Origin of the sequence: Amycolatopsis sp. CA-126428 (assembly GCF_002904335.1) — a bacterium.
Classification (GTDB): Bacteria; Actinomycetota; Actinomycetes; order Mycobacteriales; family Pseudonocardiaceae; genus Amycolatopsis.
Window position 1 is genome coordinate 1 of record NZ_PPHF01000172.1, and the last position, 55,870, is coordinate 55,870.

Here is a 55,870-nt window from a genome sequence, read left to right on the forward strand (position 1 = left end):
AGTCCTGAATCGATGCCCACCCGGCCGACTGAACCGGAAGGAGAGCTGTCGTGCGTAACCGCGAGTCCTGAACCGATGCCCATCCGCCCGACCGCACCGGAAGGAGAGCCGCCATGCGCAACCGCGAGTCCTGACCCCCGCCGTGCACCTGTCCGTTCCCGCCCGAGAGAGGAATCGTCACCATGCGCAACCGTGAGTCGTGAATTCGCGCCGGAGGAGGATCCGGCCAACCCCCATCCGCGGGCCCGGGTGGGACCGCTCAGGCGGTCGCCCCGCCGTCGACCACCAGGTCGTGCCCCACGGTGAACGTGGCTTCGTCCGAAGCCAGCCACAACACCGCGGCGGCCACTTCGGCGGTGGCACCCACCCGGCCCAGCGGAATCGCGTTCTTCAGCCGCTCGGCGCGGCCGGCGTCCGTCTCGCCGGGGCGCCGGGACATGTCCGTGTCGGTCGCGCCCGGGCTGACGGCGTTGATACGCACGCCGTCGGCGATGTGGTCGCGCGCCGCCGTCCTGGTCAGCGCGCTGACCGCGGCCTTCGACGCCGCGTAAGCCGCCATGTTCGGCAGCCTGCCGTGCGCGCCGATGTTCGACGCCATGTTGACGATCGCGCCGCCGCCGTGCGCCCGCATGTGCGCGACTTCGTGCTTCAGGCACAGCCACGTCCCGGTGACGTTCGTGCCCATCACCGCACCGAAGTCGTCTTCGCCGAGGTCCGCGGCCGCCGCCGGCGACCCGAGGATGCCCGCGTTGTTGAACGCGACGTCCAGCCCGCCGTGCCGCGCGACGACCGTCTCCACCATCCGCGCCACGTCCGCGGAGTCGGTCACGTCGACGGTCACCGCGCTCGCGCCGCCGCCGATCTCCGCCACCGCGGACGCCAGCCGCCGCTCGTCGCGCCCGGCCACGACCACCGTCGCGCCTTCGCCCGCGAACGCCCGCGCCGTCGCCCGTCCGATCCCCGAGCCGCCGCCCGTCACCAGGACGACCTTGCCCGCGAAACGTGCCCCCATCGTGTGCCTTCTTTCTGGTCCGATCATTCTTGAATGAGCAGGCGCATGGCCTGGGAGACGGCCGCTTCCACCCGGCTCGCGGCATCGGTGCCCTTGCCCAGGACGCGCAGCCCTTGAAGCACCGTGAGCAGGAAGCGCGCCAGCGTCGCCGGGTCGCTTCCGGCGGGGAGTTCGTCCTGGGCTTTCGCGCGCTCCAGTGCCATGGTGAGCGCGACCTCGAGGGTGTCCCAGCTGCGTTCCACCAGCCGCGCGACTTCGGGGTCGTGGGGGAGCAGTTCGATCGCCGCGTTGACGACGAAACAGCCCATTCTCGTTTCGTCGCCGAGGATTTCCGCTGTGTAGCCGTCGAAGAGTCGGCGCACCGCGGCCACCCCGGAACCCGGCTCCGACAGCTGGGCCATGACCCGCGCGTCGGTGCGTTCCGCATAGCGCTTCAACGCCGTGACGTAGAGATCGTGCTTCGTACCGAAGGTGGCGTACAGGCTGGCCTTGGCGACGCCGAGGTGCGTGACGAGGTCGCTGACGGACGTCGCCTCGTACCCCTGGCGCCGGAAGAGCATGAGCGCGCCGTCGCAGGCTTCGCCGACGTCGAACTCCTTGACCCTGGACATGATCAAACCTTAACCGCATCTAGAACGCTCGGTCAAATATGTGGCTGGCGGTGTGTCGCGTCCGGTGACGCCGCGTGCGGTGGCACTATGGCTGCTTCGACCGGCCCGAGGGGGTGAGCGATGCAGGATCGGCTGACGCTGCCGCCCACCGTCGTCGCCACCCACCTGCGCTCCTGCGCGGAGGAACTCGCCGCCGGCCTGCGCTGCGGTGGTCCGGGCGCCACGACGGCCGAGCTCACGGACGTCGTCGCCCAGCTGGTCGCCGGCCAGGAAGCCATCTCCCACGCGCTCGCCGGCCTCGCCGCCCGGGTCGAAGGCGGTTCGGCCGCCCTCGCCGCGGCCCCGCCGCTGGACGTCGAGGTGGTCACCGAGGTGCTCCGCGCGGCCGCCATCGCCTCCCGGTGCTCGGCGGAGGCACTCGACGAGGTCACGCCGTCGTTCGAATGTGTGAGCGAATCCGTCGCGCCTGACACCCGTTTGTAGCTGTCGATCCGCCGGGGCCGCTGTCTAGCCTGGAGCTGCGGAGGTGGCGCGGATGCGAGCAGTGTGGACAGGCACGATCGGGTTCGGCAGTTACGCCATCCCGGTGAAGGCGTACAGCGCCACCGAGGAGCGGGAAATCCCGCTGCACCAGGTCCACGAGACCGACGGCGGCCGCGTCCGCGTCAAGCGCGTGTGCGAGGTCGACGGCGCCGAAGTGCCACCCGAAGAGATGATCCGCGGCTACCCCGTCCCCGGCGGCGACGTCGTCCTGCTCTCCGACCACGAGCTCGCGTCCCTCCCGATGCCGGGCCGCACGATCGCCATCCGCGGGTTCGCGCCGGTGCCCGACGTCGATCCGCTGTGGTTCGCGAAGAGCTACTACCTCGAACCCGAACCGGCGGGCACGAAGCCGTACGTGCTGTTCAGCGAGGCGCTCCAGCAGTCGGGCCGGCTCGCGCTGGTCACCGTCGCGCTGCGCCGCCGCGAGACGCTCGGTGCGCTGCGCGTGCGCGATCAGGTGATCGTGCTGGAGACGATGCGGTGGCCGGACGAGGTGCGCACCCCCGACTTCCCGTTCCAGCACGCCGACGTCGACATCCGCCCCGGTGAGCTGCGGCGCGCGGTGAACCTCGTCGAGGAGCTGACCGGCGAGTTCGACCCCGGCCGCTACCCCGACCGTTACCGCGAGGCCTTCCAAGCGTTGGTCCAGGCGAAGATCGACGGCGCCGAGGTGGTTCAGCCGACGGCCGCCGAACAGGCCGAGGGTGTCACCCGCCTGCTGGCGGCGTTGCAGGAGAGCGCCGCCGAAGCGGAGGACGAGCGCAACGCGGCCGTCACGAAGGCCAAGGCGGCGGCCTCGAGGGCTGCGAAGGCGCGTTCGACGGCTAAGCGAGCCGCGACACGCAGCCGTGGACGTACGAAGGCGTCCGGCTGAGTATTACTACCCACGGGTAATTGAGGGTTCTCACACTGAACCCGCCGCCTCCGGCGCGGCAGACTTCCTTCTGCCAGCGGATACCGGATCGCTGGTGAGGGGGGAAGTCCGGACGGCCCCTGGGGAGGTGAGCCGTCCAGGCGCCAGGGTTCCGGGGCGGGCCGGAGGAGGAGCAGCCCGTTCCGGAACCCGTCCCGCACCGCGGGGAGGCGGCGCGGGACACCAAGGGGGTGTCCGAAGGCTGCCGTGGAGGGATCGAGGGGTCTCCACGGCAGCTTTCAGGCGTCCGCGACCCTGATGAGCAGGTCGGCGGCCAGCCGGAGCAGCTGACGCTCGGTCGGCGACAACGTCGATTCGAGCGCGCCGGCCAGCCAGCGCTCGCGTTGGGCGCTGTACCGGCGGAGGACAGCCAGGCCTTCGTCGGTGATGCTGACCCGCGAACGGCGTCCGTCGTCGGGATCCGGGTTCCGCTCGATGTGGCCGCGGAGGTCGAGCGACGCCAAGATGCGGGTGAGCGACTGCGGCTGCAGCCGTTCCGCTTCGGCCAGCTCGGTCGGCGTCTGCGTGCCCGCCCGGTAGAGCCGGCTCAGCACCGCGAGTACCGCCGGCCCGGGGATGTGCCGGTCCGCTTCCGCGCGCATCCGCCAGTTCAGCCGCCCGACGCCTTCGCGCACCCGCCGGGACAGCTCGGCGAGTTCGGCGTCCGCGGTGACCCGCGCGGCGGTCTCGTCAAGGGTCCGGGCCGGTTCGCTCTGCATGGCCCCACATTAGGTGCTCCCGTGGACAAGCCGGGCATAGCGCCCGTCGCGCGCCAGCAATTCCTCGTGCGTCCCCCTTTCGGCGATCCGGCCCTCGTGGAGCACCACGATCTGGTCCGCGTGCTCCACAGTGGACAGCCGGTGCGCGATCATCAGCGTCGTGCGGCCCGCGGCGAGCCGGTCGAGCTCGGCCTGCACCGAGCGTTCGGTGCGATTGTCGAGCGCGCTGGTCGCCTCGTCGAGGATGAGCACGGGCGGGCTGCGCAGCATGATCCGGGCGATGGCCATCCGCTGCTTTTCCCCGCCGGAGAACCGGTAGCCCCGCTGGCCGACGACCGTGTCGTACCCCTCCGGCAGCCCGGCGAGGGTGTCGTGGATGTGCGCGGCCTTCGCCGCTTGCTCGATCTCGTCGTCCGTCGCGTCCGGCTTGGCGAAGCGCAGGTTCTCCCGCACGGTGTCGTGGAAGAGGTAGGTCTCCTGGGACACCAGCCCCACGCCGGCCGCGAGCGAAGCCAGCGTGACGTCCCGGATGTCGGTGCCGTCGATCGTCACCGAACCACTGCTCACCTCGTACAGCCGGGCGACCAGGTAGGCGAGCGTCGTCTTGCCCGAGCCGGTCGAGCCGACCAGGGCCGTCGTGGTCCCGGCCGGCACGTCGAGGTCGATCTCGTGCAGCGTCGGCGGGCCGTCTTCGCCGTAGCGGAACGACACGCCGCGCATCGAGACGTCACCGCGGCGCACCTGAAGCTCCCGCGCACCCGGCTTGTCCGCGATCTCCACCGGCAGGTCCAGCACCTCGAAGATGCGGCCGAACAGCGCCTTCGACGTCGCCACGTTCTGCCCGATCGTCTGCATCGCGCTCGCCGGCGCCACCAGCCGGTTGAGCATGCTGGTGAAGGCCACGACGGTGCCGAGCGAGATCGGCGACGCACCGCCCGCCAGCGCCAGCCCGGCGATCCAGTAGACCAGCGCCGGGATGACGGTGAGGCTCATCGCCCGCGACGCCGTCTGCCAGCGACCGGCCAGCGCGGCGGCCCGTTCCAGCGACGCGATCTCCCGCGACTCCGCCCCGAAGCGCTCGCGCATCGCCCGCTCGTTGCCCATCGTCTTGGCGAGCAGCACCCCGGTGACCGACAGGGACTCCTCGACCATCGTCGTCAGCCGGGCCATCCGGCGGGTCCGGCCGCGGGCCAGGTTCCGCCGCTTCTTGCCCAGCCGCAGCGTGAACAGCAGGAACAGCGGCACGACCACCAGGGAGAGCGCCGCGAGCTGCCAGTCGAGCGCGATCAGGGCCACCGTGATGGCGATCGTCGTGGTCGCGTTCTGCACCATCGACCCGGCGGTCGTGGTGATCACGTTGTCGACCCCGCCGATGTCGTTGAACACCCGCGAGAGCACTTCGCCGCTCTTCGTCCGCGTGAAGAAGCCGAGCGACATCCGCTGCAGGTGGCCGTAGACCGAGACGCGCAGCTCGTTCATGACCCGTTGCCCGATGGTGTTGGACAGCCCCGTGGTCGCGACGCCGAGGGAGCCGCTGCCGACCGCGCAGACGATCATCCCGGCCGCCAGCAGGCTGATCAGCAGGGTGTCGCGGTGGGGCAGGGCGTCGTCGAGGATCTCGCGCAGCAGGAACGGCGAGACGACGCCGAGGCCGGCCTGCACGACGATCAGCGCGAACAACGCGCCGAGCGGCCCGCGGTGCGGGCGGAAGAGCCCGGCGATCCGCCGCAGCGGTACGGGTTCGTCGGCGTCGGAGGCCGGTTCGGTCAGGGCGGCTACTGCGGTCATGCACCTATGTTTACCAAAATCCGCCGCGAACGCCACCGATTTCCGCGATGTCACGCGAAAGTGGGACGGACTGCTGATAAACGTATGTTTATCAATGCCTGCGTACCCGCGAGGGAGAGAGCCGGAGCGACTACCCTCGACAAGGCCGGCTGAGCCCGGCGCGCCACCATCGACCCAGCTGGAGCGTGCACACCCGTGTTCGACACCCTGTCCGATCGGCTCACCGCCGCCCTGCAGACGCTCACGCGCAAGGGCAAGCTGTCCGACGCCGACATCGACGCCACCGCGCGCGAGATCCGCATCGCGCTGCTGGAGGCCGACGTCGCCCTCGGCGTGGTCAAGACCTTCATCGCGAAGATCAAAGAGCGGGCGAAGGGCGCCGAGGTCTCCCAGGCGCTCAACCCCGCGCAGCAGGTCGTCAAGATCGTCAACGAGGAGCTCGTCGGGATCCTCGGCGGCGAGACGCGCCGGCTCAACCTGGCCAAGACCCCGCCGACCGTGATCATGCTCGCCGGTCTGCAAGGTGCCGGTAAGACGACGCTGGCCGGCAAGCTCGCGCTGTGGCTGAAGAAGCAGGGCCACGCGCCGATGCTGGTCGCCTGCGACCTCCAGCGCCCGAACGCCGTCACGCAGCTGCAGGTCGTCGGCGAGCGCGCCGGCGTCGTCACCTTCGCGCCCGAGCCCGGCAACGGCGTCGGCGACCCGGTCGACGTCGCCCGCCGCGCCATCGCCGAGGCCAAGCACGCGCAGCACGACGTCGTCGTGGTCGACACCGCGGGCCGCCTGGGTGTCGACGAAGAGCTGATGAAGCAGGCCGCGGACATCCGCGACGCGGTCGAGCCGGACGAGGTCCTGTTCGTCGTCGACGCGATGATCGGCCAGGACGCCGTGACCACGGCCCAGGCGTTCCAGGACGGCGTCGGCTTCAGCGGTGTCGTGCTCACCAAGCTCGACGGCGACGCCCGCGGTGGTGCCGCGCTGAGCGTCCGCGAGGTCACCGGCCAGCCGATCCTCTTCGCTTCCAACGGCGAAAAGCTCGAGGACTTCGACACCTTCCACCCGGACCGGATGGCGTCGCGGATCCTCGGCATGGGTGACGTGCTCACCCTGATCGAGCAGGCCGAGCAGGCCTTCGACCAGAAGCAGGCCGAGAAGGCCGCCGAGAAGCTCTCCAGCGGCCAGCTCACCCTGGAGGACTTCCTCGAGCAGATGCTCGCGGTCCGCAAGATGGGCCCGATCGGCAACCTGCTCGGCATGCTCCCGGGCGCCGGCCAGATGAAGGACCAGCTGGCCCAGGTCGACGACAAGCACCTCGACAAGCTGCAGGCGATCATCCGCGGCATGACCCCGGCCGAGCGCGAAGACCCGAAGATGATCAACGGGTCGCGCCGGCTGCGCATCGCCAACGGCTCCGGCGTCACCGTCCGCGAGGTCAACGACCTGGTCAACCGGTTCTTCGAGGCCCGCAAGATGATGGCCCAGATGGCCGGCCGGTTCGGCTTCGGCGGCGGGGGCGGCGGCTCCAAGTCCCGCAAGGGCAAGAAGGGCAAGAAGGGCCGCGGCCCGACCCAGCCCAAGGTCCGCGGCGGCTTCCCCGGCGGCATGCCGATGCTGCCCCCGGGCGGGCAGATGCCGGGCGGCATGCCCGACCTCTCGCAGCTGGGCGGCATGAACGACGTCCCGGGCTTCGACCCGACGAAGTTCAAGCTGCCGAAGAACCCCAAGGACAATTGAGCCGCGCTTTGGAGAAGACACTGCACGCCGCGGGGGTGCTCCTGCCCGGCGGCGAGCCGGGGGAGCTGTGGATCACCGGCGGCCGGATCTCGTTCGAGCCGGTGAAGGACGCCGAGAGCCTCGGCCGGGACGTCTTCCTGGTGCCCGGCCTGGTCGACGCGCACTGCCACCCCGGCATCGGTGTCGGCGGTCCCGTGTCGCTGGAGGAGGCGACCGAGCAGGCGATCACCGACCGGAACGCCGGGACCCTGCTCATCCGCGACTGCGGCCTCCCGATCGACGTCCGGCCGCTGCAGCGGCGGGCGGACCTGCCGACGATCATCCGCGCCGGGCGGCACCTCGCTCTCACCAAGCGGTACATCCCCGGCCTCGGCATCGAGCTGGACGACCCTTCGCAGCTGCCGGGGGCCGTGGCCGAGCAGGCCCGGGACGGCGACGGCTGGGTCAAGCTCGTCGGCGACTGGATCGACCGCGGCGTGGGTGACCTCGCGCCGCTGTGGCCGGACGACGTCCTGGCCGAAGCCGTCGAGGTGGCGCACGACCACGGCGCCCGGGTCACCGCGCACGTGTTCGGCGAAGCGGCGTTGCCGGGGCTGATCGCGGCCGGCATCGACTGCCTCGAACACGGCACCGGCCTGAGTGCCGATCAGCTGGCCGAGCTGGCGCGCCACGACGTCGCGCTGGTCCCGACCCTGATCAACATCGAGAACTTCCCGGGCATCGCCGACAAGGCGGGCAAGTACCCGGCCTACGCGGCGCACATGCGGGCGTTGCACGCCGGCGTCGGCGAGATGGTCGCTTCGGCCATCGAAGCCGGGGTACGTGTCTTCGCGGGCAGCGACGCCGGCGGCATGGTCGAGCACGGCAGGCTCGTCGACGAGATCGAGGCGCTCCACTGCGCGGGCATGACCCGCGAGCAGGCCCTCGCGAGCGCGTCCTGGGCCGCCCGCGACTGGCTCGGCCACCCCGGCCTCGTCGACGGCGCGCCCGCCGACCTGCTCGTCTACCCGGGCGATCCACGCGAGGACCTGGGCGTCCTGCGGCATCCTTCGCACATCGTGCTCGGCGGAGTCGTGTACGCCTAGACCCCCGCTGATTTCCTTGCGGGAGCGGCACTTTAGCGTGGGGCGCGTGACGGACGACGACGGTGCACGGCGCGTGCTCGGGGCGCACTGGTGTTTCGTGGCGTTCTTCGCAGGCATCGCCGGCTACTACCTGGCCAACCTGATCATCGCCGCGGCGGTCAACCGCAACGTCGGTGAGTTCGACCCCCTCGAGCTGCACGACATCGGCCCGCTCCTGCTCCTGGCGTTCGTGCCCAACCTGCTGCTCGGCCTGGGCCCGGCGGCCGGCTCGTGGCGGTGGGGGGAGGGCCTGCGCACCGACTTCGGTCTCGTGCCGACCTGGCGCGACGTCCGGATCGGCCTCGCGTGCGGGGTGCTCGCGCTGGTCGTCGGCTACCTGCTCAACCTGATGCTGATCGCGGTCTACGGCGCCGACGACGTCTCCGACAGCCCGCTGACCGACCTCGCCGACACCTTCGACGGCGACACGGTGTGGCTGGTGCTCGCGGCGGTGATCGTCATCGCCGGCGCGCCGATCACCGAGGAACTGCTGGTCCGCGGCACGCTGTGGAACGCGCTGTCGTTCCACCGGGTCCCGCCCTGGGCGGTGCTGGTGCTCACCTCGCTCGTGTTCGCCCAGCTGCACGGCGAGCCGACCCGCACCATCGCGCTGTTCGGCCAGGGCATCGCACTGGGGCTGGCCCGGTACCTCTCCGGCCGGGTCAGCGCCGGGGTGATCGCCCACGCGGCCAACAACCTGCCCCCCGCGGTGCTGCTGTTCGTCGCGCACTGAACGTTGCGAAGATCGATGGACAGTAGCTGGACGGATACTGTGCGATCACATCCCGGCGGCTAGGCTCGACGCAGGAGCCGAGCGACGCGGAGGGCAAGGCGTGACCACTTCCCAGCCCCGGGACCCGGCTCCCGACGCCACGCCGTTCCCCGAGCCCGAAGAGCCGGCCGCGACAGCCTTCCTGGAGCCCGCGCCGCGGCACCGGTGGGGCTTCGGCGCCTTCCTGCTCGTCGAAGGCGTGCTGCTGGCGTCCGCGGCCTTCGTGTCCGTCCTCGTCGGCAACACCGGTCCCGGCCCGCTGCCGATGCGCGTCGTGCTGCTCGGCACCATGCTGCCGACGATGATCGCGGCCGGCGTCGCGGTGCTGATCACCTTCGTCCGCGGCAACGGGCCCGTGTCCGACCTGCGGCTCGAGTGGCGCTGGGCCGACGTGAAGACCGGCGTCCGGTACGGCTGCGTCGGGCTCGTGTTCACCACGCTCGCCGCCTACCTGTGGACGCGGCTGGTCGGCGACGCGAACGCGACGTCGGCGATCAGCGCGCTGGTCGAGGACCGCCGGATGTCGATCCCGGCGGCCATCGTGATGTTCGTCTACCTCTGGCTGCTCGGCCCGATCTGCGAGGAGATCATCTACCGCGGCCTGCTCTGGGGTGCGGCGGAACAGCTGCAGTGGCGCAGCGAGCGCTGGGGCCGCGTCGCGGCGTTCCTGCTGTCCACGGCGGTGTTCGCGGCCAGCCACCTCGAGCCCCTGCGGACGACGTTGCTGCTGGTCATCGCGGTGCCGATCGGCCTGGTGCGGCTGGTCACCGGCCGCCTGCCGGGCAGCATCGTGGCGCACCAGGTGAACAACTTCCTGCCGGCGCTGACCATCCTGCTCGGGGCGCTCGGGGTGGCCTCTTTCTAGGTCCGTGAGGGCCGTCTGGCAGAATGGCAAACTGCCTGCTTCCGCCGGACCCTCTCACCGTGCGAAAGCTCCTGACCTTCGGGTGCCCGCGTCCGTGTCCCCACTCGGCCCGCGTGCGCCCAGCCCAGCACCAGAGAGATTCGAGGAGAACCCACACCCGTGGCCGTCAAGATCAAGCTGCAGCGCCTCGGCAAGATCCGTGCGCCGTACTACCGCATCATCGTTGCCGACGCGCGCACCCGCCGGGACGGCAAGGCCATCGAGACGATCGGCAAGTACCACCCGAAGGAAGAGCCGAGCCTGATCGAGGTCGTCTCCGAGCGCGCCCAGTACTGGCTGGGTGTCGGCGCGCTGCCGACCGAGCCGGTCCAGCGCCTGCTGGAGATCACCGGTGACTGGCAGAAGTTCAAGGGCCTGCCGGGCGCCGAGGGCACCCTGAAGGTGGCCGAGCCGAAGCCGTCCAAGCAGGACCTGTTCAACGCGGCGCTGGCCGCGGCCGGCGAGGAGCCCTCCACCGAGGCCACCACGCCGAAGAAGAAGTCCGCCCCGAAGAAGGCCGAGGCCGAGAAGGCGGAGGCCGCTGAGGGCGAGAAGTCCGAGTGAGTTTCCTCGCGGACTCCCTCGAGCACCTGGTGCGCGGGATCGTCGACAACCCGGACGAGGTCCGGGTCGAGCTGCTGACCACTCGCCGTGGCCGCACGCTCGAGGTGCACGTGCACCCCGATGACCTCGGCAAGGTGATCGGCCGGGGCGGTCGCACCGCGACCGCCCTGCGCACCGTCATGGGTGGCATCGGTGGCCGCGGCGTCCGCGTGGACGTCGTCGACACCGACCGCTGAGCACTGCGCCGGATTCGGACGGTCAGGATGAACGTCGTAGTGATAGGCCGCATCGCGAAGGCGCACGGCATCCGCGGGGAACTCGCGGTGGACGTGCGCACGGACTCGCCGGAACAGCGGTTCAGGATCGGTGCGGCCGTCACGACGAAGCTGCGTGACGGCAGCAAAAGGGAACTCACCATCGCAGCCGCCCGCGAACACAGCGGGCGGCTGCTGGTGCGTTTCGAGGAGGTCCTGACCCGCGACGTCGCCGAGACGCTGCGGGGCGCGCTGCTCGTGGCCGACACGGCCACGCTGCCGCCGACCGGGGACCCCGACGAGTTCTACGACCACGAGCTCGCGGGCCTGCGGGCCGAGCTGACCGACGGCACGGTGGTGGGCAAGGTCGTCGAGGTCGTCCACTCACCGGCGGGCGAGCTCCTGGAGCTCGACGTCGAGGGGCGCGAGGTGCTCGTGCCGTTCGTCCACGCGATCGTCCCGACCGTGGACATCGCCGGCGGCCGGGTGGTGCTCGACCCACCGGAAGGGCTCCTGGACGAATGAGGCGCCGGACGGCCGTGTTCGCGGCCCTGCTCGCCGTCGTCGTCCTCGCTCCGCCGGCTCAGGCCGAGGGACCGGTCTACGGCGACTTTTCGCTGATGTTCCAGCGCAGCGCGGGCCAGTACGCCCCGCCGGGGGAGAAGGCCTTCCAGTGGGCGTGGTCGCCGAAGTCGGCCACCGAGTCCGAGATCTCCTGGGGCGACCCGGTCACCTGGCCGCCGTCGTACGCGGAACATTTCGTTCGATCGGGTGACTGGGTGCTGCTCGACGGCTGGGGTGGCAACGGCACGTACTACACCGAACGCGTGACGAGCGAGTCGTTCTGCCAGGGCAGCACCTGCACGCCGATTCCCCCGGACGGCGGCCGGCAGCACTACGTGCGCTGGAGCGTGCCGTCGTCGGACTACCGGCTGGTCGCGGACGGGACCGTCACGGAGCAGGGCAGCGGCCGGTCCTTCCGGTTCCGGCACGAGCAGGCCTGGGGCGCGCCGGCCCCCTGCCGCTCCGCGCGGTTCGGGGCCCGGACCTGCGTCACGCAGACCGAAACCTGGTCGGACGACAAGGATCTTCCGGCCGGGTCGCCGATCCGGCGGACGCTGCACCGCGGCATCAAGATCGCGAAGGGGCTCGGCATGGCCTTCGCGATCGACCAGGACGTCCCGAGCGCGTGGCACGCCGAGGCCACCGCCTACTGGAAGTGGTGACCGCGTGCGGATCGACGTCGTCACGATCTTCCCCGAGTACCTCGACCCGCTGCGCGCCGCGCTGCTGGGCCGGGCGATCGACCGCGGCCTGATCGAGGTCGGCGTGCACGACCTGCGCGACTGGACGCATGACGTGCACCGCGCGGTCGACGACGCACCCTACGGCGGCGGCCCCGGCATGGTCATGAAGCCGCAGATCTGGGGCCCGGCGCTGGACGACGTCTGCCGTCCCGAGACGCGGCTCGTCGTCCCGACGCCGGCCGGGCGGCCGTTCACCCAGGAGCTGGCGCACGCCTACGCGGCGGAGAAGCACCTGGTGTTCGCCTGCGGCCGCTACGAGGGCATCGACCAGCGGGTCGTCGACGACGCGGCCCGGCGGATGCCGGTCGACGAGGTGTCGATCGGCGACTACGTCCTGGTCGGCGGCGAGGCGGCGGTGCTGGTCATCGTCGAGGCCGTCGTCCGGCTGCTGCCCGGCGTGCTCGGCAACGCGCGTTCGGCCGCCGAGGACTCGTTCTCCGACGGCCTGCTCGAAGGGCCCAGCTACACGCGCCCGGAGGTGTGGCGGGACCTGGCCGTGCCGGACGTGCTGCGGTCGGGCAACCACGCGCTGATCGACCGCTGGCGGCGTGACCAGGCTCTCGCACGCACGGCCCGGCGGCGCCCTGATCTCCTGGCGGCGCTGCCGGAAGGTAGTCTCGGCAAGCACGATCGCGGGGTCCTGGAGGGCTTGGACCCCGAGCAGGCCTAGGGCCGGTTACTCGGCCGGTGGCCCGGTCTGTAATACTTGACAGGTTGGCGTGAGTGGACCTCGTCGTCCACGAGCCCGCCAGCAGCCCCCTGGGTCGCCCGCAGCGGCACCGTTGCGCGCCCGGGATCTGTACGCAAGCCATACCGAAGACGAGGACGGACCACCGATGAACACCCTGGACGCGCTGGACAAGCAGTCGCTGCGTTCCGACATCCCGGACTTCCGCCCGGGCGACACGCTCAAGGTGCACGTCCGCGTCATCGAGGGCAACCGCGAGCGCAACCAGGTCTTCCAGGGCGTCGTGATCCGCCGTCAGGGCGGCGGCATCCGGGAGACCTTCACCGTTCGCAAGGTCTCCTTCGGCGTCGGCGTGGAGCGCACCTTCCCGGTGCACTCGCCGAACCTGGCCGAGATCGAGGTGCACAAGCGCGGCGACGTGCGGCGCGCGAAGCTGTACTACCTGCGCGACCTGCGCGGCAAGAAGGCCAAGATCAAGGAGCGGCGCGAAAACCGCGAGACGGCTTCGGCTAACTGAGTCACCACCCGGTTACCGGTAGCCTGACGACGTGGCCGAACCCGTGTCCCAGAACGCTCCCGAGGATGACCCCGATCGCTCCGAAGAGGACAAGCCCAGGCTGTCCCGTTCCGAGGAGCGCGGGGGATCCCGTCGGCGGCGAGCCAAGCCCGCCAAGAAACGGTCGTTCTGGAAGGAACTGCCGATCCTGCTCGTGATCGCCCTGGTGCTCACGATCCTGATCCAGACTTTCCTCGCGAAGGTCTTCATGATCCCTTCGGGCTCCATGGAGGCCACCCTGCACGGGTGCCCCGGGTGCACCGGAGACCGGATCCTGGTCGACCGGGTCACCTACGACTTCACCGAGCCCTCCCCGGGTGACGTGATCGTGTTCAAGGGCCCGCAGGCGTGGATCAACAACGAGATCGCCCCGCAGGAGTCGAGCAACATCGTCGTCCAGGGCCTGCGCGGTCTCGGCTCGTTGGTCGGGTTCGCCCCGCCGGACGAGCGTGACTTCGTCAAGCGCGTGATCGCGGTCGGCGGGCAGACCGTCCAGTGCTGCGACCCGCAGGGCCGCATGATCGTGGACGGCAAGTCGCTCGACGAGCCGTACATCCACTGGGAAGACCCGTCGAACCAGGAGCAGAAGACCTTCGAGCCGGTCAAGGTTCCGGTGGGGATGGTCTGGGTCCAGGGCGACAACCGCAACAACTCCGACGACTCGCGGTTCCAGGGCGGCGGCGGCGTGAACGGTGCGGTCCCGGTGGACAACATCATCGGCAAGGCGCGGATCATCGTCCTGCCGCCGAGCCGGTGGGGCGGGATCACCGACCACAACCCGCAGGCGTCGGCGCAGCCGGTGGCGCTGGGTGCGCCGGCCTGGCAGAGCGGGCTCCCGCTGGGTGCCGGGATCGCGGCGGCGTGGCCGGCGCTGTTCCTCGGGCGCAAGCTCAAGTCCGGACTGCGCCGGGCGGCCGGGCGGAAACCCTAGCCACCCGACGTTTGCCGGCAGACGGGTGATCCAGCCTTGACACTTCCCGTTCCCCTGACGGCGGCCGAGCCGATCCGGCCACCGCGAGCCGTGGTGCGCGGCGACCTCTTCTGGGGTCTGCAGGGCGCACTCGACCGCCGTGGCCTCGGCCCGGTCGCCGGCGTGGACGAAGCCGGCGCCGGAGCGTGCGCGGGGCCGCTGGTGGTCGCGGCCTGCGTGCTGAAGCAGGGCGACGCGGCGAAGCTGACCGAGCTGACGGATTCGAAGCTGATGACGGCCAAGGCGCGGGACCGGGTCTACGACCTGGTCCTCGCCCGGGCCGTCGACTACTCGGTGATCGTCATCCCGACCGAAGAGGTCGACCTCTACGGCATCCGGGTGATGAACCTGGAGGGCATGCGCCGCGCGGCGGCGGCCCTGCGCGTGCAGCCGGGTTATGTCCTCACCGACGGGTTCCGCGTCCCCGGTCTGACGGCCCCGAACACGGCGGTCATCAAGGGTGACCGTTCGGTGGCCTGCATCGCGGCCGCGTCGGTGCTGGCGAAGGTGACGCGAGACCGCATCATGGCGGGCTACCACGACGACTTCCCGCACTACGGGTTCGACGTGCACAAGGGGTACAGCACGTCCGACCACCTGGCGGCGCTGCGGGAGCACGGGCCCAGCGACGTCCACCGCTGGTCGTACACGAACGTGGCCACGGTGGCCGTCAAGCACGGCCTGCGCCCGGCGCGGCCGGTCCTGCTGACGTACGCGGCGCTGGAAAAGGCCATGGAGACGCCCGGTGCGGCCGGCCTGGCCGCGGTCCTCGACGAGGCATTAGAGCCACAACTCAGCCTGCCGCTGCATGCCCCGGCCGCGGGTGTGGGTCACAATGAACGCTCCGCCGGCGGAGCAGCAGCACGATCCCGAGGAGGGGCGCGGATTTCATGAGCGCAGAGGATCTCGAGAAGTACGAGACCGAGATGGAGCTCTCGCTGTACCGCGAGTACCGCGACATAGTCGGCCAGTTTTCGTACGTGGTGGAGACCGAGCGGCGGTTCTACCTGGCGAACGCGGTGGACGTCCAGGTCCGTGACGGCGGCGGTGAGGTGTACTTCGAGGTCCGCATGTCCGACGCGTGGGTCTGGGACATGTACCGGCCGGCCCGCTTCGTCAAGCACGTCCGGGTCATCACGTTCAAGGACGTCAACGTGGAGGAGCTGGACAAACCGGACCTCCGCCTCCCCGAAGACGGCCCGTTCTCGGGTTAGTCCCGGTTTCGATCGACCTACCGGCCGCGCCGGCTCGCTGGACGAGCCGGCGCGGTTCTTTTCGCGGCCTTAGCACACCGCACTGACCGTCCGGGTCCTTCAGTCTGATCCGTGGACCAGTTGTCCCCAACACCCCGGTTGTCCACAGCCGCGCGATCCGGGTCTGGTGAACCCCGTCCGCCCGCTGGCATCGTCGAACGCACACGCACCGTGATCGCCGGGACCGCCCCGGTGACGGAGCGAACCGACGAGGGGGCGAACACGATGACGGGCACCGACGAGCTCGCAAGACACCGCCGCGATCTGGGGGCCTGGGGCGAGGACATCGCCCTCGGCTACCTCCGTAGCCGAGGGCTCGTCCTGCTGGCCCGCAACTGGCGCTGCCGCGAAGGCGAGCTGGACCTCGTCTTCACCGACCGCACCCGCATCATCGTCTGCGAGGTGAAGACCCGCTCCGGCACCGAATTCGGCCTCCCCACCGAAACGGTCACGGAGGAGAAGGCGGGCCGGGTCCGCCGAGCCGCCCAGCGCTGGCTCCGCGAGTTCCGCCTCGGCTGGTGCTCCGTGCGCTACGACGTGGTCACGATCCTCGCGGAACCGGGTACCCGCCCGCGGCTGCAGCACATCGAGGCGGCGTTCTGATGCCCATCGCCAAAGCCTGGTCCGCCGGCCTCCTCGGCATCAACGGCCGGGTGATCGAGATCGAGGCCGACCTCGGCGGCGGGCTGAGCCGGATCACCCTCGTGGGCCTGCCCGACGCCGGGTTGCGCGAGGCGAAGGACCGCGTCCGGTCCGCCGTCCGCAATTCCGGGCAGCCCTGGCCCGACGGCAAGGTCACGCTCGGCCTGTCCCCGGCGAACCTGCCCAAGATGGGGTCCGCCTTCGACCTGGGTATCGCCGCGGCGGTGCTCGCGGCATCGGGGGCGGTCCCGGCCACCCGGCTGCTCGGCACCGTGTTGCTCGGCGAGCTCGCCTTGGACGGCCGGATCCGCGCGGTCCGCGGCATCCTCCCGGGCCTGCTGGCGGCCCGGGCGGCCGGCTACGGCCGAGCCGTCGTGCCGACGGACTCCCTCGTCGAGGCGGCGCTGGTGGACGGAATCGAAGTCGCGGGCGCGGCGCACTTGCGGGACTTCGTGGCGTGGCTGAATCGCGAAGCCGAGCTGGCCCACCCGGAGCCGCCGGGCCCGGTGACGCCGCCGGACGTGCCGGACCTCGCGGACGTCGTCGGCCAGCCGGAAGGACGCTGGGCCCTGGAGGTCGCCGCGGCGGGTGGTCATCACCTCCTCCTCACCGGACCGCCCGGAGTGGGCAAGACGATGCTGGCGAAGCGGCTGCCCGGGCTCCTTCCGCAGCTGACGCCGGAGGAGTCGTTGGAGGTCACCGCGGTCCACTCGGTCGACGGCTCGCTGTCGAAGTCCTCGCCGCTGGTCACCGTCCCGCCGTTCGTCGCCCCGCACTATTCGATCTCCGTGCCGGCGCTGATCGGCGGAGGCAGCGGAATCGCTTCGCCGGGCGCGATCAGCCGGGCACACCGAGGTGTGTTGTTCCTCGACGAGGTCTGCGAGTTCGCTGGGCAGTGCCTCGAGTCGCTCCGGACGGTCCTCGAAGAGGGTGAGGTGCGCATTTCCCGGGTCAAGGGATCGATCACCTACCCCGCGCGGTTCCAGCTGGTCCTCGCCACCAACACGTGTGCGTGCGCGCCGCCGAAGGATTCGGACTGCGTCTGCTCGCCGAGTGCCCGCCGCCGCTACCTCGCCAAGCTTTCCGGGCCATTGCTCGACCGCGTCGATCTGAGGGTCCGGTTGCGCCCGCTGAGCGCGATCAGCGCGCACGACACCGGCGCGGCGGAGCCATCGGAAGCGGTGCGCCACCGGGTGTTCGCAGCTCGCGAGCGCGCCGCCCACCGCTGGAGCGAGCACGGCTGGCTGTCCAACTCGGAGGTACCCGGCCCGGCGCTGCGCCGCTTGTTCGCCTTGCCCGCAAACGCAACGACCCTGCTGGACAGAGCCATGAACCGAGGAGCCCTGAGCGGCCGAGGCGCCGACCGTTGCTTGCGAATAGCCTGGACCTTGGCCGACCTGGACGCCGAGCCCCGCCCCGGCCCCGAACAAGTGGGCGCGGCACTGGCATTCCGAGAGCGAGTGGCGGCATGACCCCCGCCAACCACCGGCCGCCCGGCCTCTTCCCGCGGCGGATTGCCGAGCCACCGGCGCTCGCCACGGTCTTCGTCTCTGGGCACGGTCGAGTCGCTTTCCGAGAGCGTGCGGTCGAGCTATCGGCGGCTGCCATGGTCGTCTTCGTCCCTGAGTGCGAGCGGGTGGCTTTTCGAGAGTGGGTGGTCGAGCCATCTGCGACCGCCATGGCCGCACTCGTGTCTGCGTGCGATCGGGTCGCCTTTCGGGAGTGGGCGATCGAGCCGTCTGCGACCGCCATGGTCATCTTGGTCTTCGAGCCCAGGTGGGTCGTTCTTCGGCTGCAGGCGCTCGAGCCGCTGGCGGCTGCTGCTGCCGCACTCGCCGGTGATCAGGAGCCAGTGCCGATGGTGAGCGGTCGAGAGCGGGTGGCCGCATGAGTGCCGATGAGCTGCGGCAGGCTCGCGCGTACCTGCTGCGGGTGGCCGAGCCACCGGCGGCCGCCCTCGTGGCGTTCGTGGCCGAGCACGGGCCGATAGCGGCAGCCGCGCGGGTCCGGCGTGGCGACTGCCCGGGCGAGGTGTTCAAGGCAACCGAGGCGCGACGCGACTACGACCTCGTCAGCCAGGACTTCACCCGAGCCGCCGCGGCCGGCGCCCGGCTCGTCGTGCCCGAGGACGACGAGTGGCCCACCTGGCCACTGCACGCCCTCGACCTCGCGGCCCGGCAAGGCGTTGCCGAAGCCGTGCAGCCTCTGGCCTTGTGGGTCGCCGGCGACGTTGCGCTCGGCACCGCAGCCGACCGGGCCGTGGCCATCGTGGGTGCTCGTGCCGCGACGGACTACGGAGAACACCACGCCGCTGAGTTCGCCTACGGGCTGGCCGGCCGGAGCGTGCCCGTGTTCTCAGGTGCCGCGTACGGCATCGACGGCGCGGCGCACCGCGGCGCGCTCGCTGCCGAGGGCGTCACCGCCGCGGTGTTGGGATGCGCTGTCGATGCCGGCTATCCGGCGGGGCACGTCGCGCTGCTGAACCGGATCGTCCGCTCCGGCGGCGCCGTCATCAGCGAATACCCGCCCGGCACCCCGCCGGCGCGGCACCGCTTCCTCGTCCGCAACCGGCTCATCGCCGCCCTGACCGAGGGCACCCTGGTGGTCGAAGCGGGACGGCGCAGCGGCGCCCGCAACACCGCCAGCACCGCCGGCGCCCTCGGCAAGGTGGTGATGGCCCTGCCCGGCCCGGTTACGTCGGGGATGTCCATCGGCTGTCACGAACTGATCCGCGACGCCAAAGCGACGCTGGTCTCGACCGTCGACGAAGTCCTCGAGACCGTCGGACGCTTCGGCATCGCCGAGAACACCGTTTCGAGCCGGCCGAAACGGCGCACCGACCGGCTGGGGCCCGATGCGTTGCGCGCCTTCGAGGCACTGGCTGTGCGCGCCGACCGGTCCGACACCGAGGTCGCGGCCGAATCCGGCCTCCCGTTGCGGCGGGTTCGGGCGTTGCTGCCCGAACTGGAAATCGACGGATTCGCCGTCCGCGGGGAAGCCGGCTGGCGACGACGGAAGGAAAGCGCGTGACCACGACGAAATCCGGGCGAATTCGTCGACGGCGTTCGGCCGGTCCGGTGGGGCCGCGTGGCGATCCTTGACCGAAGGCGGTTGTTCGCGCAGCGTGACATCATGCCGTCACCACGCTCCGGACGGGCCCGCCGTCCCGACCTGCGCGCGCTGCGAGCCGCCTTGCCCGAGCCCGTGCGGGCCGTCGTCACCGCCTACGAACGGCACCTCGGGCTCGAACGCGGCCTGTCCGCGCACACCGTCCGGGCGTACGTCGGCGATGCGGTGGCGCTGCTGGGGTTCGTCGTGGACGGTGGCAGCGAAGTCGAGGAGCTGGACCTCGCGCGACTGCGCGCGTGGCTCGCCGCCCAGCAGTCCGGCGGGGCGAGCCGGACGACGCTCGCCCGGCGGGCCGCCTCGGCGCGGACGTTCACCGCCTGGGCGCACCGCACCGGTGTTTTGGCCACGGACCCGGGCGGCCGGCTCGCGGCGCCGCGAGCGCACCGCACCCTGCCCGGGGTGCTGCGGGCCGGGCAGGCGGGGGAAGTCATGCAGGCGTCGGCCGCCGGCGCGGCGCAGCGGGATCCCGTCGCCCTGCGTGATCGCGCGATCGTCGAACTGCTCTACGCCACCGGCATCCGCGTGTCCGAGTTGTGCGGGCTGGACGTCGGTGGGGCCGATTTCTCCCGTCGTGTCGTGACGGTAATGGGGAAGGGCGGCAAGGAACGGGTCGTCCCGTTCGGCGTTCCGGCGGCGGAGGCGCTCACCGACTGGATCGACGAGGGGCGGCCGAAGGTCATCGCCGAAAGCGGTGGTGAGAGCGTCGAGCCCGCGCTTTTCCTGGGTGTCCGGGGCAAACGCGTCGACCCGCGCGCGGTGCGGCGCGTCGTGCACGACGCCGTCACGGCGGTGCCCGGAGCGCTCGACATGGGGCCCCACGGCCTGCGGCATTCCGCCGCGACGCATCTGCTCGAAGGGGGTGCCGATCTCAGGAGCGTTCAGGAACTGCTTGGTCACGCTACGCTTGCCACAACGCAGCTCTACACTCATGTGACCGTCGACCGGTTGAAAGCGATCCATGACCGAGCGCACCCCAGGGCCTGAGGCGGCCGGGGGAGGCTCACCGGGGTCGTCACCAGCAGGACTGGCGGCGCACGCGCATCCGCACGAGCACGGAGATGACACTGAGCCGCATGCCGAGAACGACTGTGCAATGACCGCAGGCCCGCACGTGACCGAAGCCGCCGGAGTGACCACTCACGGTGAGGCTGCCGCGCCCGCGGAAACCCGGGCCGGCTACGACGTCGATGCCGGGATCGCGGCTCTGTGGCAGCAGTTCGCCGACAGCCCGGACCAGGCGTCGCGCGATCGGCTCGTGCTGCACTACGCCCCGCTGGTCAAGTACGTCGCCGGCCGGGTCGGCACCGGGCTGCCCACCCACATCGACGTGGGCGACCTCGTGCAGTCGGGCATCTTCGGGCTCGTCGACGCGATCGAGAAGTTCGATCCGGAGCGCGGCCTGCGTTTCGAGACCTACGCGATGCAGCGCATCCGCGGTGCGATCCTCGATGACCTCCGTTCGCAGGACTGGGTGCCGCGTGCGGTGCGCAGCAAGGCCAAGGAGGCTGAGCGCGCGATGGAGCGCCTCGGCGCCCGCCTGCACCGCACCCCGACCGACGCGGAGCTCGCCACCGAACTCGGCATCGGTCTCGACGACCTGCGCGACTTCTACGGCCAGCTGCAGCTGACCAGCGTCGTCGCGCTGGAGGACCTGGTGGCCGCGGGCAAGGACAGTGGCTCGCTGGTCGACACGCTGCCCGACGACGACGCCGTCGACCCGGTCGCGGTGCTCGTCGACCAGGACAACCGCCGCCAGCTCGCCCAGGCGATCGCGCAGCTGACCGAGCGGGACAAGATCGTGGTCAGCCTCTACTACTTCGAAAGCCTGACCCTCGCCGAGATCGGCAAGGTCCTCGGGGTCACGGAGTCGCGGGTGAGCCAGCTGCACACGCGGGCGGTCATGCGGCTGCGCGCCAAGCTGGTCGAGCAGACCGGCGTCTGATCACCGACCACCTCCCCACGGCTTGAGCCGGAATTCGCCCACCTCGCCGGTCAGCGCGAGGGGATCGACGTACTCCTCGCCCCGCCGCACACCCCAGTGCAGGCACGCGGCCACCGTGCAGCCGGGATGCCCGGCGAGGACGGTGCCGAGCACTTGGCCTCGGTAGACCTGTTCGCCCACGGCCACTTTCGGTACGACGGGTTCGTAGGTGGTCCGCAGCCCACCGTCGTGGTCGACGGAGAGCACGGGCCGCCCGCCCACGGCACCCGCGAAGACGACGACACCCGCATCGGCGGCCAGCACGTCCTGCCCGGGCACGGCGGCCAGGTCCACTCCGCGATGACCGGGTCCGAACGGCGTATCGGGGGCATCGAAATACTTGGTGATCACCGGAACGGGTGACAGTGGCCAGGAGAGTCGCGATTGCCGCGCGGTCAGAGGACCGTCGGCGCCAGGTCCGGCCGCGATGGACCGCGGCGCTGCCGGGGCGATCATGAAGGCGATCGCCCACGGTGCGGCCAGCCCCAGCGTGGACTCGAGAAAATCTGTCGGCGCCTGCGCGGCCTCGGCGGAACCGGTCCGCATTTCCCCGGCCGGGGAGGCTGCGCGCTGATCCGACCACGGGTGTGCGGTCGATGCGAGCCCACTTGCCCGCGACCTGGGAGGTGTCGCTACCCCCAGCGCTGGCGAGCCCAGCGCCGCTGAGCCCGGCGCCGGCGGGGCCAGGCCGTGCGTCCAAGGCTCTGCTCGCGGAGGCTGGGATTCACCTGTTCGAGCCACACCTGTCCCCAGGGACGTCGTCGGAGGCATCTCGCCTCCCCAAGCCACCGCTCCCGGTGCTCGAACGCTTATGTCTCCACCTGCTACCACCCCTCCGAAAAGCGCCATGACCAGCGCAATCGTGCCCAATAGCCACCCCGGCACCCACCGCCGGACCCGCATGATCGACTCCATGACTCCAGGGTGGGGGAGGCCGGTGCGTCATGGGGGGCCGATGCCGAATCTGTGGATAACCGGACCCGATGTGGACAACTGCGTCACCCAGTGGCCGCCGGTGGGGGAGGGGGTGGTGGGAGGGGGTAGAATCTTCTGCGCAGTCCGTTTCAGCGGGCTGACTTCGCGTGCACGTGCGCGTTCCCCGGTCTGGAAGCAGCCGGGCGGGCGCACGGGGTCCGGCGGTCCCTGGGAGATCTTCACCCCCGGGGTCCGGGCACCGGCACGGGCACCAGGGCGAACGGCCACCCGGCCGCGAGCGACAAACCGAGCAGCGCGTCAGCGGAAGCGAAGCGCGCACTACACAGAAGAGGTGTGATTCCGGCAATGGCCGTCGTCACCATGAAGCAGCTGCTCGACAGCGGCGTGCACTTCGGGCACCAGACCCGCCGGTGGAACCCGAAGATGAAGCGCTACATCTTCACCGAGCGCAATGGCATCTACATCATCGACCTGCAGCAGACGCTGACCTACATCGACCGTGCGTACGAATTCATCAAGGAAACCGTCGCGCACGGCGGCACCATCATGTTCGTCGGCACCAAGAAGCAGGCTCAGGAAGCCATCGCCAACGAGGCCGCGCGCGTGGGCATGCCCTACGTCAACCAGCGCTGGCTCGGCGGCATGCTGACCAACTTCCAGACCGTGCACAAGCGTCTCCTCCGCCTCAAGGAGCTCGAGGCTCGTGAGCAGACCGGCGGCTTCGAAGGTCTCACCAAGCGCGAGATCCTGACGCTGACCCGCGAGAAGGACAAGCTCGAGAAGACCCTCGGCGGCATCCGCGACATGGCGAAGGTGCCGAGCGCGGTGTGGATCGTCGACACGAAGAAGGAGCACATCGCCGTCGGCGAGGCTCGGAAGCTGAACATCCCGGTCGTCGCGATCCTGGACACCAACTGCGACCCGGACGAGGTCGACTACCCGATCCCGGGCAACGACGACGCCATCCGGTCGGCCGCGCTGCTGACCAAGGTCGTCGCCGAGGCCGCGGCCGCCGGTCTGATGGCCCGCTCCAGCCGCAACGGTGCTTCGGCCGACACGAAGCCGGAGCCGGGCGTCGCCGCCGACGAGCCGCTGGCCGAGTGGGAGAAGGAGCTGCTCGCCGGCTCCGAGACCGCCGCCGCCGACGCGACCGAAGCCGCCGCTGCCGTCGAGGCGGCCCCGGCCGAGGCCGCCACCGAGCAGGCGACCGCCTCCTCCTGACGCTCCACCGCCCGTGCGGCCGTGCCCCTGGGGGCCCGGCCGCACGGGTGTAGCAACCCACAGATTTCCTGCAAAGGACGGATTTACCAGAATGGCGAACTACACCGCCGCTGACGTGAAGCGCCTGCGCGAGATGACCGGCGCCGGCATGATGGACTGCAAGAAGGCCCTCGAGGAGAACGGCGGCGACTTCGACAAGGCCGTCGAGTTCCTCCGCATCAAGGGTGCCAAGGACGTCGGCAAGCGCGCCGAGCGCGCCACCGCCGAGGGCCTGGTCACCGGCGACGGCGGCGTCCTCATCGAGCTCGACTCCGAGACCGACTTCGTCGCGAAGAACGCCGACTTCCAGGCGCTCGCCGCGAAGATCGTCGAGGTCGCGAAGACCGTCAAGACCTCCGACGTCGAGGCGCTCAAGGCTGCCGAGCTCGACGGCAAGACCGTCAACGAGGTCGTCCAGGAGCTCTCGGCCCGCATCGGCGAGAAGCTCGAGCTGCGCCGCGTCGTGGCCTTCGAGGGCCAGACCGCGACCTACCTGCACCGCCGTGGCTCCGATCTGCCGCCGGCCGTCGGCGTGCTCGTCGAGTTCACCGGTGACGACACCGACGCCGCCCGTGGTGCCGCCATGCAGGTCGCCGCGCTGCGCGCGAAGTACCTGACCCGCGACGAGGTGCCGGCCGAGATCGTCGAGAACGAGCGCCGCATCGCCGAGCAGACCGCCCGCGAAGAAGGCAAGCCGGAGCAGGCCATGCCGAAGATCATCGAGGGCAAGGTCAACGCTTACTACAAGGACAACGTCCTGCTTGAGCAGCCGTCGGTCAAGGACAACAAGAAGACCGTCAAGGCCCTGCTCGACGCGGCCGGCGTGACGCTGACCAAGTTCGCGCGCTTCGAGGTCGGCCAGGCCTGACGTCAGGCCAGGGCGTAGGTTCTACCCCCACAGTGCCCCGTCTCCGTCCATCGGGGACGGGGCACTGTCGGGTCCAGAGGAATTCACAGCGGTCGAGGGGCGTAGGAGGCGACATAGATGGGTGACCGGGTCGAAGGTGGCTACCGCCGGGTGCTGCTGAAACTGGGCGGCGAGATGTTCGGCGGTGGTTCGATCGGCGTCGATCCGGACGTCGTCCACTCGGTCGCGCAGCAGATCGCCGACGTCGCCCGCACCGGCGTCCAGGTCGCGGTCGTGATCGGCGGCGGCAACTACTTCCGGGGCGCGGAGCTGTCGCAGCGCGGCATGGACCGCGACCGCGCCGACTACATGGCGATGCTGGGCACCGTGATGAACTGCCTCGCGCTGCAGGACTTCCTGGAGAAGGAGGGCCTGCCCACCCGCGTGCAGACCGCCATCACGATGGGCCAGGTCGCCGAGCCCTACATCCCGCGCCGCGCCGAGCGGCACCTGGAGAAGGGCCGCGTCGTGATCTTCGGCGCCGGGGTCGGCATGCCGTACTTCTCCACCGACACCGCGGCCGCGCAGCGGGCGCTCGAGCTGGGCTGCGAAGCCGTGCTGATGGCGAAGGCCGTCGACGGCGTCTACACCGCGGACCCGAAGGCCGACCCCACCGCCGAGATGTTCCGCGAGATCACCCACCGCGAGGTGCTGGAGCGGGATCTCAAGGTGGCCGACGCGACGGCGTTCAGCCTCTGCATGGACAACAACATGCCGATCATCGTGTTCAACCTGCTCACCGAGGGGAACATCGCCCGCGCGGTGAGTGGTGAAAGAATCGGCACGTTGGTCAGCACCCCCACTGCCGGGGTGCCGGCCTAGACCTGCTGGGATCAGCAAGCGCCACCCATCACAACAACGGGAGTAGCCGTGATCGACGAGACCCTCCTCGATGCCGAGGAGAAGATGGAAAAAGCGGTGTCCGTCGCCAAGGATGATCTGACGTCGGTGCGCACCGGCCGGGCCACCCCGTCGATGTTCTCGCGCATCGTCGTCGAGTACTACGGCGCGCCGACCCCGCTGAACCAGCTGGCCAGCGTGAACGTGCCGGAGGCGCGGATGGCGCTGATCAAGCCGTACGACCAGACCCAGCTCGTCGCGATCGAAAAGGCCATCCGCGAGTCCGACCTCGGGGTCAACCCGAGCAACGACGGTAACGTGATCCGGATCGTCATCCCGCAGCTCACCGAGGAGCGGCGCAAGGAGATGGTCAAGGTGGCCAAGAGCAAGGGCGAGGACGCGCGGGTGACCATCCGCAGCATCCGCCGCAAGGCCAAGGAAGAGCTCGACCGCATCGGCAAGGACGGCGAAGCGGGCGAAGACGAGGTCGTGCGCGCGGAGAAGGAGCTGCAGAACCTCACCGACACGTACTCGCACAAGGTCGACGAGCTGGTCAAGCACAAGGAAGCCGAGCTGCTCGAGGTCTGATGGCAAAGGTGAGCGAGGAACGCGAGGACCGGGTGGACGCCACCGGAGCACACCCGGCGGCCGCGCCCGGGACGCCGGAGCCGGGTGACGCCGGCACCCCGGCCACGCCGGAGTTCCCGGGAACCGCCGGGGCGCCGGCCTCTGCGGGCGAGGCTTCGGCGACCTCGGAAAACGGCCGCGCAGCGGGGACGCCGGTCGTGCCGGAGGCTTCGGGCGCCGGCGAAGCGGCCCGGTTGTCGGCCGCCGGAACCGCCGCCGCGGAAACGCCGGCGGGCTCGCGGGCCGATGCTGCGGGCGACGCTTCGACGACCGCCGGAGCAGGAGCCGCTGCCGGTGGCGTGGCGGCGGAAACGCCATCGGCGAACGGCGTGGCGGCCGGGGCAACCGCGGCCGCCGAACCGGCGCCGGAGGCCAAGAAGGCCTCCAAGGCCGGCCGGAACCTGCCCGCGGCCATCGGGGTGGCGCTGCTGCTCGGCGCCGCGATCATCGTTTCCCTGCTCACCGTTCGCTACCTGTTCATCGGGATCATCGCGGTCGCGATCGCGGTCGGCACCTTCGAATTCGCCGGGGTGCTGCGCCGGGTCGCCGACATCCGGGTCGCGATGATCCCGGTGCTCGTCGGCGGGCAGGCGATGATCTGGCTCGCCTGGCCGTTCGGCCGGGAGGGCGCGCTCACCGCGTTCGTCCTCACCGTGCTCGCCTGCCTGCTGTGGCGGCTGCCCGGCGGCGCGAAGGGCTACCTGCGCGACATCAGCGCGTCCACCTTCGCCGCCGCCTACCTGCCGCTCTTCGGTGCCTTCGCGGCGATGCTCGTACCGCCGTCGGACGGCGTCGGGCGGGTCCTCACCTTCCTGATCGGCGTCGTCGCGTCGGACACCGGTGGCTACATCGCCGGCGTGCTCGGCGGTAAGCACCCGATGGCGCCCACCATCAGCCCGAAGAAGACCTGGGAAGGCTTCGCGGGTTCGGTGATCGGCGGCGTCGTGGCCGGAGCGCTGACGCTCAGCCTGCTGCTCGACGGCCACGTCTGGCAGGGCGTGATCTTCGGCGTCGCCATCGTGCTGACCGCGACCCTCGGCGACCTCGTCGAGTCGCTGATCAAGCGCGACCTCGGCGTCAAGGACATGGGCACGCTGCTGCCCGGGCACGGCGGGATCATGGACCGCCTCGACTCGCTGCTGCCCTCGGCCGTCGTGTCCTGGCTGCTGCTTTCGGCGTTCGTGCCGGTCTAGTCGTCGTAGGGGTCGTCGACCTCCGCGCGGCCCCAGCCTTCGGCGACGCGGGAGTGGTCGATCACCGCGAACACCGCGCCCTCGGGGTCGGCGAGGATCGACATCCGGCCGAACGGGGTGTCGTAGGGCTGGATCACCACCGTGCCGCCGTGCATGAGCGCCTCGCCCGCGACCGCGTCGACGCCGCGGGCCGGGTCGATGTCGAAGTACACGAGCCAGTGCGGCGGGGTGTCGAGGCTGTACTCCGAACCCATCACGTACCGGTACAGCACCGGCTCGTGCTCGATGAGCCATTCGACGTAGTCGAGCATCTCGCCGTCGCCGATCTGATGGCTGCCGTAGGTGAACAGCTTGGTGTAGAAGTGATCCGCCGCGACGCCGTCGTGGGTGTTGAGGTCCGCGCCGCTGAAGGTGTTCGGGATCCCGGTGACGAACTCCCAGTTCGGCGGCACCTCCCAGAACACCACCGGCGCGCCGCACGCGTCCATGGCGTGCATGATCATGCCGCGGTCCGGGATCGCCACCGGCCCGAGCGTGATCCGCCCGCCGAGGTGCTCCACCCACTCGGCCGCGCTCGCGGTGTGCGGCACGGAGATGTGCGGCATCCACCCCAGCGGCGCGCCCTGGGCGGCACGGTAGAGCCCGCCCACGGGAAGCGTGTTGAGCGCCGCGATGGAGTAGCGGCCGTCGGAGGTCGCCGGGTCTCGTTGAGTGGTGTACTCCCAGCCGAAGAGGGCACCGTAGAATCTTTCCGCCACGGCCTGCTCGCGACAGGCCAGCTCGATCCAGCACGGAATTCCGGCCGGGACCGGGGACGGGGTACTGGACGGGCCGATTGCCATGGGTGCTCCTCCCGATACCCACCGGATTCTAGGCGTGATCCGTGAGTTTTCCGCCAAGAATTCGCCTCCGTCAGAACACGGCCCGGCGACGAGGACCCGGAAGGAGCAGCGGGGGTGCGGTGGTCGTCCCGGCGCGCGGAGGTCGTGCCCAGCCCCAACATCTGGTACTACCAGGCCGATTACGAGCTGGAGAACCGCGCGCAGGACAGCGGCGGGGAGATCTGGCGGGTGCTGCGGGAGGAGCACGACTGGACCGGCCGGGACGTGCTGGACGTCGGCTGCGGTGACGGGTTTCACTTGCCGCGCTTCGCCCGTGACGCGCGATCGGTGCTCGGAGTGGAGCCTCACGAGCCGTTGGTGCGAAGCGCGCTGAAGCGCGTCGAGGGACTGTCGAACGTGGACGTCCGGCTGGGCCGGGCCCAGCGGCTGCCGGTCCGCAGCGCGAGCGTCGACGTCGTGCACGCGCGCACGGCGTACTTCTTCGGGCCCGGGTGCGAGCCCGGGCTGGCGGAGGCCGAGCGGGTGCTGCGGCCGGGCGGCGCGCTCCTGATCGTCGACCTGGACGTGACCAGTGAGCCCTACGGGCGCTGGATGCGCGCCGACCTACCGCAGTACGACCCGGGCGCCGTGGAACGGTTCTTCGCCCGGGCCGGGTTCGGCTGCCGCCGCGTCGCGACCGAATGGCGATTCGCGACGGCCGCGGACCTCGAAGCCGTGCTGAAGATCGAGTTCAGCCGGCCGGTCGCCGAACAGGCGATCGCGGAGTCCTTGCAGCGTAACGGGAATCGCGCGCAGGACCTGACGCTGCCGGTGGGCTACCGCGTCCACACGCGGGTCAAGCCCACCGGCCTCGTCCTGCCTGGTCACTCCGCCGTCTCCGGCGAGGAGGACTCGTCTTCGTCCTCACCGAGGATGCCGTAGAGGGAACGCCGGGCGTCGTTGAGGACCTCGGCCGCGCGGGCCTGCTGGCTCTCGGTGCCCGCGCGCATGATCTGCACGACGGCGGCGGCCAGGTTCTTGCCCGCCTTGGCCAGCCCGACCTCGGTCGGGTCGACGTCCTGCGCGATGTGCTCCCACGGCGGGGTGCTGTCCTGCTCTTCCGCGGCGGTGCGGCCGGCGTCGGTCAGCTCGAACAGCTTCTTGCCGTGCTCGTCCTTGCTGATCACCAGGCCTTCGTCGGCCAGCAGCTGCAGCGTCGGGTAGACCGAGCCGGGGCTCGGCCGCCAGAAGCCGCCGGAGCGCTCGCCGATCTCGCGGATGATCTCGTAGCCGTGCCGGGGCTGCTCGGCGAGCAGCGCCAGGATCGCGGCGCGGACGTCACCGCGGCGGCTGCGCCGTCCGCCGTGACCCCGCCGGCCCGGTCCGTGGCCGCGACCGCGTCCACCGGGGCCGAAGCCCGGGGGGAACTCGCCGAAACCACCGAAGGGCCCGAAAGGTGCGCGCCCACGTTCGTGAGCGAAGGGGTGTTGATGCCTACGCATGTCTTGTGTTCCTTTCTCGAACTGTTGCGACACGTTCACGATATATCGGAAACGGTCGGCTGGCAACCCACTCGTGGTGAGCCCGCTCACGTCTGCGCCCGGGTGGAAAGATCGGCGGCGTGCCGGAAACCATCGACGAGATCGACGCGCGCCTGCTCCAGGCGCTGGGGGAGGACCCGCGGTCGACCGCGGTCGCGCTGGCCGAGCGGCTGGGCCTGTCCCGCAACACGGTGCAGGCCCGGGTCGCGCGGCTCGAGCAGCGCGGCGTCCTCCGGTCGTTCGAACGCCGCATCGACCCGGCCCGCCTGGGCCACCCGCTGCGGGCGTTCGTCAACGCGCAGGTCGACCAGCGGCGCCTCGCCGAGATCGGCACGGCCCTCGCCGCGATCCCCGAGGTGACCGAGGTGTGCGGGCTGACCGGGGCGAGCGACCTCATGGTGCAGGTGGTCGCCGTCGACGCCGACGACCTCTACCGGATCGCCGGGCACATCCTCGCCTCGCCGGGGGTGGAGCGGACGAACATCTCGCTCGTCATGCGTGAGCTCGTCCCGTACCGCCTGGCGCCCCTGCTGGAGCGCGTGCATTCTGCGCAGCCGGAGACCTGAGCTCTCGGCGTCCGGTGTGCATTCTGCGCGCTCTCGGCGGCATCGGTTGTGCGATGCGTCCACCAGTGCTGTCCTGGTGGGCGCTTCCTGCGCGAAAGGTGTCGACGATGACTCAGGCCCCCGTGACCGCCCCGGCGCTCACCGCGATCGAGCAGCGGGTGCTGTGGCTCGCCACCGCGATCGTGCACCAGGCCAACCGCGTCCGGCCCAACCCGTCCGGGCTGAAGGTCGGCGGGCACCAGGCGTCGTGCGCCTCACTGGTCTCGATCATGACGTCGCTGTGGTTCCGGCACCTGCGACCCGAGGACCGCGTCTCGGTGAAGCCGCACGCGTCGCCGGTGCTCCACGCGATCAACTACCTCCTCGGCGAGCTGGACGAGGCCTACCTGCCGACGCTGCGCGAGTTCGGCGGCCTGCAGAGCTACCCGAGCCGCGCCAAGGACCCCGACCCGGTGGACTACTCGACCGGCTCGGTCGGCATCGGCGCGACCGCCCCGATCTGGGGCGCGCTGGCCCGCCGCTACCTGACGGCCCGGGGCTCGTCGGCGGGCACCGGCCGCCAGTACTCGCTGGTCGGCGACGCCGAGCTGGACGAAGGCGCCATCTGGGAGGCCATCCTCGACCCGGGCGTCGCCGAACTCGGCGAGATCGTCTGGATCGTCGACCTCAACCGCCAGTCCCTCGACCGGGTCGTCCCGAACATCGCGGCCGGGCGGCTGCAGGGCATGTTCGACGCCGCCGGCTGGCAGGTGCTGACGCTGAAGTACGGCCGCCTGCTGGAGGAGCTGTTCACCCGGCCCGGCGGCGCCGAGCTGCGCGCCCGCATCGACGCGATGCCGAACCCCGAGTACCAGCGGCTGCTGCGCTGCGACGCCGCGCAGGTCCGCGACCGGCTGCCCGCGGGCGACGCTGCCCTCTCCGAGCTGGTCGCCTCGCTCGACGACGAAACGCTGCTGGCCGCGATCCGCAACCTCGGCGGCCACGACCTCGGCTCGCTCGACGAGGTCTTCGCGTCCATCGCGGACGATCGGCCGACGGTGATCTTCTGCTACACGGTCAAGGGACGCGGTCTTCCCACGCAAGGGCATCCGCAGAACCACTCGTCGCTGCTGACCGTGGCGCAGATGGAAGAGCTGGCTTCGGCATCGGGCACGGACCTCGCTTCGCCGTGGGAGCGCTTCGCCGACGGGTCGGCCGAAGCCGCGTTGTGCGCTGAAGTCGCTTCGCGCCTTCGCCGTCCGGACGTTCCTTCGGCGCCTTCGCTGGAACTGCCGGTCGACATCGGGCGGACGCCTTCTGGGACCGCTACGACGCAGGCGGCGCTGGGTCGCGTGTTGCTCGACCTGACGCGCGAAGCGCCCGAAGCGGCGAAGCGCGTGGTGACGGTCAGCCCGGACGTCAGCTCGACGACCAACCTCGGCGGCTGGGTCAACAAGGTCGGCGTCTGGTCGGCCACCGAGCGCCGCGACTGGTTCGAGGACGACCCCGAGACGATCATGCACTGGCGCGAGAAGCCGACCGGCCAGCACGTCGAACTGGGGATCGCCGAGACGAACCTGGTCGGCTTGCTGGGTGAGCTCGGCGCGACCTGGAGCCGGTGGGGCGAGCCGCTGCTGCCGATCGGTGTCATGTACGACCCGTTCGTCGAGCGCGCGCTTGAGCCGTGGTCGTTCGGCATCTACGCGGGCGGGCAGTCGATCCTGATCGGGACGCCGTCGGGGGTCACGCTCGCGCCGGAAGGCGGCGCGCACCAGTCGATCACCACGCCGTCGATCGGGATCGAGCAGCCCGGCTGCGTCAGCTACGAACCGGCGTTCGCGATCGACACCGAATGGACCCTGCTGGCCGCGCTCGGCCGGCTCGGCAAGCCGGGCGGGACGTCGTCGTACTTCCGGCTCTCGACGCGGCCGGTCGACCAGACGCTCGCCGCGGTGCCGGCCGATCCGGCCGCCCGCGAACGCCGTCGCCGCCAGGTCGTGGCCGGCGCGTACCTGCTGCGGCGGGTGGCTGCACCGGCCGTCACGCTGGCGGCGATGGGCGCGCTGGTGCCGGACACCCTGGCGGCGGCCGAGCGGCTGGCCCAGGTCGGCGTCGAGGCCGACGTCGTGTGCGTCACGAGCCCGGGCCTGCTGTTCGAGGCGCTCCAAGCCCGGTCCGGCCGCGGGAGTGCCGAGTCGTGGATCCTGGACCAGGTCTTCCCGGCTTCGCGGGCGAAGCCGCTGGTCACCGTGCTCGACGGCCACCCGCACACGCTGGTGTTCCTCGCCGGGATCAACCGGGTGCCGTCGGTCGCCCTCGGCGTCACGGGCTTCGGGCAGTCGGGGTCGCTCGAGGACGTCTACCGCTACCACGGTATCGACACGGACGCGATCATCCGGGCCGCGCTCGACGCCGTCAGCTGAAGGTGGCGCCGGCGAGCAGGGCGTCCATCTTGGCGTCCCAGCCGGGGAAGGACCCGTACTGGACGATCAGGATCCGGCTCGTCGGCAGCCACCACATCCGCACCTGGTTGTTCTGCGCCGAGTTCTCGCAGGTGACCTTCCAGCGGCCGTATTCGGCGTTCTTGGGGCCGACCGGCGCGAAGCCGGAGTCCATGAGCGTGCTGCCGGTGGCCCCGGTGGCCTTGCCGGGCGGCGACGCGGGCGTGATGCAGGTTGGCAGGTCCGTGCCGGTGTACCAGCCGAAAGGCCGCTTCGTGCTCGGAAGGTTGATCGGCGCGTCGGCGTCCGGCTTGCGCAGGTTCACGATCCGCGCTTCGCAGGCCACGGCGCCTTCGGCGACGCAGCCGTCCAGCAGGCCGTCCGCGCTGTGCTCGGTGTAGGTCGCGCCGGCCGGCAGGGTCAGGTGCAAGGACCCCACGGTGGCGCGCGGCCCGCTCGGCGTGCTCGGCGCCGGCGGGTGCTCGCCCGGGGTGCTGCAGGCGGCGGCGCTCAGGATGACCGCGGCCACCAGGACAAGGTGCCGGAAGGACACGCGCTCACCTCTTTCGTCGGGCGCCGGTTTTCACGCCGTCGATCATCCCTCCGGGTGACACGGCCCCGCCGACCGGGGGCGGCCCGTGACCTGGGGTACACCGGGTTAGGGTGGCCCGGGCGGCGCCGGCGGGCGCATGGGACACTGATCCGGTTATGACTGCCCTTCCCCTCGTCTTCGACGCGCCCAAGCGCGGCCTGCCGCCGCGCCACCTCGCCGACCTCTCGGTGTCCGAGCGCGCGGCCGCCGTCGCCGAACTGGGGGAGAAACCGTTCCGCGCGAAGCAGCTGTCGAACCACTACTTCTCCCGCCTGACGGTGGACCCGGAGGAGATGACGGACATCCCGGCGGCCTCGCGCTCCCGGCTCGTCGAGTCGTTGATGCCGACGCTGTTGACGGAGGTCCGCGCGCTGGAGGCCGACAGGGGAGCGACGCGCAAGACGCTGTGGCGAGCCCACGACGGCACGCTCCTGGAGAGCGTCCTGATGCGCTACCCGGACCGGGCGACGCTGTGCATCTCGAGCCAGGCGGGCTGCGGCATGGCGTGCCCGTTCTGCGCGACCGGCCAGGGCGGGCTCGACCGGAACCTGTCGACGGCGGAGATCGTCGACCAGGTCCGTTCAGCGGCGGCGGTCATGCGCGACGGGGCGATGCCCGGTGGGCCCGGCCGGCTGTCGAACATCGTCTTCATGGGGATGGGCGACCCAATCCCTACCGTTTGACAACGCGCTGACCTGCGCGGAAGCTGGTTACATGGTCAACGTGATCTTTGCCGAGCGCATCAGCCGCGATCGAGGCAACACTGAGTCGATCGAAGCCCAGGACGCAAAGTTGGAAGCTCGCCGAGCGGATGAGGCGAAGGTTCGTGAGGTCACCGTCGTCGGTAAAGCTGTCGATCGCTCGGTCTCCGGTGACGTTGACTTCTTCGACCGTCCGGACTTGCGGAAGTGGCTGACGGACGAGGTACGCGAACAGTGGGACGAGATCTGGGTTACGAACCAGGACCGCCTGTCGCGAAACGACATGCACTTCCTAGCCTTCGTCTTCAAGATTCTCGAGTGGAGCAAGTCAATCGTCATCCTCGACGACCCGACCTTGGACTTGCGGACACCCGAAGGTCGCTTGATCGCTCACGCGAAGGCGCTCGGGCCGGCAAAAGAACTCGCGCGGATCAAGGATCGCGTCAAGGACAGCCATGAGCGTCGTAGGTATACCGAGGCGTGGCCTGGTGGCGTGCCGACCTTTGGCTACACCACGGTGCCCAAACTCCTCCCCGCCGGCGATGAGGGCAAGTTGGTCAGCCGGAAGGTTCGTGTTCTAGACGAGTACGAGACCACCGTGCTGCACGAGATGCGTCGATGGATGGTCGACGAAGAGAATCCGCACACCATCAAGCAGGTGTGTGTTCGGCTGGACAAGCGGGGCGAGTTGACCAACCGCGATCGCTGGCGGAAGTTCGTTCTCGGTCAGGAACCGCGAGGAGAGAAGTGGTCTCCCTCCAGCGTGAAGCAGGTTCTTACCTCGCTGTCCCTTCTCGGGTGCAAGCTGCACGGCTTGAAGCCGTTGTACGCGCCCGACGGCAGCCTGCTCGTCACCGCGGAGCCGGTGTTCACAAAGGAAGAGTGGGACACACTGCAAGCCGCCATCAAGAAACGTGAGCGAGAGCCATATCGGGTCTTCGGTACCTCGCCACTGCTCGGGGTGCCGTTCTGTGCCAAGTGCGGTGCCTCGGCAACGCACGTTGTCATGACAAGGGTGAGCGGTAAGGGCGATGCCAAGGCGGAGAAGGTCTACCGGTACTACCGGTGTACGAATCAGCGCCAGGAAAAGCCGTGTCCGGGTGTGAGCATGCGAGCCGATGACGTAGAGCAGCTTGTCGAGCAGACCTTTCTCGAGCAGGTCGGATCGGTCGAGGTTGTCAAGCGTAGCTGGGTGGTCGGGGAAGATCACACCGAAGAACTGGCGAGTGTCCGTGCGGCGATCAGCCGGCTCGAGAACGAGCGAGACACGTCGGCCTCGTGGGATGATGAGGATGAAGATTCTTACCGGGAACGCAAAGCGAAGCTGGTTGAGCGACGAAACGTTCTGAAGCAGAAGCCGCAGCGCGAGTCCGGGTATGTGTACGAAGGAAGCGGTGTCACGTATGCGCAGGCATGGGTTGACGCTGACCAGAGTAAAAAACGGCGTCTGCTGGTTGAAGCCTGAGTTCGGTTTGAGATCACAAGCATGACCGAGTGGGAGATTAAGATCCCTGACGACATCAAGGGCCGCCTCGTCGCTGCTGGATGACCTCGGTCTCATGACCGTGGTGTCGAACGACCGTCATTGAGCGGTGGCGTCTGCGTCACCGCGCGCAACCTATTCGTTCGATCCCGATCGTCTCCGAGAGATCGAGCATGACGGCAAATCCCTTCTTCCAGCCGTCTGTCGAGATCGAAGAACGGCGTAGCTTGTTCAGGTCTGCGAGGGTGCCGATCTCGACTCCGCGGACCGTCTGTTTTCTGGTGCTCAGTCGGGTGAACCGAGCTTCCGCCTGTCGGTTGGTTTGTCCGGTGACCACGGAGGTGCCGATTTCCTTTGCTACGGTTAGCGCCTGGTTACCCGGTATCCACGCGTAGGGTGAGTTGATCTCGATGTTGTCGGCGACGCAGAGGTCGTCTGACAGCTTGGTGATTGTCGGGGTCGGCGGGTGGTCGGCGAAGTGGTAGTTGAGGGCGCCTAGTCTGCTGCCTAGAGACATGGTGGCGCGGCGGCCGTTGATCAGGAGCGGTCCTTGGTAGCACTCGCCGAGCGGCTCGAGGAAGTCTTGGCGGGCAAGGTTGTATTCGTCAGGCGATAAGTGGGCAGAGCAGCCAAGTGCTGCAAGCGTGTCCCGTGCGAACATCGGCCCTGTCTGGATGACGAGTTCCGGTCGCTGATGTGCGATGGCAGCAAGAGTCAATTCGATGAGTCGCTTCGAATGAAAGGGGATATGCAACGAAGGGATCAACGCGATCGAGTTCGCTTTTTGAATTTCTGGACTCCAGCATGCGTCTGAAAGATCCAGGCGTGGGCTGGGAGTTGTCGATGGCATGGTCCCTCCCGTTGCGGTTGCTAGCCGGGAGGGCGGTGTGCGGTCGGTGATATCCGCAGCTCGAATTGCGCCAAGATGGGAGGCCCCAGACGCCGCTAGGTGACCGGTGCCCCTCGGCGCGGTCGGGATTCGTCGATCCTGTTGCCATTTCTTGGAGGCGTGAAGGCTGCGGGCGAGTAATCGACCGGCAGGCTGCACGACGCGACACGTCGATGAGGGCGAAAGTGAAGGTTTCGCTTGGCGCCAAGCCTCTAAGAGTTCTTGGACATGCAGCCTCCACGTGTTGACGTGGGAGGGCGTCAGTCGGGATCGCTCAAGGTCGTCCTCACACCAGGATGCACGGCAAAGCCACTGTCGGCAACAAGGCGCACGAGGACAGGCGCCGGCGTCGACGAAGGCGTGCGTCGCGAAGCTGACACTAGCGATCGGCTGAGTCCTGAACTGCCTGCACTTGCGTTCGCTGTGGACGATTCGATGCCGTGACGCCCGCTTTAGGAGAGTGGGTGACGGTGCTGTCCAGGGCCTCTACCAGCCACTATAGCCTCACGGTTGTCTTTCGTGACCCCACAAGTCACACGGTTGAGCACGGTTTCGGGTCACGAAATGGGTCACGCGACGAGGCCTCAAGTGTGTCGTACAGCACAGGTTGGAAGGGCGTGTCGGTGCCAGTACATGATCAGTTCCGGGCGCCAGAGCCCGTTGTGGACCTTAGTGGCGTCAGACGTACGACCGGTAGGTCATCCCCCGACCTATCGCGTCGGCCATGCCTAGCCACGGTCCGCCGCCCTGGGGGACGCCCCTGACGAGAGGCGGTCCGCTCGTCCGGGGCATCGGTGCCCCGCGCGTGCTCTTCCGCGTTCGACAAGCGCTAGCACGAGCACTTGAGTCACTTCCGACGTCGATAGCGACGCAACCGCTTTGGCGGTCTACCGCTGGTGGGGCGTACGAGCCACCCGACTCCGTGACTGTCAATCACCATGTACTGCGTAACTAAGATTGCTGTACCCGGTACCCCCATGCCGACTACTGCTCCGGGGGCGGGGCGACTTCTCAGGATGTCGTGAGTCTTCATGTCGTACGCGCGAAGAGTGGCGCCAGGTGGAACCGTGGTCCCGTCAGCTTGGCCCTCAATGACAACAGGGTCAGTTTTGTATGTGCCTAACAATGCGCCTTCGTCGTGATCTGCCCAGTAAGCTGAGATTTGGTAGGAAATGTTGGACACGTGAACGGCTAGAGGTCCTGAGTTCTTGACCTGGATGTTGGCGATGACATAGTAGCCGCGGAAGAGGGGGTCATCTTCTTCGTCGTGGGAAGAAAAGCCCGCGCCCCATGCGCTAACTTGGTCGACTTGTTGCCGCCTTCTGATACTCCTGTCGCGCAAGAAGGCGCCGGCTGCTACGGAGAACGATGCCGCGGAGAACCACGATGGGACGTTTCCCCAATCCCAGCCTAGCCAGGTCATCTTTCGCCTTCCTTTCGCCTCCGCGGGGAGCGTACTTGACGGACGACCAAACGGCCCCGCCCAGGAAGTGAGCGGGGCCGCCGGGTTCAGTCGCCGATCTGGGTGTGCCAGGCGTCGTGACATGCGGCCCGGTCGGCGCCGACGGCGGCTCCATACCCGCCGACTCGGCCGCCGCGGCGATGCGGCCTGCATCACCGCGGTGAGCCGCGCGGCGTAACCGCGCAAGGTGAACGTCACTGAGATCAGCAGCTCAGGCTGCACCTGCTCGGCGGCAGGACGCCCCCACCCGCCGCCGAGCTGAGGCGGCCGCCCTAGTTGCGACGGCTTGTGCGGACCTCCGCATCCCGGTCATGCGGTTGTGCAGCGGACCGAGCTTGTCCACCAGTCGCGACCGTGTCCACCGGTCGTGACCGTGCCGACTGGCGCAACTGCCAGTTGACTACCTGCGCGGCCATAACCAGCGCGAGGCCGGAGAGGAACCACCAAGTCGCGGACACGCGCAGCACAGTCCAGGTGTGGTCGCCAATCAGGAGCATCGATAGGAACCGCCATCCGGTGAGCACGGCGACGCCGAAGAAGATCGGCAGAAGCGTCCGGAGCCGCACGAGCTCACGGCCGATGTCCCCGATGGCGACCGCGCGTTCGCGATCCGCGCACCGTCGCGGCCTCGCGGACGATCTCACGCTGACTAAGCCGCGTAAGCGGCGCCGACGAGGCGGCAGGAGCAGGCGACGCGTTGGTTTGTCTGCCGGTCGGCCTCGGCCGCATGGCGTCAAGAACCGCCCAGATGCGCATGATCGTGGCCACCTGGCGAAGTTGCAGCCCGCACGCACACAGGAACTCCTCGACTTGCAGGGACTTCGTCGGCAAGCCGGCGCGGTTGACGTCGACAAGGTTGTATGCCGATGACCGGCCGATTGAGGTCTTCGTCGCGATCTGCCCACACGTTAGCTGCGACCGGTCCAGCACCAGCCGCAGCAGCTGTCGGAATTCGACGACCGTCTTGATGTCGAGCTCTTCACCGTCGAGAACGACCCCGCTCTGAGGAGGAGAACCGGGGCGAATCGCTTCCGGCCAGGGCGGCGGCTTGACGAGGGATGCTCTTGCCGTTGTGCTGAAGCCCCCCGCGTAGCCAGACTTCCCCCTTCCTCAGAGCGTCGTCGAGCGCTGTTTCGTGCGATGATCGACGGCGGCGCTCCTCAAGAACGCGGTCGATCAGCTCGGTCGGGCGCTTCCCTCCGTCCCCGCGGGTGAGCAGGTCTCTGCGGGCGCGGCGTTTCTCGACTTCCGCGGCGGAGGAGGCCGAGTGCTGAGCGGGTGCTGTCACCGGGTCACCGCTCCAGACAGAGCGGTCAGCGCCGCGGTGAGTGACCTGATTACCCCGGTCAAACTGCCGGGCTTCGCCGTCGCGATGCTCGGCGCAAGAATCCCAGCAGCGGTGAGCGCTACCGAGGTGCAGACGCCAACGCCGCTGGAGACGAGGTAGGCCTCGAATCCGAAGATCAGCGCGATGATCACGATCGTGCTCGGCCTGGGCGAGGTGGGAGCGTCGCCGGCGACGAGCGCGCACGGCGGCACCTTCTTTTGGGGCATGACGTACCTCTCGGAGAGGACGGCGGCTCGGTCGGTGCAACCGGGCCGCCAGCGGATGACCAGCTCGGAGACTTCGGGTCTCTCGCCCGGACGCGAGTTCGCGGTTCGCAGGTTCCAGGCGCTCCGCTCGGGCAAGCACCGCACCGAGGGACCCCAAAAGTGTGTCACCATCGGCCTGGCGGGTGCGCGATCTACCCGCGTTCTCGCGAGATTCGCGCCCACCACGTCGTCCAACCCGTCGAAGGGGCGTCCAAACTGCCCTTCGATTTGGACACTCATCGCCGTGCATGTTCGACAGTATTGTCGCGGTTTCCGCTGGTCAGCAGGTGTTTGGACGGTCGAACTGGCCGGCGCTGTTCCGCAACGTGGCTCAAAGGGGACGTGCGGGAGGTGAAAGACTCCCGAGCGGCGCTAGCCTGTAGTGAGTCGGTCGATTCCCATTCCGGCACCAGTCCTGGGCAAGATGACCAGCTCGGAGCACAGGACCCCCGATGGCACGCCGGTCGCGCGGCGCCCATCCGTTAGAAGGCCTCGGCGAGCATCACGCGAACCGAGGCCTTCTTCGTCCCCGACTTCCACGCCCAACGAGCAGAATGGGATCGTGCTCTTCGGTATCGCGTTACGCTGCCGGATCGGCGTCTTCGTCGGGTTCGCCCGAGCGTCTTGGGTCCAGCAGAGGGGCAGAGCCTCTGGCGGGAGGATCCATACCTTGATACTGGCTGCATCGATGCGGTTACGCGTCCTTGTCGTCCGGCGCCGCGTGGGGTCAGGGCTCTCCGGCCGACTGGATCATGAACGGCCAGAACCCGGGAGCATCCGCTCGGCGGGGTTTCGTGTCCGGTCGAGGCTGCGGCGCACAGCGTCCACCGGTTCCCTGATACTCCGGCGACGTCAGCTGCGGAAACGCAGGGCTGTCGAGAGCTACCTTCCAGGGTCTCGGCGCCTGTCAAGAGGCGCCCCGCCCGGAGTGTGGTGTGCACCGGCCACCCTCGGGCAACTACTCAAGAGGATGTCATGTTGCGGCTCGCGCCGAGCATCAAGCCCGCCCGATTGTCCGTGACTTCTGTGCAGAATTTACTCGTGGCCTGGTGGGCGAGCGAGACGTGTCGATTCGCCGCGGTCGTCGGGCCAGTTGACGAGTTGATGTTTCTGGCGGATGCTGAAGCTAGTGGTGTCGATGTCGGGCGGTCACCTGGGCCGTCGTCACCAGCCTCCCCTTTGCCATGAAGCACCGGAGGTTTGTGATGTCCGATTCTACTGCGAGCGCACCGCGTTTCCTGACTGTTGGCCAGGCGGCAACGCTGCTGGGCGTTTCTGCCATGACCATCTACCGCGCTATAGATGAAGGGGCTTTCCCGGCGATTCGAACGCGAGGGCGTATCTCGATACCCGCGAAGGCAATCGACGTTATGGAAGAAGTCGCAGTCTCGGAAATGAGGGCGGTCGACACCAGTGAGTTCACGCTGTCGGTGATGAGCGGCGTCGATTCTGTCGGCAAGTGAAGGCTCTTCTTTAGGGTGCTGGTAGCCGATTTCAGGGGTCGTAACCCTCAGGTTGCGGTTAAGCGCGAATTGGTTCCTGTCGCGCTGATGCTGGGTTCGCAGCCTGAGAGTGTCAGCCTGGCCGTGGGTGGGGGTGTACAGAGTGGGGGAAGTTAATTCTCTGTCAGGAGCGGCAGCTGCGTCTTCCCTCATGACGAACGCGTCACAATCCGTTTCTCCTCCGGTGTAGCGGTGTACCCGTTTAAGGATTCCCAATTTGAGTGCGGCGTCTCGTGCTCGGCGGACGGTCTTCGGGTCGAGACCGGCGCGCTCGGCCCAGTGGCGAATCGAGATGGAGCCCCGTGTCGCGAGGACGGCGTGCGCGAACGCATCGAGAACTGCGCGCAAGCTACTGATCCGTACGCCGATGATCGTCCCAGTGCGCACCGCCGCGCTGGTTCCGCGCGCCAAGTGCTTGTCCACGGCGGCGTGAAGCACGGCGCGGACGTGTCGTAGCTGACGAGGTGACGGTTCGTTCTGGCGATCGCCGGCCCGAGGTGTTCCAAGGCGTCGTCGTCGCGGCCTACTTTCGGCAGCCTCGCGAAGTGCGGGTAACCAGCGGATGCGGCGCCAGGTGTCTCTGCCGACGTGAGCGGCCTGCGTCGGGGATGCCTGGCGAAAGAGGTGCCATGCCTGCTGCTCGGTGAGGCCGCCTTCGGCGGCGGCGATGGTCGTGGCGGGGGCCCAGAACCATCGCCGCCAGGCTTTCTTGCCGATCTCGCGGGCTTTGGTGCCGGTGAGGTTGGCGAAGGCCCAGGCTTGCGCCGTGGTGTAACCGGCGCGCGCCAGCGCGAGGGCGTGGCCGTATTCGTCTTCGGACCTGCTGCGCTTTGAACTCTCTCGCCGGCGCGCGGGTCGTGTAGCGCGTGGTGCCCCGGACGTGACGGGCGCGGGTATGTCGGTTGTAGTCAGCGTGCAGCTCATGACGGGGCTGGGCAGCGCGTGCCGGTGGGGTGAGGAGGTGAGGCGGAGGGTTGAGCGGACGGTGGCGGAGACGGTTTGCCGGGTGGCGATCGTGCGGACGGTGCGCAGTAGTTCTTCGCGCAGGCTAGGCGGCGTCTTGATGACCAGGTGGGTGTGGCCGGGGCGGCCGGAGGCGCGGCGGAGCCAGGGCAGGCCGTAGCGGTCGGCCCACAGGAGCAGTTGTTCGGCGACAGCCTCGCCTGCGTCGTCGCCTGCGTCGGTGTCTCCGGGATCAATGTCGATGGCGAGGAAGGCTGGCTCGAGCGTGCCGACGATCGCTCGCGCGGCACCGTCGGTGTTGAGGGTCTCAACGGCGTCGTCGAGGCGGTAGGCGATCGTGTGGGCGTTGTTGTCGGCGTCGATGACGATGAACGGCGCGCCGAAGAGTGCCTGGTCGAGGCGTGACGGCAGGTAGGTGTCTGACATGGGAGTCCTCGGGAGCTCGGCGTGGCGAGGCCAGGAAGTGAGGTCAGCTGGGCACGTCGGCTGGTGCCTGCCAGTGCCAGCGCAGGGGCGGGGCAAGTGCACCGAGGGTGGGTGCCACGGCGTCGATGCGGAGGATGGCGACGGTCCAGGTCATGCCGATGCCGATGCCGAGGAGCGCGACGTGGTCGCCGGGAGCCACGGCGCCGCGGGTGAGCAGGTGGGTGAGGCCGATGATCTGGTCGTTGGGTCCGATGTGGCCCCACTGGTCGCCGGCGCGGCAGAGGGTGCGGTCGGCGCTGATGCCCAACGGTTGGAGGCAGTGCGTGTCGAGCAGGTGCCGTCCGTAGTGCGGCAGCAACACCCAGCGCAGCTGGCCGAGGTCGAGGTTCGCGTCGTGCAGCGCTTCGTCGATGACGGCGCGAACGCCGTCGTGGTTGCGGCGGGCGACCGACGCGGCGCCGACGACATCGGTGTACTCGCGCTTCCGCTCGCGGATCCGTTCGATACCGAGCTCGGTGGTGCCGGCGGGGAGGAACCGGTGGTTACCGCGGTGGAGTTGTTCGAGGGTGGGGTCGGTGTAGGAGCTGGTGGCGACGATGCGGGCGAGGCCGGGGTGGCGGCCGAGGATGAGGGCGGAGCCGCCGTCTCCGTAGGCGATGCCGTGGTCGGCGGTGAGGTGGTCGAAGGCGGGTGGGCCGAAGGTTTCACCGCCGGTGAGCAGGACGGTGTCGAGGTCGGGGCTGCCGGCGAGGACGCGGGCGGAGATGTCGATGCCGCCGACGAGGCTGTTGCTCATGGCGTTGAGCTCGGTGGCGATGCCGCGGCCGGCGGGGAGGCCGAGGCGGGAGCGGACGTAGGCGGCGCGGGACCAGAAGTCGATGCCGCGGCTGCCGCGCCAGATTGCGGCGTGGAAGTGCAGGTCGGGGGCGGGCAGTGGGCCGGTGGTGGTCATGGCCATGCTGGCGAGGGCGTTGCGGCCGGCGCGGACGGCGAGATCCATGCCGGTGCTCTCGCGGGCGATCGATATGGCGCGCTGGCTAGTGGCGTCACGCAGCGTGCGGCTGGACTCGAGGTCGTCGACGGCGACGATCTCGCCGAGCGCGGCGCCGACGCCGCGGAGGTGAAGGTTTTGCCAGTGCATCGTCAGCACCGCCCCATCTGGCTCGGGCGTGTCGAGGTGTCGGTGTGGGCGGTAATGATGGCGTCTACCGAGCGGTAATAGGCCCGGAGATGATCGGGCTTGATTCCGGCGCAGGCGGCGATCTCGTCGAGCGTGAGCGGTCCGCCGGGTGGCGGGTCGTCGAGTAGGTCGCGGGTGGTGTCGGAGATCCAGGTGCGCATGACGTCTTCCTGATCGAGCCGGTCGGTGTGGCACGCCAGGTGACGGGGAGAGTGCCGAACAGGACTGATCGACGGTGGCGTGGCGTTGGACGGAGGGCGAGAGCGCGTTCAGGCTCGGCGGGCGCGGCCGCTGCGCCGGGTGAGCAGAGCCTTGTGGTGGGCGCGGCGCAGGTCGGGGATCTGGTCGCGGGCGACAGGGTCGAGTTCGGGCATGCGGTGGATGTCGGTGTCGAAGCCGGGGTCGGTGCGGAAGACCAGAGCGAGGACGGAGGCGTTGTTGCTCAGGTTGACCACCGCATACGGCAGCGTCGGCGGGATGTAGATGATGTCCCCGGCCTGCGGGTGGAACGGTTGCATGGTGTTGCCGGAGAGGACGGCGACGTGGCCGCTGATGATCGCGACCGCAGTTTCGGTTGTGTCGTGGCGTTGCGGGGCCAGGGTGGTGGCGCCCGGCAGGTGCATCCGGCCACCGGAGAGTGCGCGGGTGGGCACGATCCCGGTGCGGAGGATCGGGGTGAGCGTCTCGCCTTCGTCGGCAAGCTGGCCGGCGGCGGACGGCGTCGGCGTGGTCGTGGTGTCCATCTCGGCATTCCTCTCGGTGGATTCAGCGGACCGGGGTGTCGGTGGTGTGGTGGGCGAGTTCGCAGGCGAGCGCGGCGTTGGCGACCGCGTCGGGAACGAGCCGGCGGCCGTGGCCGCAGGCGGCGGCGACCGCGAGCACGGGCCGGTCCAGCTCGGCCTCGACCAGCGCGAGCGCGCTACGGGAGTCCTTGGGGTGGGTTTCGTCGACGAGGCCGGCGATGACGTCAATGTCGCGGCGCAGGTGCCGCAGCGCTCGGTAGAACCGCGGATCCGTCGGGGGCGCGTGGGTGCCGGTGCACATCGGGATGTGCGCGGCCGGCATCGGGAGCCGCAGCCGCTGAAGCTGCTTGTGCAAGGCGTTGAGGAACTGCACGGCAGGCACGAGGTCGGTCAGAGCGAACAGTGGCTGGTGACCGAGGTCGCCGTGGCAGAGGTGGATGCGCCACGTTGCCTCGCGGGGGCCGTCGGCGAAGACCCGGGCGACCTGCTTGGCCAGCGCCCGCACCGCTGCGGGCCACAGCGCGCGCGGGGTGCGGTCCAGCGTGGCGAGGACGGCGGGGGTCTCGAGCTGGAAGACGACTTGGCTGCCGTGCTGGCGGTGGATGGTGTGGACGTCGTCGAGCACGGCCTGGCGGAACACCGGCAGGTGCGTGACCGCGGCGGCGGGGCTGCCGAAGGTGAACAACGACAAGTCGTAGGGGTTCGGGATCGACACCTGGTGCGGTGGGAAGTCGCGGTCGTCGTGCAGCTGGGCGCGGGCGGCCATGACGGCGTCGGTGTGTATGGCGCGGCCGAGGGACAGATCGTCGGATTCCAGCCAGCGTCCGTGCTTGAGGCGGTAGGTCGGCATGTCGTCGTAGTCGGCGGAGTGGCCGGTCCGGACGGGTTCGAGCGCGTCGACGGTGGCCAGGCCGTCGAGCCAGTCGATGATCCACCGCGGGTCCGGGTCGCACGGCAGCCCGGTCAATGTCGTGTCGGGGGTGTGGTCGAGGAACCACTGCATCATCTGGCGGTGGTCGCCGGTCAGGGCGGCGGGCAGCGAGCCGACGAAGTGCACGGCCCGGACGTTCTCGGAAGACACGGCGTCGAGCTGGTCGTTGATGGGGTGGCTGAAAACGAGCGTGGACATGGGAATCTCCCCTGGTGGGCGAGTGGGATTGGTTGAGTTGTGCGGGCGCGGGGAGGCCGCCCGGCGGGGACTTGAGAACGGAAGGGGTGCGCGGGCCCGCGACGGAGGGATTGGGGTCTGCGGGCCCGCGCGGCTTGGTGGTGGTCAGCCGGTGACGGCGACGTGGCCGGGCTTGGGCTGCGGCTTGGGTGCGGTCCGGTCACCCGGGTTGTCGCCCTGCTGGTGCCGCTGGCCCGGCACACCCGGCCGAGAGGTCCCGGGGGCGCCGGGCTTGTGCGTCGGCGCGGGACGCGTGCCGCTGGGCGGGTTGCCCGTCGGCGGCGGAGGGGTGCCGGCGCCGCAGCTGACCGTCGCCACCGTCACCGTGATCGCCGTGCCTGAGGTCGGCTTGTTCGGTGCCCCGGACTCCTTCGTGCGGGTGGGTGCGGTGCTGGTGGTGACGGTGATGACCCCGGCGATGCCGTGCCCGCCGGGTGAGACCTTCAGGTTGCCGCTGCCGCTCTTGGGTGCGCTCGTGGTGATGGCGCCGTTGCGGCAGGTCGCGGTGAACGGACCGACGGTGGTTCCGCCGACCCGCACCGACGTGACGCGGGCTTCGGCGAATCCGGCGCCAGCCTCCAGGCTGATGCCGCTGGCCACGACCGCGCCACTCGGCGTGGACACCGACCCGCCGGCGGACTTGATCGCGCCGCTGCTGGACACGCTCGGACTGGCCGAGAGGTGCTCTCCGCCGGAGACGGAGATCCCCGTCGCTGTCGACATCGTCGCGGCCGCCGCGAGGGCGGGCGGCGCGGCAGTCGCGGGGGTGCAGCTGGACGCGAACGTGCTGAGGGTGCCGATGAGGAGCGCGCCGGCTCCGGCGGCCGCGAGGGCGTTGCGAGTGGTGTTCATGGCTGGTCTCTCCAGAAGTGTCGGTGCGGTTTCGGTTAGCGGATGAGGACCGGGGTGCCGATGGGCACCGGGTCGGCGGGATTGGTGAGGGTGGCGAGGGCGTCGGTGGGGACGCGGATGCATCCGTCGCTGGAGGGGCGGCCGAACACGTCGGTGGTGGGCCAGCCGTGGATGCCGGTGGTGCCGGGCCCGCCGCCGTAGGTGGAGAACGTTGCCGAGTGGATCCCGAGCGGGAAGATCACCGGGCTGAATCTCTGTTTCGCGTCGGTCATCGAGGCCAGCACGAACGTCCGCCCGGCCGGGGTCGGCGCAGCCGGCGTGCCGACGCCGACGCTCCAGCTGCCGATCTGCTGGTGATCGCGGTAGAGCGTGAGTCGGAACGCGGCCCGGTCGATGACGATCCGGTCGGTCGTCGACCGGACGGTGAGCGTGTTGTCCTGGGTGGACAGCCATCCGGTGGAGCCGTTGGGCCGCGACGGCAGCAGCACCTGCACCCAGCCCGGTTCCTCGGCGATCACCGGCACCCACGTGTCGGACCCGAGCTGCGTGGTCGGCAGGACGGCGATGGCCGGCCCGCCGGGCCGGTCGAACACCGGCACCGGCTCGGTCGGGTGCACGAGCTGCCCGTCCGGTGCCTCCTCAGCTGTCACGTCCTGCGGAGCGGCCGGCACGGTGCTGAAGGTGCTGGCTTCCGGCAGCTCGGCAAGGTTCGGGACCGTGCGGGCCGCCACAACTGGGGCGTGCAGCTCGACTCCCAGCTCCGCCTGATCGGCAACGTTCGCGGCGTCGGGCGCGGGCCGCGATGGCGCGAGCAGTACACCCACGGCGCCGACCAGCGCGATCCCGGCCAGCCAGAGCGCGAGCACCCACCACCTGTTCGGCGCCGGCTGCGGCATCTCGGACATGGAACAGTCCTTCCTCAAGGTCGATGGAGGCCGCGGCAGGCCCGCCCGCACTCAAGCGGGCCTGCCGCGAAAAGAAGTTGTGGTCACTGGGAAAGCGCGCCGATGAACCCGTTGGCGGGGGTGCCGAGGCCGGTGACGTTGTCCCAGCCCGGGGCGCTCTGCAGGTTCTGCGGGCGGGCGTCGAAGTCGATCAGGTAGCTGCCCTGCCCGCCGGGGACGGCGACGCCGCCGAAAGCGTGCATCATCGGCGTCCACACCCCGGCCTTCTGCGGCACGACGTCCGCGATCGCGCCAGAGCCCTTCAAGCTGTAGAGGACCGGTGTCAGCAGCCCGACCCGGGCGTTGCCGGCGCGGGCCTGTTGGGCGTCGACGACGAGCCCGGCGATCAGCGGCGAGGCGAGCGAGGTGCCGCCGTAGGAGCCGATGCCGAACTGGCCCTTGATGGTCTGTCCGACCAGCATCCCGGTGTAGGAGTCGGCCAGCGCCGCGATGTCCGGCACCGCCCGCTTGCCACCGCTGCCGGGGACGACGCCGGCCTGCCAGTCCGGCGCGTCGTAGAGCGCGGAGGTGCCGCCGCCGGCGCCGGAGGCGAACGGCCCGTCCGCGTCCCGCTGTGACGACCAGGCGGTGCCGGATTGGGTGTTGCCGCTGTTCTCCCACCCGGTCAGCACCGTGGGCTGATTGTTCTGGTCCAGGCCGACGCTGGTGCCGCCGACCGCCACGACCCAAGGGCTTGACGACGGGAAGCTGGCGGTCGGGTGGCCGACGGGGCCGGAGTTGTTGCCGGCGTCGCCGGTGGACACGGTGATGGTCTGGCCCTGGATCGCGGCCTGCAGCGCCATCGAGTTGAACTGATCCCGTGCCGCCTGCGGCAAGCTGTTCTCGCCGTCGGCATTGCCGTAGCTGTTGCTGATCACGTCCACGGCGTTGTCGGTGACGGCTTGGTTGAACGCCTCGTAGATCCCGGTGCCCTTGCAAGTTTTCCCCGCGTAGTAACGGATCTTCGCGCTCGGGGCGATGGTGTGGGAAGCCTGCACATCCAGGGTCTGCTCGGCGTTCCAGCCCTCGGCGCCGCACTCGGTCGCGTCGGTGAACCCGCCTTGGGGCAGAAGCGCGCTGTACTGGCCGTCGGTCAGCGGCGGGACGCCGAGCTGGGCGGCGGCCTGGTTGGTGTCGGCCACGACGGTGTCGGAGTTGTAGGCGCCGACGACACCGATGGTCGTGCCCGCGCCGGTGTTCCCGTTGCTCAGCTTGTACATCGCGCGCACCTGGGTGCCGGTGTAGCCGCATAGGGCGTTGGACTGGGACCCGGCCGGGTACTTCTGCGGGACGTCGGTGTTGTTCTGCTCGCCCCACCAGCGCGCGCAGTGCTGCTCCGCCGCAGTCGCGGCTGGTCGGGTGTGCTGGGGTTTGAGGAGCGCGGCGCTGTCGTCCAGGCCGAGCACGGCAGTGATCGACGCGCGCAGCGAGATCGGCACGGTGACCGGCGATGCCGGGGCCGTGAGGGTGCGGGTGGCGCCGTCGATCCGGGTCCGGAAGGCGGCGATCCTCGTCCCGAACGCCGACTCCAGCGCGGTGGTTGGGCCTTCGGCGTCGACGAAGTGGCGGTTGGCGCTGACCCCGGTCACGTGGAGGCCCTGCGTGGCCATCCAGTGCGACACCTGGTCGACGGTGTCCTGCGTGGCGGCGAATTGGTCGAGGAACTGGTGCGAGGAAAGGAACTTTCCGTACTCGGCGCTGCCCGGCGTCGCCAGCTGGGCGGCGAGGCGTTCGGCGCCGGCCTGGTCGCGCAGTGCCAGGGCTACCTGGATGTGCCGGACGGTGTTTCCGTTGGTGCGGGCGACTTCGGTGCGTGGGGTGGCCCAGGCTGGGATGTTTCCGGCGATGGGCGCGCGGTCGCTGGTGTCGCCGGCGGGGGTGCTGGGTGCCGCGACGGCGGTGGCCACGGTGGAGGCGAGTAGGGCCGCGGTCGCGGCGAGGGCATGCCAAAGACGGCTGTGCATCGAGGTTTCTCCTTGTAAGAAAAGGGAAAGCCATCCAGCTTTGCGTCGGGTGATCGACGGGCGTGCTGAAGGGCGTGCCTCGTGCCGCAGCCAGGGTTACGCGAAGAAGGGCTGAGCGGAGACGTCAAGGGACCACAAGACCGGCCGTGTGAAGCCGGTGGTGGAGTTCGCTGATCGAGAAGTCCGAAACACTATCGGACGCGTAAGGTGCGCTACTGTTGAGCTTGCGCTGCCGGCGGTCCGCGAGCGATCTGCGTCCGGCATGACGTGGAGGATGGAAACACGAGAATGCCCCTATTGTCGGGCGGACCGTGCTGGATTCCACGCCTCCCCAGGGTGGAGCACTAGTCTGCCTTGCTGAGGAGAACAGTAACCGGCCCCGCAAGAAAGTGCAAACAGTTGTGGCGGTCTTGTCGGGAAACCGTTTCGGATATGCCGCCTGCGCTGCGAGTCGTTGCGGCAAGTAGTCGTATGAGTTCGTAGTGTTAAGAGTGTCCTGGTGCATGCTTGCTGCTGGCAACCCTGTCGCCAGTCTTGGCGTGTTCCGGTTTCTGTCGGATGAGTGAAACGGTCGTTCACGGTCTGGCGTTCCTTCCGTGCTGGCAGTGTGTTGACGATTAACCCGATCGGGTGTTTGCTTGTTATGCAGTCGATCTTCGCAGGCCACAGGTGGTACGACATCTGCCACGGAGGGTGTCACGAGCCGAGTGAGCGCCGTCCGCCGATCGGGCGGACGGGGTGCGCTGGCGTGAGGAGGGGACAGTGCAGGACATCGATAGCCGGGCAAAACCCGCGGTCGGCGCCGGCTGGCGTTACCGCATCCATTGCGGTGGATAAGCGCATTCGCAGACCGGCCGGACAACCGCCCGCTGGTGTTCAACTGACGACATTCTTCGGGCGATCCCGTGAACTGGCCGAGGTGTGCGATCGGCTGAACGCGGGCGACCGCGCGGTGACGCTGACCGGATCACCCGGCGTCGGGAAGACGCGATTAGCGGGCGAACTGCTCGTGCATATGAATGAGCACTACGACGCATCGGTGTTCATTCGCCTCGCCGAACTCGGCGCGCAGGCCGGCATGCCGGATGCCGAGCGGCGAATCTGCAACTTGCTCATTGCAGCCTTGCGTATCTCGCATCATCAGCCGAACGTCGACCCCGTGAACGTTCTGATCGAGTACGTCCGCAACCGGCGCGTGCTGATCGTGCTGGACAACTGCGAGCAAGTGCTGGACGCGGCTGCCGAGCTGGTCAACCGGATCATCACCGAAACCGTCATGGTGCAGGTGATCGCCACCAGCCGCGCCTACCTGGATGTCCAGGGAGAGCATCGGGTGCACCTGGGGCCCTTGGCGACGCCCGCCGAGGGCGCCGATCGCGCGGCGGCCGAGCACAGTGACGCGGTAGAGCTGCTCGCCGACCGCGCCGCTGCAGCCGGACGGCCACTGACCGAACGGGACGACTGGCAGGCCATCGTCGACCTGGTCCGCTGGTCGTCAGGTATTCCGCTGGTGTTGGAACTCATCGCGGCCCAGTTTGGCCGGGGGCGAGCGCCGGCAGTGGTCCTCGATCGCCTGCAAGGCGGCGCGTCGCTGAAGTACGGTCCCGGTGCGCGCGGGGTGCCCTCGCATCATCTCGCGCTCGATATCGCGATCACCGAGTCCTGGGACCTGTGTTCGCCGCAGCAGCAACGGGTCTGGGCGCGGCTGACGGTTTTCACCGGGGGGTTCACTCTCGACGCTTCCGAACAGATCTGCGCCGATGAGTTGATCGACCAGAGCGAGATCCTGGAGATCTTGGATCATCTGGTGCGGCACTCGATTATCGAAGGTGCCTCCGCCGATGGGCGCTACCGCCAGCACACGTTCCTGCGTGAGTACGGCCGGCGCAGGTTGCGCATCTTCGGCGAACTGGACGAGATCAGCGAACGACTGTGCCGCTGGATTGCCAGGCTGGTCCGGCAGGCGGCCGAGCGGTGGTTCGGGCCGGAGGAGGTCCGGTGGCTGGACCTGGTCAACGCCGAATCCCGGAACATCGCCGCAGCGGTGGCATGGTGCTCCGACAACGGCCTGATGGAGCGGGCGTTGGCGATCATGGTGGATGTCCTGCTCACGCGGGCACCGTTCTTCTTCGCCACCGAGATCCAGGTGTGCCGCCAGGTCGAGGAGCTGCTGAGCGAAGGCCCTGTGGTGGCCTCAGATGTGCGGATCTCGGCGCTGGCGATGGCCGGCTGGGTGTGGATCGCGCTCGGCGAACAAAACCGTGGCAAGGAGCTCCTGGACGAATGCGCGCGCCTGGCGCGCGAAGCGGGCAAGGACGACGCCCCGGCAGTCCAGTTCGTCGAGGGCACCTACGAAGCACTGGCCCTCGGGCAGCGCAGCGGTTTCGCGAAGCTGGCGGCCGCCAGCGCCGGTTTCCGCGCCGCGGGTGCCGACGGTCCCGCTTTCATGGCAGATCTGTTCCACGCCATCACCGCCGGCTTGCTCGGGCCGGCCGACGAGGCGGACCGAATGTCGCAACGCTGCCTATCCGAAGCCCGCCGCCGCGGCGCCGAATGGGCCGTGACATGGGCGGAGTGGACGCGCGGCCTGCCCGCGTGTTCCGAACCCGTGACCGACAACCCCGAGCCGTTGCGGCGGCAGATCGCCCTCGGCGATCTGTGGGGGCCCGGCTGGTGGGTCGAGAGGAAAGCCTGGGAGCTGGCCAAGGACGGGGACTACGTCGGCGCGGCGCGGCGGATCGGCGGTTCGGACAGCCTGCAGGCCCGCCACGGCGTCTACTACAACGGCCTGGCCAGCTTCAAGTCCCACCGCGGTCGGGCGAAGGCCGAGATCGCTTTGGTGCTCGGCCCAGTGGAGTCGACGGCGGCCTACCTCGAGGGCAGCCTGCTGGACGACGAGCAGATCGTGGCACTCGCGTTCGACGAGGTCGACTCCCCACCGGAGCCGACGTTAACCGAGCGGCAGTGGACGATCACCCGGCTGGTCGCCAGGGGGTTGAAGAATCCGCAGATCGCGGCGATCGTGCGGTTCTCCGTACGCACGGTCGAAACCGAGCTGACCACGATCTATGGCCTGGTGGGCGTGGCGGGACGTCGGGAGCTCGCCGAGTGGTACCGGGCCCGCTCGGCGCCTACCGGTGCTCCCATCGCACCGGCAGGCTCGCGACGCCGCGGATGACCCCTAAGGTCCGCCGGACCGCGGCGCCGGGCTGAAGCCGCAAACCGGGCAGGGCGCGCAGCAGTTCGATGAGCATGACGCGCAGCTCGACGCGGGCGAGGTGCCGGCCGAGGCAGCGGTGCTCACCGGCACCCCATCCCAGGTGCTGCGGCGCCCCGCGGTCGCGGTCGATGTCGAAGACGTCGCCGTCGTCGAAGACACGTTCGTCGCGGTTGGCACTGCCCCACGCCAGCAGCAGCCGGTCCCCGCAGGAGAGTGGTACGCCACCGAGCCGGGTATCGGTCATCACGGTCCGTCCGGTGGCGGCGACGGCCGGGTCGTAGCGGACCAGCTCCTCCACGAACGCCTCCAGCGCAGTTGAATCGGCGGACACCTGCTGCTGCAGGGCCGGATCGTCGAGCAGGTGCAAGATCGCGGTGGCGCAGGCGTCGGCGGTGGTCAAGTGTCCGGCCGCGACCATCAGCATGGTCATCTTGACCAGCTCGTCATCGTCGGCGTTCCGGCCGTCCACCTGCGCATTCACCATGACCGAGAGCAGGTCGCCGGTCGGGTGGGTGCGTCGCTGGTGGATCTGCCCGAGCAGGAAGTCGACATAAGTCCGGCCTGCCTGCTGGGCCTCGGTGAGCGTCTCGGCGCTGTAGAGGGCACGGACGTGCTCGGACAGCCACGCGCGTTCGAGCTCGGCCAGTCCGAGCACCCGCCCGATCACCAGCGGCGGCACCTGGCGGGCGTAGGCGCCGACAAGATCCGCAGCGCCGTGCGGGATCAGCTCCTGCAGTACTTCCCGGCACACTGCCCGCACGTATTGCGCTTGCGTGGCCGCGGCGGGCGGTGTGAAGAATGTCTGGAGGAGTCGCCGCCACTGGTGGTGATGGTCCTCGTCGGTCTCGAACATCGGCGCGACGGCATCCCGCATCTCGGTGACCACCGCGGCCGCACCCAGCCCGTCGACGCAGGCACTGAACCGATCCGAGGCACGTGCGGCCTCCCGGATCTCGGCGTACCCGGTGACCAGTACGAACCCGTCCAGCTCCCCGCTGCGCGCCACCGGACACCCGCGCCGGATCACCCCCAGCGTGTCGTAGGCGGTCTCGGCGACGGCCGGATCGAGGTGACTGAACGACCACGCCACATCCGCCGGATCGGTTCCCGGCACCTGCGCCGCAGCGCCCCCCACTTCCAGAACCATACCCACTTGGCTACTGGCTGTGAATGACGCAGGTCAAGGGGGTTCTGCGGGACATGTGGAAAAGAATGTGGACCCCGCAGCGCCGGCTTGTGGCCCGAATGTGGCATGAAGCGGCGTTGGTTGCGGAGCGTGTCCGTCACTATGGCTCCAACGCCCTGAACAGCCGCGATGAAGATCATCGACGGTGGTGGGCGAGCAAGGGGTGCCGGCGGGGGCCGGCTGGAAACGTCGAAGGCACACAGGGGTGAAAGTGAGCACGACCGAGCACGGGGATCAGGAGTTCATCCGGCGCTGCGAAACCATCATCAGCGCCCTGCCGATCCGTCATCCGTTCGAACTGCGGGCCTTCCTGGACGCGCTGGGACAGCAACGGGGCATGTCCGTGGTCCTGGGGCGGATGCCGCTGAGGCGCGGCGGGGCCAGCGGGCTGCTGGCGCGCTCGCGTGAGGAGTGCTGGCTGACGGTGGTGGCGAAAGCAGTGCCGGCGCACGCCGCGCACATCGCCTTCCACGAGATCGGGCACTGGATCCTCGGCCATCCCGGCAACTACGCGTGCGGCCGCCGCACACGCCCGGACGACCGGTGGGAGGTCGAAGCCGAGCAGTTCGCGTGCCTGCTGCGGGAGCACGTGAACGCAGGGGCGGCGCGCCATCGCGATCGGCTGCCGGGCCGGACGGCTCTACGGGCGGCGTTCGGGTCGCGACGGCACCTGTGCGCCGATGCTTGACGCGGTCTCGCTCCTCTGGCTCGGCGCCGCGGCCGCGGGCGTGGGCGAGGCAGTCCGCAAAGCGGTGGTCAACCGGGGCAGCGGCTACGCGCTCAGCCGCCACTTCCTGACCGCCGGCATCGCCTGTATGGCGTTGTCCCTGGCCGCCGGGGCGCCGGTGACCTTGGACTGGATCGACCGCCTGACGGGCTTGCACAACGCCGCGGTCGTGGCGCAGAACGTGCTGGCGATGCTGGCGATGGTGTTCACCGCCGGGTTCCTGCACACCCTGGGTCAGCTGCGTCTGCCCATGCCAGCGGTGGTCACGATCTTCGTGGTCTGCGCGGCAGCGATGGTCACCCTGTACACGCTGGCCGGGGCGCACACGTCCTTCTTCGCCTCGCCCCGGAACCCGACCTGGTCCTCGCAGCTCTACTCCGCCCTCTACCTGGGCTACCTGGTCGGCTGGCTCGCCCTGCTGCTGCTGGGTCTGACCGTGGTGGCCCGCGGCGAGGTCGCCGGGGTGCGCGGCGGCGTCGCCCTGGCCCAGTTGGGGGTCGCGGTGTCGCTGGTCGGGTTGTCCTGGCGGCTCGGTGTCGCACTGCGGCTGCTGGTCGACCCGCACCATCCGCCCCGTGGGGCTCATTTCGGGGTGTTCACCGACGGCGTCGGCTTGGTGCTGTTCGTCGCCGGGTCGCTGTTCGCCGCGGCGACCCGGCGGCTGTTCGACTGGCTCGACCGGCGCCGCACTCAGCGCCGGGACGCCGCGATCGAGCGCCTGTGGAAGCGGCTGCGGGTGCTGCTCGCCCACCGCCGCCCGCCCCCGCTGAGCCTGACCCAGAAGCTGGTCGAGATCGAAGACGCGCTACTGATTGTCGAGCAGCTCATCGACGAACGAATCCATCGCGCGATACGCGACGAACTGCACACCCTTGCCCTCTACGTCTATGTCCCGCCAGGGACGACGACAGCCGTCGACATCGAGATCGCGATCGCCGCGGTTGTCGCGCATTTGTCACATCCGTCCGCGGAGCATCTGTCCGGTGAGGACGGCGACGACGCCGAGTCCCCGGCATGGTGGCCGGAGACCGAACGCTTGCATGTCGACGACGCGGCCAGGACGCGCTGGCTGGCCGAGGTCGGCGACGCTTTGACCCACCGCCGAGTGCAGCGGATGGCCGCAAGAATCAGCTCGACACACCGCAAACTCCGGGAAGCGGGATTGCCGAGCCGGTAAATCTGCGACGTCAGGAGGCAGGATTGTCGCGGGCGGCGCGGCGGGCTCGCGCGATTCCTTCCACCACCTGCAGCAGCTGTTTGCGGTCGGCGTCAGGGGCATCGCCAATCGAGCTGGCGATGTCGCGAGCGTTGAATCCGACCAAGCCGAGTTCGGTCACCAGTTCATGGGTCTTGCGTGCAATTTCGTCGTCGGGCGGTGCGAAGTCGGTCGCCGGGACGCTGGGGTCGAGCAAGTTCGGGTGGATGCGCCAGAACTCGGCCAACGCCCGGGTGATCGCGGGGCGGCTGTTCTGCCGGATACCGGCCTTGAAGTTGCGTAGTGCCTGCTCGGCCAGCGGCAACCCGGTCCGGTCCCGTACCCACTGGGCGATCAGCGGGGGCCTGGCGGTGAAGGTCAGGAAGGTCGGATCGCCTTCAGCGGTGAGCCGGTCGATCGCGTCGGGATCGACGACCGGGTCACCGCGCAGCAAATAGTAGGTCGAGGCGTTATCGAACAGGTAGGCCAACCGTTCGGCGAACGT

The 55,870-nt window shown here is 69.5% G+C and carries 53 protein-coding genes and 1 pseudogene (1 of these 54 cut by a window edge); 34 read left to right on the forward strand and 20 right to left on the reverse strand.

Annotation, left to right across the window (positions count from 1 at the left end):
* Positions 1 to 259: 259 nt before the first annotated feature.
* Together C2L58_RS44770 and C2L58_RS44775 are read right to left on the reverse strand one after the other, a co-directional pair.
* Complete coding sequence (locus C2L58_RS44770; RefSeq protein WP_103343705.1) at positions 260 to 1,012, reverse strand: glucose 1-dehydrogenase; 753 nt, start codon at positions 1,010 to 1,012, stop codon at positions 260 to 262.
* Positions 1,013 to 1,035: 23 nt separating this feature from the next.
* Positions 1,036 to 1,623 (reverse strand): TetR/AcrR family transcriptional regulator, encoded by a 588-nt coding sequence (locus C2L58_RS44775; RefSeq protein WP_103343706.1) that lies wholly within the window; start codon positions 1,621 to 1,623, stop codon positions 1,036 to 1,038.
* A 120-nt stretch (positions 1,624 to 1,743) separates the two neighbouring features.
* On the opposite strand from C2L58_RS44775, the gene C2L58_RS44780 reads away from it, so the two are divergent.
* Positions 1,744 to 2,106: a hypothetical protein gene (locus C2L58_RS44780; protein WP_103343707.1), complete on the forward strand. Its 363-nt coding sequence runs from the start codon at positions 1,744 to 1,746 to the stop codon at positions 2,104 to 2,106.
* A 52-nt stretch (positions 2,107 to 2,158) separates the two neighbouring features.
* Complete coding sequence (gene ku, locus C2L58_RS44785) at positions 2,159 to 3,040, forward strand: non-homologous end joining protein Ku (RefSeq protein ID WP_199191730.1); 882 nt, start codon at positions 2,159 to 2,161, stop codon at positions 3,038 to 3,040.
* A gap of 278 nt (positions 3,041 to 3,318) precedes the next feature.
* On the opposite strand, the gene C2L58_RS44790 is transcribed toward ku, so the two are convergent.
* Both C2L58_RS44790 and C2L58_RS44795 read right to left on the reverse strand, forming a co-directional pair.
* On the reverse strand, positions 3,319 to 3,798 hold the full coding sequence (locus C2L58_RS44790) for a MarR family winged helix-turn-helix transcriptional regulator (RefSeq protein WP_103343709.1): 480 nt from the start codon (positions 3,796 to 3,798) through the stop codon (positions 3,319 to 3,321).
* Between the two features lie 9 nt (positions 3,799 to 3,807).
* Complete coding sequence (locus C2L58_RS44795) at positions 3,808 to 5,586, reverse strand: ABC transporter ATP-binding protein (RefSeq protein WP_103343710.1); 1,779 nt, start codon at positions 5,584 to 5,586, stop codon at positions 3,808 to 3,810.
* Positions 5,587 to 5,781: 195 nt separating this feature from the next.
* Here C2L58_RS44795 and ffh point away from each other — a divergent pair, with 195 nt between their 5' ends.
* From ffh to C2L58_RS44890, 19 genes are all read left to right on the forward strand, one after another.
* Positions 5,782 to 7,320, forward strand: a complete 1,539-nt coding sequence (ffh, locus tag C2L58_RS44800) for a signal recognition particle protein (RefSeq protein WP_103343711.1) — start codon at positions 5,782 to 5,784, stop codon at positions 7,318 to 7,320.
* Positions 7,321 to 7,328: 8 nt separating this feature from the next.
* On the forward strand, positions 7,329 to 8,405 hold the full coding sequence (locus tag C2L58_RS44805) for an amidohydrolase family protein (protein WP_103343712.1): 1,077 nt from the start codon (positions 7,329 to 7,331) through the stop codon (positions 8,403 to 8,405).
* Positions 8,406 to 8,451: 46 nt separating this feature from the next.
* Positions 8,452 to 9,177: a CPBP family intramembrane glutamic endopeptidase gene (locus C2L58_RS44810; protein WP_103343713.1), complete on the forward strand. Its 726-nt coding sequence runs from the start codon at positions 8,452 to 8,454 to the stop codon at positions 9,175 to 9,177.
* Positions 9,178 to 9,277: 100 nt separating this feature from the next.
* Positions 9,278 to 10,081 (forward strand): CPBP family intramembrane glutamic endopeptidase, encoded by an 804-nt coding sequence (locus C2L58_RS44815; RefSeq protein ID WP_103343714.1) that lies wholly within the window; start codon positions 9,278 to 9,280, stop codon positions 10,079 to 10,081.
* A gap of 159 nt (positions 10,082 to 10,240) precedes the next feature.
* The gene (gene rpsP, locus C2L58_RS44820) at positions 10,241 to 10,684 is read left to right on the forward strand and encodes a 30S ribosomal protein S16 (protein ID WP_103343715.1); all 444 of its coding nucleotides are present in this window, start codon (positions 10,241 to 10,243) and stop codon (positions 10,682 to 10,684) included.
* Entirely contained in the window at positions 10,681 to 10,920 is a 240-nt protein-coding gene (locus C2L58_RS44825) for an RNA-binding protein (RefSeq protein WP_003103110.1), read from the forward strand. Before rpsP ends, C2L58_RS44825 begins: the two co-directional genes overlap by 4 nt.
* A 27-nt stretch (positions 10,921 to 10,947) precedes the next feature.
* Positions 10,948 to 11,463 (forward strand): ribosome maturation factor RimM, encoded by a 516-nt coding sequence (gene rimM / locus C2L58_RS44830; protein ID WP_103343716.1) that lies wholly within the window; start codon positions 10,948 to 10,950, stop codon positions 11,461 to 11,463.
* Entirely contained in the window at positions 11,460 to 12,164 is a 705-nt protein-coding gene (locus tag C2L58_RS44835; protein ID WP_103343717.1) for a hypothetical protein, read from the forward strand. Before rimM ends, C2L58_RS44835 begins: the two co-directional genes overlap by 4 nt.
* A 4-nt stretch (positions 12,165 to 12,168) precedes the next feature.
* Positions 12,169 to 12,915, forward strand: coding sequence for a tRNA (guanosine(37)-N1)-methyltransferase TrmD (gene trmD / locus C2L58_RS44840; RefSeq protein ID WP_103343718.1), 747 nt, complete (start codon positions 12,169 to 12,171; stop codon positions 12,913 to 12,915).
* Between the two features lie 166 nt (positions 12,916 to 13,081).
* Positions 13,082 to 13,450: a 50S ribosomal protein L19 gene (gene rplS, locus C2L58_RS44845; protein WP_013223853.1), complete on the forward strand. Its 369-nt coding sequence runs from the start codon at positions 13,082 to 13,084 to the stop codon at positions 13,448 to 13,450.
* A gap of 31 nt (positions 13,451 to 13,481) precedes the next feature.
* Positions 13,482 to 14,420, forward strand: coding sequence for a signal peptidase I (lepB, locus tag C2L58_RS44850; RefSeq protein ID WP_103343719.1), 939 nt, complete (start codon positions 13,482 to 13,484; stop codon positions 14,418 to 14,420).
* 90 nt (positions 14,421 to 14,510) lie between these two features.
* The gene (locus C2L58_RS44855; RefSeq protein WP_103343720.1) at positions 14,511 to 15,353 is read left to right on the forward strand and encodes a ribonuclease HII; all 843 of its coding nucleotides are present in this window, start codon (positions 14,511 to 14,513) and stop codon (positions 15,351 to 15,353) included.
* Entirely contained in the window at positions 15,350 to 15,673 is a 324-nt protein-coding gene (locus C2L58_RS44860) for a DUF2469 domain-containing protein (protein ID WP_003096226.1), read from the forward strand. The genes C2L58_RS44855 and C2L58_RS44860 overlap by 4 nt, the downstream gene beginning before the upstream one ends.
* A 264-nt stretch (positions 15,674 to 15,937) precedes the next feature.
* A complete protein-coding gene (locus tag C2L58_RS44865; RefSeq protein WP_103343757.1) occupies positions 15,938 to 16,315 on the forward strand; it encodes a YraN family protein in 378 nt (125 codons plus the stop codon).
* Positions 16,315 to 17,826, forward strand: a complete 1,512-nt coding sequence (locus C2L58_RS44870) for a YifB family Mg chelatase-like AAA ATPase (RefSeq protein WP_103343721.1) — start codon at positions 16,315 to 16,317, stop codon at positions 17,824 to 17,826. The genes C2L58_RS44865 and C2L58_RS44870 overlap by 1 nt, the downstream gene beginning before the upstream one ends.
* A complete protein-coding gene (locus C2L58_RS44875) occupies positions 17,823 to 18,245 on the forward strand; it encodes a hypothetical protein (protein ID WP_103343722.1) in 423 nt (140 codons plus the stop codon). Before C2L58_RS44870 ends, C2L58_RS44875 begins: the two co-directional genes overlap by 4 nt.
* A complete protein-coding gene (gene dprA / locus C2L58_RS44880; RefSeq protein WP_199191731.1) occupies positions 18,242 to 19,384 on the forward strand; it encodes a DNA-processing protein DprA in 1,143 nt (380 codons plus the stop codon). The genes C2L58_RS44875 and dprA overlap by 4 nt, the downstream gene beginning before the upstream one ends.
* A gap of 102 nt (positions 19,385 to 19,486) precedes the next feature.
* Positions 19,487 to 20,467, forward strand: coding sequence for a tyrosine recombinase XerC (locus C2L58_RS44885; protein WP_103343759.1), 981 nt, complete (start codon positions 19,487 to 19,489; stop codon positions 20,465 to 20,467).
* Between the two features lie 109 nt (positions 20,468 to 20,576).
* Complete coding sequence (locus C2L58_RS44890) at positions 20,577 to 21,425, forward strand: FliA/WhiG family RNA polymerase sigma factor (RefSeq protein ID WP_103343723.1); 849 nt, start codon at positions 20,577 to 20,579, stop codon at positions 21,423 to 21,425.
* Here the strand turns inward: C2L58_RS44890 and C2L58_RS44895 are convergent, their stop codons facing one another.
* Complete coding sequence (locus tag C2L58_RS44895) at positions 21,426 to 21,920, reverse strand: M23 family metallopeptidase (protein ID WP_369904379.1); 495 nt, start codon at positions 21,918 to 21,920, stop codon at positions 21,426 to 21,428.
* Positions 21,921 to 22,745: 825 nt separating this feature from the next.
* Between C2L58_RS44895 and rpsB the strand changes: the two genes are divergently transcribed.
* From rpsB to C2L58_RS44920, 5 genes are all read left to right on the forward strand, one after another.
* Positions 22,746 to 23,621 carry a 30S ribosomal protein S2 gene (rpsB, locus tag C2L58_RS44900; RefSeq protein ID WP_086852124.1) on the forward strand — a complete coding sequence of 292 codons (876 nt, stop codon included), beginning with the start codon at positions 22,746 to 22,748 and terminating at the stop codon, positions 23,619 to 23,621.
* A 91-nt stretch (positions 23,622 to 23,712) separates the two neighbouring features.
* Positions 23,713 to 24,528: a translation elongation factor Ts gene (tsf, locus tag C2L58_RS44905; protein WP_103343724.1), complete on the forward strand. Its 816-nt coding sequence runs from the start codon at positions 23,713 to 23,715 to the stop codon at positions 24,526 to 24,528.
* A 117-nt stretch (positions 24,529 to 24,645) separates the two neighbouring features.
* Positions 24,646 to 25,389 (forward strand): UMP kinase, encoded by a 744-nt coding sequence (gene pyrH / locus C2L58_RS44910; RefSeq protein ID WP_013223864.1) that lies wholly within the window; start codon positions 24,646 to 24,648, stop codon positions 25,387 to 25,389.
* Between the two features lie 48 nt (positions 25,390 to 25,437).
* A complete protein-coding gene (frr, locus tag C2L58_RS44915; RefSeq protein ID WP_020644474.1) occupies positions 25,438 to 25,995 on the forward strand; it encodes a ribosome recycling factor in 558 nt (185 codons plus the stop codon).
* A gap of 368 nt (positions 25,996 to 26,363) precedes the next feature.
* Entirely contained in the window at positions 26,364 to 27,227 is an 864-nt protein-coding gene (locus C2L58_RS44920; protein WP_233226286.1) for a phosphatidate cytidylyltransferase, read from the forward strand.
* Here C2L58_RS44920 and C2L58_RS44925 read toward each other — a convergent pair.
* Positions 27,224 to 28,069 (reverse strand): VOC family protein, encoded by an 846-nt coding sequence (locus C2L58_RS44925; protein ID WP_103343726.1) that lies wholly within the window; start codon positions 28,067 to 28,069, stop codon positions 27,224 to 27,226. The two genes, C2L58_RS44920 and C2L58_RS44925, sit on opposite strands and share 4 nt — an antisense overlap.
* A gap of 114 nt (positions 28,070 to 28,183) precedes the next feature.
* Here C2L58_RS44925 and C2L58_RS44930 point away from each other — a divergent pair, with 114 nt between their 5' ends.
* The gene (locus C2L58_RS44930; RefSeq protein ID WP_103343727.1) at positions 28,184 to 28,990 is read left to right on the forward strand and encodes a class I SAM-dependent methyltransferase; all 807 of its coding nucleotides are present in this window, start codon (positions 28,184 to 28,186) and stop codon (positions 28,988 to 28,990) included.
* On the opposite strand, the gene C2L58_RS44935 is transcribed toward C2L58_RS44930, so the two are convergent.
* A complete protein-coding gene (locus tag C2L58_RS44935) occupies positions 28,933 to 29,550 on the reverse strand; it encodes a PadR family transcriptional regulator (RefSeq protein WP_103343728.1) in 618 nt (205 codons plus the stop codon). The two genes, C2L58_RS44930 and C2L58_RS44935, sit on opposite strands and share 58 nt — an antisense overlap.
* Before the next feature lie 119 nt (positions 29,551 to 29,669).
* Between C2L58_RS44935 and C2L58_RS44940 the strand changes: the two genes are divergently transcribed.
* A complete protein-coding gene (locus tag C2L58_RS44940) occupies positions 29,670 to 30,155 on the forward strand; it encodes an Lrp/AsnC family transcriptional regulator (RefSeq protein WP_103343729.1) in 486 nt (161 codons plus the stop codon).
* Positions 30,156 to 30,262: 107 nt separating this feature from the next.
* Positions 30,263 to 32,557 carry a transketolase-like TK C-terminal-containing protein gene (locus C2L58_RS44945; RefSeq protein WP_233226280.1) on the forward strand — a complete coding sequence of 765 codons (2,295 nt, stop codon included), beginning with the start codon at positions 30,263 to 30,265 and terminating at the stop codon, positions 32,555 to 32,557.
* Here the strand turns inward: C2L58_RS44945 and C2L58_RS44950 are convergent.
* The gene (locus tag C2L58_RS44950) at positions 32,550 to 33,128 is read right to left on the reverse strand and encodes a hypothetical protein (RefSeq protein ID WP_103343731.1); all 579 of its coding nucleotides are present in this window, start codon (positions 33,126 to 33,128) and stop codon (positions 32,550 to 32,552) included. The genes C2L58_RS44945 and C2L58_RS44950 overlap by 8 nt on opposite strands.
* 155 nt (positions 33,129 to 33,283) lie before the next feature.
* On the opposite strand from C2L58_RS44950, the pseudogene C2L58_RS44955 reads away from it, so the two are divergent.
* Both C2L58_RS44955 and C2L58_RS44960 read left to right on the forward strand, forming a co-directional pair.
* Positions 33,284 to 33,838: pseudogene (locus C2L58_RS44955) on the forward strand (23S rRNA (adenine(2503)-C(2))-methyltransferase RlmN); the annotation flags it as partial.
* A 43-nt stretch (positions 33,839 to 33,881) separates the two neighbouring features.
* Entirely contained in the window at positions 33,882 to 35,333 is a 1,452-nt protein-coding gene (locus C2L58_RS44960; RefSeq protein ID WP_103343732.1) for a recombinase family protein, read from the forward strand.
* 139 nt (positions 35,334 to 35,472) lie between these two features.
* On the opposite strand, the gene C2L58_RS44965 is transcribed toward C2L58_RS44960, so the two are convergent.
* The 10 genes from C2L58_RS44965 to C2L58_RS45020 all read right to left on the reverse strand — a co-directional run bounded on the left by C2L58_RS44965 (position 35,473) and on the right by C2L58_RS45020 (position 49,037).
* Positions 35,473 to 36,201, reverse strand: coding sequence for a hypothetical protein (locus C2L58_RS44965; RefSeq protein ID WP_146073799.1), 729 nt, complete (start codon positions 36,199 to 36,201; stop codon positions 35,473 to 35,475).
* A gap of 2,785 nt (positions 36,202 to 38,986) precedes the next feature.
* Positions 38,987 to 39,256 (reverse strand): hypothetical protein, encoded by a 270-nt coding sequence (locus C2L58_RS49015; protein ID WP_146073800.1) that lies wholly within the window; start codon positions 39,254 to 39,256, stop codon positions 38,987 to 38,989.
* Positions 39,257 to 40,257: 1,001 nt separating this feature from the next.
* Positions 40,258 to 42,186 carry a hypothetical protein gene (locus C2L58_RS51740; RefSeq protein ID WP_441296377.1) on the reverse strand — a complete coding sequence of 643 codons (1,929 nt, stop codon included), beginning with the start codon at positions 42,184 to 42,186 and terminating at the stop codon, positions 40,258 to 40,260.
* 43 nt (positions 42,187 to 42,229) lie between these two features.
* Positions 42,230 to 43,327, reverse strand: coding sequence for a 3-oxoacyl-[acyl-carrier-protein] synthase III C-terminal domain-containing protein (locus C2L58_RS44990; RefSeq protein ID WP_146073802.1), 1,098 nt, complete (start codon positions 43,325 to 43,327; stop codon positions 42,230 to 42,232).
* Between the two features lie 2 nt (positions 43,328 to 43,329).
* Entirely contained in the window at positions 43,330 to 43,527 is a 198-nt protein-coding gene (locus C2L58_RS44995; RefSeq protein ID WP_103343739.1) for a hypothetical protein, read from the reverse strand.
* A 108-nt stretch (positions 43,528 to 43,635) separates the two neighbouring features.
* Positions 43,636 to 44,109: a cupin domain-containing protein gene (locus C2L58_RS45000; protein WP_103343740.1), complete on the reverse strand. Its 474-nt coding sequence runs from the start codon at positions 44,107 to 44,109 to the stop codon at positions 43,636 to 43,638.
* Between the two features lie 22 nt (positions 44,110 to 44,131).
* The gene (locus C2L58_RS45005; protein WP_103343741.1) at positions 44,132 to 45,238 is read right to left on the reverse strand and encodes a hypothetical protein; all 1,107 of its coding nucleotides are present in this window, start codon (positions 45,236 to 45,238) and stop codon (positions 44,132 to 44,134) included.
* A 144-nt stretch (positions 45,239 to 45,382) separates the two neighbouring features.
* A complete protein-coding gene (locus tag C2L58_RS45010; protein WP_103343742.1) occupies positions 45,383 to 46,129 on the reverse strand; it encodes a hypothetical protein in 747 nt (248 codons plus the stop codon).
* Between the two features lie 35 nt (positions 46,130 to 46,164).
* Positions 46,165 to 47,034 carry a L,D-transpeptidase family protein gene (locus tag C2L58_RS45015; RefSeq protein ID WP_233226281.1) on the reverse strand — a complete coding sequence of 290 codons (870 nt, stop codon included), beginning with the start codon at positions 47,032 to 47,034 and terminating at the stop codon, positions 46,165 to 46,167.
* Between the two features lie 83 nt (positions 47,035 to 47,117).
* Positions 47,118 to 49,037: a S53 family peptidase gene (locus tag C2L58_RS45020; RefSeq protein ID WP_103343743.1), complete on the reverse strand. Its 1,920-nt coding sequence runs from the start codon at positions 49,035 to 49,037 to the stop codon at positions 47,118 to 47,120.
* 829 nt (positions 49,038 to 49,866) lie between these two features.
* On the opposite strand from C2L58_RS45020, the gene C2L58_RS45025 reads away from it, so the two are divergent.
* Positions 49,867 to 52,215, forward strand: coding sequence for an ATP-binding protein (locus C2L58_RS45025; RefSeq protein ID WP_146073803.1), 2,349 nt, complete (start codon positions 49,867 to 49,869; stop codon positions 52,213 to 52,215).
* Here the strand turns inward: C2L58_RS45025 and C2L58_RS45030 are convergent.
* The gene (locus C2L58_RS45030; RefSeq protein WP_158264249.1) at positions 52,169 to 53,392 is read right to left on the reverse strand and encodes a cytochrome P450; all 1,224 of its coding nucleotides are present in this window, start codon (positions 53,390 to 53,392) and stop codon (positions 52,169 to 52,171) included. The two genes, C2L58_RS45025 and C2L58_RS45030, sit on opposite strands and share 47 nt — an antisense overlap.
* 262 nt (positions 53,393 to 53,654) lie before the next feature.
* On the opposite strand from C2L58_RS45030, the gene C2L58_RS45035 reads away from it, so the two are divergent.
* Positions 53,655 to 54,131 (forward strand): hypothetical protein, encoded by a 477-nt coding sequence (locus tag C2L58_RS45035; protein ID WP_146073804.1) that lies wholly within the window; start codon positions 53,655 to 53,657, stop codon positions 54,129 to 54,131.
* Positions 54,124 to 55,347 carry a hypothetical protein gene (locus C2L58_RS45040; protein WP_103343747.1) on the forward strand — a complete coding sequence of 408 codons (1,224 nt, stop codon included), beginning with the start codon at positions 54,124 to 54,126 and terminating at the stop codon, positions 55,345 to 55,347. The genes C2L58_RS45035 and C2L58_RS45040 overlap by 8 nt, the downstream gene beginning before the upstream one ends.
* 10 nt (positions 55,348 to 55,357) lie before the next feature.
* On the opposite strand, the gene C2L58_RS45045 is transcribed toward C2L58_RS45040, so the two are convergent.
* A protein-coding gene (locus C2L58_RS45045) for a hypothetical protein (RefSeq protein ID WP_103343748.1) crosses the window boundary here: on the reverse strand, positions 55,358 to 55,870 show its 3' portion. Its footprint extends 144 nt past the window's final position; the window shows 513 of its 657 coding nt (coding positions 145-657); its start codon lies off the right edge, out of view — the gene reads right to left on this strand; the stop codon is at positions 55,358 to 55,360.

Bases quoted from the DNA above. Each gene is read 5' to 3' on its own strand.
- C2L58_RS44875 (WP_103343722.1), top strand. From the start codon at position 17,823: ATGACCCCCGCCAACCACCGGCCGCCCGGCCTCTTCCCGCGGCGGATT.
- C2L58_RS44775 (WP_103343706.1), bottom strand. From the start codon at position 1,623: ATGTCCAGGGTCAAGGAGTTCGACGTCGGCGAAGCCTGCGACGGCGCG.
- tsf (WP_103343724.1), top strand. From the start codon at position 23,713: ATGGCGAACTACACCGCCGCTGACGTGAAGCGCCTGCGCGAGATGACC.
- C2L58_RS44790 (WP_103343709.1), bottom strand. From the start codon at position 3,798: ATGCAGAGCGAACCGGCCCGGACCCTTGACGAGACCGCCGCGCGGGTC.
- pyrH (WP_013223864.1), top strand. From the start codon at position 24,646: ATGGGTGACCGGGTCGAAGGTGGCTACCGCCGGGTGCTGCTGAAACTG.
- ku (WP_199191730.1), top strand. From the start codon at position 2,159: ATGCGAGCAGTGTGGACAGGCACGATCGGGTTCGGCAGTTACGCCATC.
- C2L58_RS44995 (WP_103343739.1), bottom strand. From the start codon at position 43,527: ATGCGCACCTGGATCTCCGACACCACCCGCGACCTACTCGACGACCCG.
- C2L58_RS45040 (WP_103343747.1), top strand. From the start codon at position 54,124: ATGCTTGACGCGGTCTCGCTCCTCTGGCTCGGCGCCGCGGCCGCGGGC.
- C2L58_RS44870 (WP_103343721.1), top strand. From the start codon at position 16,315: ATGCCCATCGCCAAAGCCTGGTCCGCCGGCCTCCTCGGCATCAACGGC.
- C2L58_RS45005 (WP_103343741.1), bottom strand. From the start codon at position 45,238: ATGTCCACGCTCGTTTTCAGCCACCCCATCAACGACCAGCTCGACGCC.
- C2L58_RS44935 (WP_103343728.1), bottom strand. From the start codon at position 29,550: ATGCGTAGGCATCAACACCCCTTCGCTCACGAACGTGGGCGCGCACCT.
- C2L58_RS44890 (WP_103343723.1), top strand. From the start codon at position 20,577: ATGACCGCAGGCCCGCACGTGACCGAAGCCGCCGGAGTGACCACTCAC.
- C2L58_RS44835 (WP_103343717.1), top strand. From the start codon at position 11,460: ATGAGGCGCCGGACGGCCGTGTTCGCGGCCCTGCTCGCCGTCGTCGTC.
- C2L58_RS44780 (WP_103343707.1), top strand. From the start codon at position 1,744: ATGCAGGATCGGCTGACGCTGCCGCCCACCGTCGTCGCCACCCACCTG.
- C2L58_RS45015 (WP_233226281.1), bottom strand. From the start codon at position 47,034: ATGTCCGAGATGCCGCAGCCGGCGCCGAACAGGTGGTGGGTGCTCGCG.
- rpsB (WP_086852124.1), top strand. From the start codon at position 22,746: ATGGCCGTCGTCACCATGAAGCAGCTGCTCGACAGCGGCGTGCACTTC.
- dprA (WP_199191731.1), top strand. From the start codon at position 18,242: ATGAGTGCCGATGAGCTGCGGCAGGCTCGCGCGTACCTGCTGCGGGTG.
- C2L58_RS44885 (WP_103343759.1), top strand. From the start codon at position 19,487: ATGCCGTCACCACGCTCCGGACGGGCCCGCCGTCCCGACCTGCGCGCG.
- C2L58_RS44865 (WP_103343757.1), top strand. From the start codon at position 15,938: ATGACGGGCACCGACGAGCTCGCAAGACACCGCCGCGATCTGGGGGCC.
- C2L58_RS44860 (WP_003096226.1), top strand. From the start codon at position 15,350: ATGAGCGCAGAGGATCTCGAGAAGTACGAGACCGAGATGGAGCTCTCG.
- rplS (WP_013223853.1), top strand. From the start codon at position 13,082: ATGAACACCCTGGACGCGCTGGACAAGCAGTCGCTGCGTTCCGACATC.
- C2L58_RS44895 (WP_369904379.1), bottom strand. From the start codon at position 21,920: ATGATCGCCCCGGCAGCGCCGCGGTCCATCGCGGCCGGACCTGGCGCC.
- C2L58_RS44770 (WP_103343705.1), bottom strand. From the start codon at position 1,012: ATGGGGGCACGTTTCGCGGGCAAGGTCGTCCTGGTGACGGGCGGCGGC.
- rimM (WP_103343716.1), top strand. From the start codon at position 10,948: ATGAACGTCGTAGTGATAGGCCGCATCGCGAAGGCGCACGGCATCCGC.
- C2L58_RS51740 (WP_441296377.1), bottom strand. From the start codon at position 42,186: ATGTCAGACACCTACCTGCCGTCACGCCTCGACCAGGCACTCTTCGGC.
- C2L58_RS49015 (WP_146073800.1), bottom strand. From the start codon at position 39,256: ATGCCCCAAAAGAAGGTGCCGCCGTGCGCGCTCGTCGCCGGCGACGCT.
- C2L58_RS44945 (WP_233226280.1), top strand. From the start codon at position 30,263: ATGACTCAGGCCCCCGTGACCGCCCCGGCGCTCACCGCGATCGAGCAG.
- C2L58_RS44960 (WP_103343732.1), top strand. From the start codon at position 33,882: ATGGTCAACGTGATCTTTGCCGAGCGCATCAGCCGCGATCGAGGCAAC.
- C2L58_RS44990 (WP_146073802.1), bottom strand. From the start codon at position 43,327: ATGCACTGGCAAAACCTTCACCTCCGCGGCGTCGGCGCCGCGCTCGGC.
- C2L58_RS45010 (WP_103343742.1), bottom strand. From the start codon at position 46,129: ATGAACACCACTCGCAACGCCCTCGCGGCCGCCGGAGCCGGCGCGCTC.
- C2L58_RS44925 (WP_103343726.1), bottom strand. From the start codon at position 28,069: ATGGCAATCGGCCCGTCCAGTACCCCGTCCCCGGTCCCGGCCGGAATT.
- C2L58_RS45020 (WP_103343743.1), bottom strand. From the start codon at position 49,037: ATGCACAGCCGTCTTTGGCATGCCCTCGCCGCGACCGCGGCCCTACTC.
- C2L58_RS44795 (WP_103343710.1), bottom strand. From the start codon at position 5,586: ATGACCGCAGTAGCCGCCCTGACCGAACCGGCCTCCGACGCCGACGAA.
- C2L58_RS45000 (WP_103343740.1), bottom strand. From the start codon at position 44,109: ATGGACACCACGACCACGCCGACGCCGTCCGCCGCCGGCCAGCTTGCC.
- C2L58_RS44965 (WP_146073799.1), bottom strand. From the start codon at position 36,201: ATGCCATCGACAACTCCCAGCCCACGCCTGGATCTTTCAGACGCATGC.